We start from the raw sequence: 57,671 nt of genomic DNA on the forward strand, positions 1-57,671 counted from the left end.
GGATTGATACCGGGGATGCCTGTCCAAACCGAAAAAGGCAACGCCAAATTTGTGCAGAATACCTTTTCTTTAATGAGGATGGGACCATTCAACCCGTAAAAAGAACAGAAGAAGGATTGGCCAGAAAATTAGAATAATAAGATTTGTCAGGAGCTGCATTAAGAAAATGCTATTGAATAGTAGAGATGTGAAGAACCTGCTGCGTTTCTTTGGTTATTTTGAAACGATCATCGATGCGATGACCGATCACCCAAACTACATTTTTGCCACTGTATAGAATCCAAGTAGATTCTTTTTCGGGAATTGAAAGTTTCTGGTCAATAAAGAAATCACTCAACTTTTTGAGGTTGTTCATACCGAGCGGTACGAAATATTCGCCCAACTCCCACTTTTTCAGAATAAGCGGAAATTGCAGCTTCGCCAGGTCGAAGTCGGCCACCATCGGATTGGTCGAAAACCGAAACGCCGGGCTTTTGTCAATAGTCTCCAGTTGCAGCGAAATCGGTTCGCTTATTGTCTCACAATCTTCTTCGATATAGTAACGCTGGGACGTCGAATCTGTCAATTCGGTTATCTGCAGTTCTTCGCGGTCTTTCACCAGCCGGTGTGTTTTACTGAAAAAGCTTTTGCCAGCCTCTGCATCCAACGCATCGGCTATTTCCTGCACTTGTTCACTATTAAAACCGTAGCCATGTAATAACTCAAACAACAAGGTCCGTTTGGGTTGAAGCGCTTTCAACTTTTCGATATTTAAACGAATCAGGTCTTTTCCCGCAGATTTTACTTCAACGCTTATTTCATCCAGCCGCTGTTGGTACACTACCGCTGTTTCCTTTAAAATGGCAGCCGTTTTCGCGGCATTCTTTCGAAAAGCTGGGTTGATGGATTCGAACAGCGGAATTATTTGATGACGAATGATGTTGCGCTGGTAAATCAGCTCGTCGTTGCTTGAATCGTGTTTGTAGGGCAATTTATTTATTTCTGCATACGCCAGAATCTCCTCGCGTGAAGCAAACAAAAAAGGGCGTATAACAGTTCCGTTTTTGACCTGAATGCCACTCAATCCCCTGATGCCGGTCCCGCGACTGAGATTAATGAGCATGGTTTCAATCAGGTCGTCTCGATGGTGAGCTGTTACCAGGTAATCGGACTGCAACTGTTGTCGCAGCTCTTCAAACCATGTGTATCGCAAGTCCCTGGCAGCCATCTCAATAGAAATCCCCTCCAACTGTGCATACTCCCGGGTATCAAATTGTTTGACAAATAACTCAATGCCATGCTCTCCGCAATAATCCCGGATGAAAACCTCCTCGCCGTCCGACTCGGCGCCGCGCAGCTTGAAGTTGCAGTGGGCCACACAAAACTCGTAATCGCATTGCTGAAAGAGCTTCAGCAACACCATCGAATCGGCACCACCGCTAACCGCCAACACCAACTTGTCGGTTTTAGCGAACAGCTTTTCATCTCGGATATATGTTTGGAAAGTATCGATCATTGTTACTGGCCAACTACTTTTTCAGCAATTTTCACAATCACCTCAACCGCTTTCACCATTGATTGCACCGGCACATACTCGTATGGTCCGTGGAAGTTATGTCCACCGGCAAAAATGTTCGGACAAGGCAGCCCCATAAACGACAAACGAGAACCATCAGTGCCTCCGCGAATTGCACGGATCAAAGGATCAACGCCGACTTCCTTCATCGCCTCCTCAGCCAAGTCGACAATATGTTTAACCGGCTCAACCTTTTCACGCATGTTGTAGTACTGGTCTTCCATTTCCAGTTCAACTGTTCCGTCACCATATTCGTCATTCAGAAAAATACAGGCTTGTGTGATCATTTCTTTGCGTTTATTAAACAGCTTACGGTCGTGATCACGAATAATGTACATCATTTTTGTCTGCTCCACTTTCCCTTCGAATGACAGCAAATGGAAGAACCCTTCGTAATTAGTCGTGTATTCGGGGCGCTGCTCCGATGGCAACATACGATCAAGCTTTTGTCCCACGTGAATGGCATTGATCATTTTATCTTTCGCAGCTCCAGGATGCACACTGCGCCCCTGGATGGTAATAACAGCCATAGCCGCATTGAAATTTTCATATTCCAGTTCACCACGTTCACCCCCATCGAGAGTGAAAGCAAATTCGGCTCCAAACTTCTCTACATCGAAATGATCGGCACCTTTTCCAACCTCTTCATCAGGTGTAAAGCAAATGCGGATTTTACCATGTTTAATTTCCGGATGCTGAATCAGATATTCCATCGCAGTGACAATCTCAGCCACGCCAGCTTTATCGTCAGCCCCCAAAAGCGTGCTTCCGTCAGTTGTGATAATTTCTTCTCCCACGTAGCTTAATAAATCCGGAAATTGGTCGGGCGACAAAGCAACCTTTTCATTTAACTGGATGGTTCCACCGTCATACTTACGAATAATCGGATTCACATTTTCGCCTGAAAAATCAGGACTTGTATCGACATGAGCCACAAATCCGATGACAGGTGCCTTCTCGTCGGTTGTTGCCGGCAGAGTTGCCATAACGTAACCGTACCCATCCTTTTCAACATCACTTAATCCAATCTGCTTTAATTCCTCAACCAGCTTGTCCGAAAAAACCAACTGACGTTCAGTACTAGGGAACGTTTTACTTGCTGGATCGGATGTCGTGTACTCTTTTGCGTATCCGATGAAACGCTTTACAATTGTCTCCTTCATATCAAATATCGTCTGAATTAAATTTAAAACCGACGCGTTTGCCGGTTCTCATTTTCGCATGAAAAATTTCTTCCTTCATCTGTTCAACCGAAGCAATTTTAACCTGGTCGTAAGGCGGTACCAACAAATCGAACTCAATGGCATACTTGATCGAAGTATCCAAAATCTGTTTGATGTTCTCCTTACTGATGACGTCATTTTTAAAATCCTTAACCAATTCCCCCGATTGTCGTTTTCCTTCAACAAAGAAATGGCTCTCCCGGTTGATAAAAATTCGGGCGATCAGGTAGCCCAAATCATCCATCCGGTTGTATTTGAACGAGTCGGATAGAAAATTATAAATATTGATAATACCGCAATAGGAATTCAGCGGCTCATCTTTCACATATTCTATTTTCCACACCGGATGTTCCCGATTAAAAACAAAAACATTGGAGTGCATGCTGAAAAGCAGCATGTCGGCAGCCAGCCTAAACTCAGCTTCAAAAGGCCCTTTTTCGTGAAAAGTAGGTAAGCTTTCATCGCTAATCTGCTCTTTCAAAAAAGCGGAATAATCGTCAACCAACTCACGCAAAGCCTCTTTCAACAAGTTAAAAGCCTCCAGCGTATTTTCGTAGACGGCTTGCTTGACATTCGACTTAACAACGATAGATTCCAGCTGTTTGGATTTCACTTTGGGAGTTTTCATATCCGGTATTTTTGTTAAAAATAAGAAAAGCAGCCAATATTGACTGCTTTTATCTGGATTGAAAAATCATGTTAGTAAGCAATAGCAAACAATACTCGTTTCTTCGAGGGTTTACCGGAATAAATACATCTTCCTTCTTCCTCTTCTCCATCGAATGGAATACAGCGAATTGTCGCTTTCGTTTCTTCTTTAATCTTTTGCTCTGTTTCGGGAGTACCATCCCAATGCGCTAACACAAAGCCGCCCTTCTTTTTGAGCACGTCTCTAAACTCTTCATAATTTTCCACTTTCGTGGTATGTTCCGTGCGATAGTCGAACGCTTTTTTATAAATGTTGGCTTGAATGTCGTCCAGTAAGTCAGCCACAAACTGATCAATGTTTTCTAATTGGGCAACTTCCTTCGTTAAGGTATCACGACGGGCAACTTCAACAGTTCCGTTTTCAAGGTCGCGCGGTCCTATTCCTAAACGAACAGGCACACCTTTCAATTCGTATTCAGCAAACTTCCAACCCGGTTTTCTATTGTCGGAATTATCGTATTTCACTGAAATGCCTCGGGCTTTCAGTTTCTTAACAACTTCATCAACTTTCGCATTGATTTCGTTCAGTTGATCTTCCTTCCGATAAATCGGAACGATAACAACCTGGTAAGGAGCCAATTTAGGAGGAAGAACCAATCCATTATCATCGGAGTGAGCCATCACCAAGGCCCCCATTAAACGGGTTGAAACGCCCCAGCTGGTTGCCCATACGTAATCTTCGTTCCCTTCCTTGGTCGCAAACTTCACATCGAACGCTTTTGCAAAGTTTTGTCCCAAGAAGTGTGAGGTACCCGATTGCAAAGCTTTTCCATCCTGCATCAATGCCTCAATGGTATAGGTTTCCAGTGCTCCTGCAAAACGCTCATTTTCCGATTTAGAACCTTTAATAACCGGAACTGCCATAAACTGCTCCGCAAAGTCGGCATACACATTCACCATGCGTTCTGTTTCTTCCAGAGCCTCCTCTTTTGTCGCATGTGCCGTGTGACCTTCCTGCCATAAAAATTCAGCGGTACGCAGGAATAAGCGGGTACGCATTTCCCAGCGCACAACATTTGCCCATTGGTTACAAAGGATTGGAAGATCCCGATAAGATTGAATCCAATTTTTATACGTATTCCAGATAATGGTTTCTGATGTTGGTCGAACAATTAGTTCTTCTTCAAGCTTAGCATCCGGGTCAACAACAACTCCTTTTCCGTCCGGACTATTTTTTAATCGGTAATGGGTGACAACGGCACACTCTTTGGCAAAACCCTCAACATGGTCAGCTTCTTTACTAAAAAATGATTTGGGGATAAACAAGGGAAAATAAGCATTTACGTGTCCTGTTTCTTTAAACATTCGGTCTAACTCTGCTTGCATTTTTTCCCAGATTGCATATCCGTAAGGTTTGATTACCATGCAACCGCGAACTGCTGAATTTTCGGCTAAATCAGCCTTAACAACAAGCTCATTGTACCATTGCGAGTAATTCTCCCCTCGAAGAGTTAATTCTTTGGCCATTTCTTTTGATTTGGTATGGTATTTGTTTTATTTGTAGTGCAATATTTGAGGCTACAAAGTAAATAAATTTATTCTTAAAAGTTACAGGAGGGTTAGTTATGAAAGCAAAAGTTACACTTATCTCGGCATTGGCACTATTACTTGGTGCTTGTACCACCGGGACCTATGTAACCGATCGGTACGATGATATCTATTTCACTCCCGGAGATGTACCTCCACCGGTTGTTGTAGACCCGGTTCCTGTTGATCAAAGCATGCAGAATTCAAAAGCTGCACCGCTTGTCATGCAAGAACAAAGCATTACCGATTCGGGAGATCAAACCTATACCAACCACGTATTTACCACTGATAATCCGGATGCAGACATGCATCTTTACGACATGTCGGGCATGCAATTAGTTGAGTCTGATACGACAGCGTTGGAGAATGATGATAATGTGAATTATATCATTAATAACTATTACGATTCGAATGATCTGGATTTTAGTTATCGTATAAATCGATTCCACCGCTATGGCTACTATTCGCCATACAGCTGGTACTATGATCCCTATTTCTACGATCCTTTCTACTACGATTACTGGTATTCTCCTGGTTGGAGCATTAGCTTTGGATGGGGATGGGGTTATCCTTACGGAGGTTATTGGGGTAATTCCTGGTGCTGGGGTGGTGGCTACTGGGGTAGCGGTTATTGGGGAGGCGGCTACTGGGGAGGATATTATCCCCCATATTACGGTCATGGTCCTTCCTATCCGATCTATAACAGTGACAACTACAGTTATGGACACCGTCGTTCAAACTACGGAACTGTAAGCAGAAACTATGGAAGTAGAAATTCGAACACCGTTACAAGCAGAAGGTCGTCAACAACAGTTAGTCCTTCAAATAGAAGCGCAGTAGCCGGAACCACCACATCGAGACGTTCTGTTTCAGGAACAACTACTAGAACTGGTAGTTTAACAACCAAAAGTGCTACTATCATGGACAAACGTCGTGATGCCTCAACCAATGGAGTAAGTTCAACCGGAAGAAGAAGTATTTCTTCAACAAACAGAAGTTATACCGGAAACATTGGGACTAGTCAAACTCCGGCAGTAAGGCAAGGAACGCAAACTCGCAGTGCAGCGACCAGTAGTTCGACAAATGGAAGCAGGTATACTGCGCCGAGTCAAACCCGGACTTACACACCTAGTTATACGAAGCCACGTACTGTAACGCGTTCGAGCTATAACAACAGTTCATACAAATCATCATCAGGTTCTTCATATTCGAAACCTGCAACAACAAATAACAATCAGCAAAGGTCGACTTACAGAAGTACTTACAGCACGAAATCGACTTACCAGAAAGGTTCCAGTTCGAGTACGCCTAGCAGATCATCCAGTTACAGCACTCCCTCACGAAGCAGTAGTCCGGCCTATCGTTCTTCCGGTAGTTCATCAACCTACCGTTCGTCAGGAAGCAGTAGTTCTAGTAGGTCTTCCTACTCGTCAGGAAGCAGTTCAAGGAGCTCTTCAGGATCATCAGGAAGCAGCTCAAGGAGTTCATCCGGTAGCAGCAGAGGCAGCGGCCGTCGATAAGTCTTTTTCACTAAGCGATAGAATAATTAGCTCATAAATTTAAGATAATTATGAAAAAATTTCTTTATACACTCATGTTTCTGGCAGCTGTGTCAACAGCCTTTGCTCAGAATATGGTAGATGCTTTACGGCTGTCAGATGTTAGAATTCAGGGAACAGCCCGATCAACTGCCATGGGTAATGCTTTTGGAGCATTAGGTGGAGATTTCACTTCATCAAGTATCAATCCTGCCGGAATGGGCTTATATAGAAGCAGTGAATTTGTACTTACGACGCAGATAGGTAAAACTGCTGTCGATGCAAATTATTTAGGAACCAATTCCTCCGATTCCAAGTTTAATCTGAGTGTACCCAGCATTGGTTATGTGGTTACTTTTCCATCAGCACCAAACAGTACCAGTTCATTGGTTAGTTTCAGTATGGGCCTTGGTTATAACCGGATGAATAACTTCAATGTGAAGCAATTGGTTGTGGGTCGCGGGGCAACTTCTTCCATGATGGACCAATTTGCGGTTAATTCGGATGGAACCGATCCCTGGAATCTGGATCCTTTTTATGAAGCTTTAGCTGCCTATGATCCATCTGACGACTACGGAGCTGATGTGATTTATTATTACGACGGCGACCCAAGTAAGACTTATTACCACGACATGCTTGTCGATCATAATGATCCGGGTAATTTGACGAATTTCCCACACGATCAGCGGAAATCATTTTCACAAAAAGGAAGTTTAGATGAGTACACAATTTCTTTTGCCGCTAATTTCAACCATAAAGTGTATTTAGGTGCCACCATTGGCATCCACGATGTATACTTTAAAGAAACAACCACTTTAACAGAGTACAACATTGATTACCAAGGCAACAACGACTTCAATCGTTACCTGAATGAATATGATTTCAACTCCTATTTGAGAACAACCGGTTCCGGATTCAATTTTAAATTTGGCGCTATTTTCAAACCCATCGATCAATTGCGTCTGGGCGTGGCTTTCCATACGCCAACATTCTATGACTTGCACGACAGTTATGACAATAGCATGTATTCAGATGTCGATTACCTGAATGACCAAGGTGGATATAACAACTATCAAACAACAAGCTATTCACCATACGGAGATTACGACTACAAAATGGAAACTCCATTGAAAGCCGTTTTAAGTGCCGCCTATGTAATTGGGAAATCCGGGTTGATCAGTGTTGATTACGAATACGTTGATTACTCAACAATGAAACTGAGAGATGGTGGCGACGGGTACGATTTCTACGACGAAAATATGGATATTAAGGACGCATACAAAGCTGTTGGCAACCTGAGGGTCGGCGGCGAATATCGCGTGAACAATCTCTTCAGTTTGCGAGGCGGATATGAGTATTTCCCAAGTGCATATAATACAAACGCCTTTGGAACAACACAAATGAACGCCAACTCGGACACCCACACTTACTCTGCCGGATTTGGTATCAAAAGTGGCGGATTCTTTTTCGACGCAGCCTACAAACACATTGACAATACAAACTACCTGGAGCTTTACGAGGTTCCAAGTGGTGTAACTTCGCCAATGGCTAAGTTAGATTACAAAAATAACTATGTGACATTCACACTAGGGTTTAGATTTTAAACGATGAGCGCTCCAACTGGGGCGCTTTTCTTTTGTCCAGTCAAAACAGCGTTTCCCTATTCGTTTTGCATTCATTCGTAAAATTTTTCACTTTTTCCATTTTTCAAACACGATTTTGCCGTAACTTGTATCTCGTTGAAGGGACTACATTATGGATCAATTTAAGTATATCGATTATATTTCTTCGCTTGAAATCTTCAAAAAAGCTGAAGTATTAGGTCGTCGTTTAAGGCTGGGGGAATTCAATACGTCCTGTTGGCTTCAAAAGGAAAATATTAAATTGGATGATATCAAGTCAATTTCCCGCAACTTTCCTGATTTACGCATTGTCATTATTGGTGAAGGAGAGTTTGAAGGATTTTACATTTATTCTCAAAAGAAAGAAACTTGTTTTAAATTTGAGGCTTCAATATTGAATTTGAAATAGCCTTTAATTTTTAAACATGTTATCATCCGATCCAATTGGACAAGCAGTTCATAATTTCCATTTTAAACGAATTGACTCACCTGTGACTATCTATGCAGATGGGTTCGATCCTGATTTGGTTAATCCTTCCTATTTCTTCCGCTCATTCAAACAAATGCCAAAACTTGAGCGATTAGCATTGGAAAAAGCACAGGGTAAGATTTTAGATGTCGGTGCCTGTGCCGGGTGCCACAGTGTATACTTGCAGGAAAAAGGTTTTGAGGTTACCGCGCTTGAACAATCGGCACTCTGTTGTCAGGTACTAAAAGATCGAAAACTGAAAACTGTCGTTCACCAGGATCTTTTCCAATTTGCTTCTCAAAAATTTGACACCATATTGCTGTTGATGAACGGAACAGGAATAGCCGGAACACTTCAGAATTTCAATCCATTCCTGTTACATCTTAAAAAGCTACTCAATCCCGGCGGACAAATCCTGATCGATTCATCAGATTTAATTTATCTTTACATGGAGGAGGATGGGTCTGCGTTAGTCAATCTTAACGCATCTGATTACTACGGTGAACTAACCTATCAGACAGAATACAACGGAAGTAGAGGAAATAAATTTCCGTGGTTGTACCTGGATCGTGATAATCTGGCCAAAGAAGCTAAAAATGCTGGTCTGAAAATTGAGACATTTGATCATGGTAATCACTTTGACTATCTGGCAACATTGAAACACGCTTAATGATGAAAAAACAACTGTATCGTTCGCTTACCGGCGAAGAGATCGAAATTCTCGAGAAACAATGCTGTACGGCCGACAATTGGGACGCTGTTCGAATTGCGACTGAATTTGATCCGAGCCGCTATAGCAACACGCAATTTAGCGGTAGTATTCGCATTGGCGTTCAAAATGCGGAGATTGAATTATATGGGGGTGTTAAAAAGAAATGTGGTATTTATCACGCACACCTGCATAATTGTGTCATTGGAAACAATGTCTACATCAACCACATTAAAAACTATATTGCCAATTACAACATTGAAGATGGTGTCGTCATTGACAATTCAGATATTTGCGCTGTAGATGGCACCAGCTCATTTGGTAACGGTACTCAGGTTGAAGTGCTGGACGAAACAGGCGGACGAAAGGTTGTTATTTTCGACGAACTATCGGCTCATTTAGCCTATATGCTTGCTTTTTACAAACACCGCCATAAGGTTGTTTGCAAGCTTGAAACGATGATTGACAGCTACTGCCGGTCAATCCGTTCAGACAAAGGTGTGATAGGCACCAATACACGCATTTTCAACTGCCGCGAGATCCGGAATGTAAAGATTGGAGCATATACCCTGATTAACGGAGCCAGTGTTCTGGAGAATGGTACAATCAACTCCAACCAATCAGCACCGGTGTTAATCGGGCACGACGCCAATTTGAAGAACTTCATCGTTTCGTCAGGTTCTGAGATCTCCGATGGAGCAATAATTTCAGACTGTTTTATTGGACAAGGCTGTACCCTCGGAGCGCAGTATTCGGCTCAGCATTCACTGTTCTTTGCGAACTGCCAGGGATTTCATGGCGAGGCCTGTGCTGTTTTTGGAGGTCCGTACACAGTTACACACCACAAATCGACCTTATTAATTGCCGGCATGTTCTCATTCTGTAATGCCGGAAGTGGATCGAACCAAAGTAACCACATGTACAAGTTGGGACCGATTCATCACGGAATTGCTGAACGCGGTACAAAAACCACCAGCGATTCCTATTTGTTATGGCCGGCCCGAATTGGGGCGTTCACCCTTGTCATGGGGCGTCACTATAAAAACTCTGACACTTCGGATATGCCTTTCTCCTACCTCATCGAAAATAATGACGAGAGTTGGTTGGTTCCCGGTGTAAACTTAAGAAGTGTCGGAACAATCCGCGATGTATTGAAATGGCCGAAACGTGATAAACGATCAGACCCGCACAAACTGGATTGTATCAATTTCAACCTGCTGAGTCCGTTTACCATTCAGAAAATGGATCATGCCATCCGGATCTTACATCAAATTCAGAAAATATCCGGAGAAACAACCGACGTATTTTCATATAATAACACGAAGATTAAGCGCGACGCCCTTCTAAAGGGGCTGAAACTCTATCATATGGCCATCATGAAATTTATCGGCAACTCCATTATTACCCGCTTAAATAAAGGTCATCTGCATTCTCCTGAAGAAATTACCCATTACTTGAAGCCAACAAGTAAAATAGGTCTGGGCGATTGGATTGATCTTGCCGGATTAATTGCTCCCAAGAATGAAATTGTAAAATTGATGGAAGGAATTGAACGGGAAGAGATAACCAGCTTGGTTGAGATCGATCACAAATTCAGGGAACTGCATGCTAACTATTATGAATACGAATGGAACTGGACTGCCCAGTTCATTGAACACTATTTGAGAAAACCAATTACTAACTTCTCGATTGATGAATTAATTACTGTTGTAAAGACCTGGCGGGAAAGTGTTGTGGAGATGGATCAGATGCTGTATGACGATGCCCGCAAAGAGTTCCGAATCGATGTAATGACCGGATTCGGAATTGATGGCGACAAACAAATAAAACAACGCGATTTTGAAAGCGTTCGAGGCAAATTCGAAGAAAACGACTTTGTAAAAGAAATTCTTCATCATATCGAGCGTAAAACAAAACTGGGAGAACGTGTAGTACAGCAATTACATTTAGCGACCAAAAAATTAAAAAACGAAAGATGAGACTGATTATCCAGGAAAATTACGAGCAGCTGTCGAAATGGGCAGCCAATTATATTGCCCGAAAAATACAATTAGCTGTGCCAACAGCCGAAAAACCATTTGTACTGGGCCTCCCAACCGGATCATCACCGCTGGGTGTTTACAAAGAACTGATCAAACTGCATCAAATCGGGGTTGTGAGCTTTAAGCACGTCATCACCTTCAATATGGACGAATACGTGGGCATTCCCAAAGAACACCCGCAGAGCTATTACACTTTCATGTGGGATAATTTCTTCAGCCACATTGATATTCCGGCTGAGAATGTCAACATCCTGAACGGAAATCCGGAGAACCTGAAAGAAGAATGCGCCCGATACGAAGCTAAAATGAAGGAAGTTGGCGGCATCGATTTGTTCCTTGGAGGTATTGGTCCTGATGGGCATATTGCCTTTAACGAGCCGGGATCGTCGCTGGCATCGCGTACCCGCGACAAAGAATTGAACTACGACACCATTGTTGCCAACTCGCGTTTCTTCGAAAACGACGTCAATAAAGTGCCCAAATTAGCATTGACTGTTGGCGTAGCAACCGTGATGGATGCGAAAGAAGTATTGATCATCGTTAACGGGCTGAATAAAGCCCGGGCGCTGAAACATGCCGTGGAAGAAGGTGTAAACCACATGTGGACCATCAGCGCGCTGCAGTTGCACCCCAAGGGCATGATTGTATGCGACGAACACGCTATCTACGAGTTAAAGGTGGGAACTTACAAACATTTCAAATCAATTGAGAATGCCAACCTGGATGCCGCGAAACTTTTAGGCAGCAACCTGGTTTGGTAAACCTTCATTTCACCTTAAAAAAAGCAAAAGCCACAATCCGATAAATTGTGGCTTTTGTTTTAGCATTTTTCAAGCTATTGTAGAAGCCTTTTCACTTAATCCAGACGAAGCACCGGAACACGAACTCCAATGAGCAACGTTAAATGATCAGTGAAATAGTCTTATACCCAAATTCCTTTTTTAGGAGGGTTGCCGTACGAATCAAACGAATCACTGTTTTCGCGCAACACCTCTTTCAGCTCCTCTACTGTAAAATCGAAACCATCTTCTTTGGCAAGTTCTACAAATTTTTCCTCTGAAAAAGTGTTATCGTACTTCACACGAAATTGTCTGTCATCGGCACCTTTGTCCAATAAATCTAAAACGGCTTTTTTTGACATCTTTTTATAGTTTTAAACGTTAGTGATTGTTCAAATATAGCAACAAATGAATTTTGACATTTAGATACCCAATCAAAATTCATGCTATCAATAAGAAAATTTAACACTCATCGCACGATCATTTAATCATTCTATGCCCCAATATAAAGACAAATAATTCTTCCGGTCATTTCCACCGGTTCTCGTTGGCCTTTCCGCAGGCATAGCAGACACTTACTTTTCCTGAGCAGGCATTTCCTCCCCCCGGGCAAGGCTCTCCTCCACTTTCGCAATAACTTCCGCTTCGTTAGCTGCCTGTTCCCCTGCTTCAGTGGACCTTTTCGCTCGTTTGGCAGACTCTTACCCGGCTGTATTCGCCTTGTTCGCGTCTTTAGCAATGTTTCCCTCATCGTTAGCAACCATTTCCTCCACTTTCGCGACCATTTTCTCGCCTTTCGCTGCCATTTCCTCAAATGTAAAAAGCTTGCTAAAACAGTGAATGATATGGACCGTGAGGAGTATATCGGGGAATAAGGGCAGCTTTCGAAAACTCCCGTAAACCGAGCCTGCACAGGCCAATAAAAAAGCCACCATCCTTTCGGACAGTGGCTTTTGCTATATAATAAACGGTTTTTTTTTATTCTGCAGAAGCTTCTTCTTTTGCAGCAGTGAAGTCCATTGCAGCCAAACGCTTGTAACCAGCCAAACGCCATTTTGCATTTTCTTCAGCAGCAGCAAACAATTCAGCAGCTTGCTCAGGGAACGATTTCTTCAAAGAAGTATAACGTACTTCGCCATTCAAGAATGCCTGGAACTTGCTCCAATCAGGTTCTTTGGAATCCAATACGAATGGGTTTTTACCTTCTGCTTCTAACATTGGGTTGTAACGGTACATTGACCAGTAACCTGCTTCAACAGCTTTTTTCTCTTCATCTTGAGATTTACCCATGCTTGCACGCAAACCGTGGTTAATACAAGGAGAATAAGCAATAATCAAAGATGGTCCTGGGTAAGCCTCAGCTTCGCGCAACGCTTTCAGGTATTGTCCCTGGTTAGCACCCATGGCAACCTGAGCTACATAAACGTAACCGTAAGACATCGCCATCATACCCAAGTCTTTTTTGCGGATTTTCTTACCTGAAGCGGCAAATTTAGCAACCGCACCAACCGGAGTCGATTTAGATGCCTGGCCACCTGTGTTCGAGTAAACCTCGGTATCCATAACCAAAATGTTTACATCTTCACCAGAAGCCAATACGTGGTCAACACCACCGTAACCGATGTCGTATGCCCAACCGTCGCCACCGAATACCCAAACTGATTTCTTCAACAGGTATTGCTTCAGGCTAACAATTGTTTTTGCATATTCAGCATCGTTACCGGCTAATACTTCCATTACTTTTGCAGACACTTCTTTGGTTGCGTTACCATCATCTTTGGCAGCAATCCAGGCGTTGAAAGCTTCAGCTTCAGCAGCGCTAACACCGGCAGCAATCGCTTCAGTCATTACGCTTTCGATACGGTCGCGTTGTGCGTTCACACCTTCTGACATACCGAAACCATATTCAGCGTTGTCTTCGAAAAGTGAGTTCGCCCAAGCTGGTCCGTGTCCGCTTTCATTGTGTTTGCAATATGGAGTAGCAGGAGCAGATCCACCATAGATTGAAGAACAACCTGTAGCGTTAGCAACCATCATACGTTCACCATATAATTGTGTGATCAGTTTCACATATGGAGTTTCACCACAACCGGCACAAGCTCCGGAGAACTCGAACAATGGTTGAGCAAACTGTGAGTTTTTAACCGATTTGTTTTTGTCAACAACCGTTTCTTTGTAAGTCACGTTTTTAGACATATAGTCCCAACGAGCCACTTGATCTTCTTGTGTTCCGAGAGGCTTCATCTCCAAAGCTTTTTGTTTTGAAGGACAAACGTCGGCACAGTTACCACATCCAGTACAGTCGAGAACTGATACTTGAATACGGAAGTTCAAACCATCGAATTGTTTAGATGGTGTAGCTACACGGGTTTCTGTTCCGGCAGGAGCAGCTTCAATTTCTGCTTTATCCATTAAGAATGGACGAATAGCAGCGTGAGGACAAACGTAAGCACATTGGTTACATTGGATACAGTTGTCAGCTTGCCATTCAGGAACGTTAACAGCGATACCACGTTTTTCGAAAGCAGAAGTACCTTGCTCGAATGTACCGTCTTCGTATCCTAGGAATGTAGAAACAGGAAGGTCGTTACCTCTTTGAGCGTTGATTACATCAACAAATTTGCTGATATATTCAGGACGGTCAGTGGCAGCAGCTTCTTCTTCCAATTTAATTTCTTTCCACTCAGCAGGAACAGCAACTTCAACAACATTAACACCACCGGCGTCAACTGCAGCAAAGTTCATGTTTACAATTTTCTCTCCTTTGTTACCATACGATTTTACGATGGCTTTCTTCATTTCTTCAACAGCTTGTTCGTAAGGAATTACACCGGTAATTTTGAAGAATGCCGATTGCATGATTGTATTGGTACGAGTTCCCAAACCAAGTTCTTCACCCAACTTAGTACCGTTGATGATATAGAATTTGATCTCGTTTTTAGCCAAGTAACGTTTCATGCTGTTTGGTAAACGTTTCTTAGTTTCTTCTTCGTCCCAGATAGAGTTCAACAGGAATGAACCACCTTTTTTCAACCCTTTTAATACGTCGTATAAGTTGATGTAAGCAGGAACGTGACATGCAACAAAGTCAGGCGTTGTTACCAAATAGGTAGAACGGATTTTGCTGTCGCCAAAACGCAAGTGAGAACAGGTGAAACCACCTGACTTTTTTGAGTCATATTCGAAGTATCCCTGACAAGATTTGTCAGTAGATCCACCGATGATTTTGATTGAGTTTTTGTTTGCACCTACCGTACCATCAGAACCTAAACCATAGAATTTAGCTTCGTAGATGTTTTCAGGAGAAATTTTGATTTCTTCTTTCAATGGCAATGACTTGAATGTCACATCATCAACAATACCCAATGTGAAACCGTTTTTAGGCTCAGCCATTTCCAAGTTTTCGTAAACGGCCAAAATTTGAGATGGAGTAGTGTCTTTTGAACCTAAACCATAACGACCACCAACGATAACAGGCGCATTTTCTTTTCCGTAGAACAAGTCTTTAACATCCAGATACAGTGGTTCGCCGTTAGCTCCCGGCTCTTTACTGCGGTCAAGAACAGCAATACGTTTTACCGATTTAGGCAATACGTTCATGAAATATTTAGCACTGAACGGACGATACAGGTGAACTGACAACAAACCAACTTTTTTACCTTGAGAAGCTAAATAGTCGATAGATTCTTTAATTGTTTCAGTTACAGACCCCATAGCGATAACGATGTTTTCAGCATCTTCAGCACCATAGTAGGTGAATGGGTGATATTCGCGACCAGTCAATTTGCTGATTTCAGCCATGTAACCTTCTACGATATCAGGAACTGCATCATAGAATGGGTTTGAAGCTTCACGAGCCTGGAAGAAAATATCAGGGTTTTGAGCAGTACCACGAGTTACTGGTTTTTCAGGATTCAAAGCTCCGTTACGGAATGCTTCAATTGTGCTCATATCAACCAATGGGCGGATATCTTCCTGATCCAAATATTCAATTTTTTGAATTTCGTGAGACGTACGGAATCCGTCGAAGAAAGACATGAAAGGTACACGAGACTTCAATGTAGCCAGGTGAGAAACACCAGCCAAGTCCATTTCTTCTTGTACTGAACCTGCAGCCAACATCGCGAAACCAGTTTGACGGGCAGCGTACACGTCAGAGTGATCACCGAAAATTGATAATGCATGAGATGCCAATGCACGGGCACTAACGTGGAATACTGTAGGCAATAACTCGCCTGCAATTTTATACATGTTAGGGATCATCAACAATAATCCCTGAGATGCAGTATAGGTTGAAGTCAAAGCACCTGACTGCAACGCACCGTGAACAGCACCGGCTGCACCAGCTTCACTCTGCATTTCGGCCAAACGTACCGGACGTCCGAACAAGTTTTTCTTTCCTTTTGCAGCCCATTCATCTACATATTCAGCCATCGTTGATGATGGTGTGATTGGGTAGATACAGGCAACTTCACTAAACATGTAACTCATATACGCTGCTGCGTAGTTTCCGTCACATGTAATAAACTTTTTTTCCTTTGCCATTTTTATTCAAATTAATTTTTAGATTTATTTTATTTTCAATTCTCAATTTCTAATACAAAAAACCAAAGAGCCAAAGTGGAATAGTATTCCCCCTGCCCTCTTCAATCATATCGGCGGCAGCATAACTTTCGTTATCAACTGGCTCCGTATATTTACCGCCAACGATAAAATCGTACTTATTTTCTACCTTAAAATCAGCCTTAGCAGAACTTTTAACCACATGCTTGGTATAGACCTGATTGTAAAAGAAAGTGGTCCGAAGATTCCGGTTATTGATATTTTCCGGATCAACAGCATATAAAATATTGGTATTATGTGCATATACCAAGTCGGGTTTTTTCAACTGATCCTCATCACCATTCGAGTATAGCAAGTTTATCAGTCGCGCATTTTTTAGGTAGCGCAAATAATTCATAATGGTTGCTCTCGATGTTTCCACATCGGTACTTAGTTTACTCACATTGGGTGAAAAAGGAACCTGACTACAAATAATTTGCAGGAGCTTGCGAAGCTTTGGTAAATATTTCAACTCAATTTGGTTCAGATAAGTCACATCAATTTCCAACGCCAGATTAACATGCTTCAGCAATGATTCGAAATAAAACATTTTGCTGTTCAGGAAATAAGGATAATAACCGGTTTGCAGGTATTCATTAAAATAGGCCAGTGGTTTTACTGAATTGGTAATCTCGGCTGCAATCTCTCGATGGTGGACTAAAATATCTTCCAATTTATAGGTCGGGAAATTACATTGTCCTTTGTAGTTCAGGTATTCGCGAAAGGACAATCCAACCAAATGATAAACCCGAACTAACCCTTTCAGTTCATCATGCCCTTCAATAACCCTCAATACAGGCGATGATGAAAAAATAATCTGAAGTCCAGGGAAATTGTAGTAGCAATCGCGGAGTTCTGAATCCCATTCCGGATACTTATGAATTTGATCGAGAATAAGAACCTTGCCACCTTTTTTGTAGAATTCATCAGCGAAATTGTAAATCTTTCGCTTCGTAAAATAAAAGTTATTCAGGTTGACATATAAACAGGATTTGTCATCGCTGAATCGTTCCTTAACAATGTCTAATAGGAAAGTGGTTTTACCCACGCCACGGAAGCCTTTAATACAGATTAAACGTTCAGTCCAATCAATCTCATCCATTAGTCCCCTGCGAAGGAACTCTTTGGGAGTATCGGTCAATGACTGGTGTATCTGAAGCAGGTTTTCCATCCTTTTACTCTATTTATGCAAACAAAAGTAGACAGAAAAACATTCATTTTGCTATCTAGAGATAACAAAATGAACTCCTAGCTGTAATTTATAATTATTAAAAATAAGCCAAAAATGCAAAGAGGACAAAGCAGTCTGATTTTAGAGCCTTGTTTTTCAGACGGATAATATTCTACAAACCAGCTCTACCGTTATCGCAAACGGGATTTACATAGCTTTCCATAACGCATAACTACCGGCATAGCAAAGTCATTTTCAGACAGGAAATCTGAAATATACTGAAGTGTTGTTGATTTGAAAAATCGCCGAAACCGTAAGTCGGGCTGCGATTCGCAAAACAACTTTTTTTCGCGTCCAATGCCTACTATTTAATTACCAATGGATTTTGTTCCGGCACTCGATCTGGTGCTGTCTGTCTTGGTAATGTTTGCCAGTGTAGATCTTCAGAGCCAAGATCTCATCACCAGGCAAGGGTAAATCACATTCCGCCTGATCGATAGGTTACAAAGTATAACAGGTTACAACTTCGCATCGCCGTGACCTGTCCCTAAAATCGATACGGAATGATCATTCCACCTGGATCGATCAAACAAGTTATAAGCTAAAAACAAAGAAGTTTCAGTTTTTGGACGGTCCTTAAAACTCAGCAACGAGGTAACTCAGCGGACTGGGATATTTGAACCGGTAGTCAAGGTATCTGATTAATTTGCTGCTATCGACAATTTTATACGGTTCTGGTTCATCCGAAAAACGAGGAGCCGGAATACCCGAAACCGCAGAGGCTTTCATATAAAAATCTTTTCGCGAAGGATGCTCAGGGCAACAAGCATTAAATGTCTCGCCCCAGGCATTCTGCCTGATTATTTCCTTTATAATAGATATACAGTCATCCTGATGAATCAGGTTCACCGGTTTACTTCCACTAACAGCGGGAGACTTGCGACTTAAAAACCGGGCCGGATTACGATCGGCTCCAATCAATCCTCCAAAGCGAATAATGGTCGTTTTAAAATGATGGTTCAACCGAAACAGGTTTTCAGCATCCAGCAAGGCCTTTCCCGAAGCTTTCTCAGGCAATAAAACATCCGTTTCCTTCGCAACTCCTGAAGTTTCCGGATAAACCGAAGTTGACGAAATGAAAATCACTTTCTTCACTTCGGCCTGCTCCAATCTGCGGATCAAATGTTTAATCTGTGCCGGAAAAACTTCTTCAACGTCCGCCGTACGACGAGGAGGAATTGAAATAATTAATACATCAGTATCAAAAAAAGCCGGATTATCGAGCCGAAGACCGTCCTTTGTCAGCAACAGTTGAAAAGGCCAAATTGCTGTCTGTTGCAACATTTCCATCTTCCCTTCGGACGTTACAGAACCTTTCACTTTATAACCATTACTGATCAACTTTCGGGCTAAAGGTAAACCCAACCAACCAACACCTAATATGGAAATTGTACGCATCATTCAAATTATAACAAACCAAATGCTGGCTGGTTGTGCTGAACTGTAAAAAGCAATTATCTTTTCAAAAGAACAGAAATATCCCCTCAAATAATATCAATCTGTCACCATTCCTTTGAATTCCGGCTCACTCAATTTCTTTTGTAACCGGTCAATCGAGAATTGCACAAACGATAGTTCTTCCTGCTCTCTTGAAACATTAACCTCATTCGGAAAAACCTTCCAGGCCATCATCGCTGTGCTATCTCCAACAGCCATAATTTGCCCTTTGGGAGCGGGGAAATTTCCGGAGGCTTTATATGTTTCAATTGAATTGGGATTGAAGAACAAGTAGGCATCAAAAGTCTGATTCAACCACTTCTCAATCGGAGTATTCTTATAAACCTCCAACTCGACTGGTCGAATACCGTGACTAAAAAGCTGCTCATACAAATCATTCAACGGTTTGTTTCCGCGCAGATAAACCACCTTCTGCCCCGTGTTCTGACTGGCAATCAACTCACTTAGCGAAAAGATATTTGGTTCTTTGGAACGATGAATTTTCATTCGGGTCTTCTTCAAAATAGCTTCCTGTTTCGAACTCAGGCAAAAGACCTCATGCTGACTCCGTAGGCCAAAATGATGGCGAAAGCGTGCCAGCCAATGTGCTGCATAGCTACTGGTCACAACCAGGCTGACTTTCTCATCGCGGACACTAGCCAGAAATTCGACTTTAGGCTTGCGAAACTGAATACGAAACAACGGTTGTTCGATAAAACGAACAGGTTGGCTTTTTAGCCATTGCCGGGTTTTTTCCGACAAACTTCTTCCAATAAATACTGAGGGTAATTCCATCTCTTTAATGTTTAAACTCTTTTCCATGAACTATTTCCTTCACATATCCTTTCCGAACAACAAAATCACCAAATCCTTCACCGTCCGTGCGATCTTTTGCATAGTCAGCAATAAGCGGCCGAAGCTCATTCAATATTCCTTCTTCGGAAAGCGTTTCTTTATAGAGAGTATTCAAGCGGGTTCCATTACGGTTACCACCCAAGTATAGATTATAATGACCAGCTGATTTCCCGATGAAACCAATTTCCGCCAAATAAGGACGTCCACATCCATTCGGGCAACCAGTCATTCGAATAACAATATCTTCCTGTAGCAAGCCATGTTCGTCCAGAATAGCTTCAATCTTCGTCATCATATCAGGCAGGTATCTTTCAGCTTCGGCAAAAGCCAAGCTACAAGTATTCAACGCGACACAAGCAATCGAATTCTGCCGCAAACCCGATAGGTTCAAAGGCCAAACACTATATTTTTTCAGAATTTGGGCAACTCTTTCCTTTTGATCAGTATTGGCAATAATCAGGTTCTGATTACCTGTCAAAATGAATTGCGCATCAACCTGCTCGGCTACCTCACGCAAAGCTGTTTTCAACTTCAAACTATCAGTGTCTTTGACACGACCACCTTCGATAAACAAGTTGAGATTCCATTTGCCGTTTTTCCCTTTTACCCAACCAAAACGATCGCCATTCCGGGTAAAATGGTACGGACGAGCTTCTTCCAATTCATATCCCAGGTATTTATTCACCTCGGCTTTGAACCAATCCAAGCCTTTGTGATCAATCGTATATTTCAACCGGGCTTGCTTCCGGTTCTGGCGGTTCCCATTGTCCTTTTGTACCAAAACAATTTTTTCGGCTACATCTACAGCCTGCTCTGGTTTACAAAAACCAATCACATCGCCCAAACGCGGATAAGTTTCCGGCATACCGAAAGTAGTACCGAAACCACCACCGGCAACGACATTATAACCAACAAGTTTTCCTTTTTCCTGAATGGCAATAAATCCCAAATCCTGAGAAAACACGTCCACATCGTTGTAAGGAGGAACAGCTACGCCAATTTTAAACTTCCGGGGCAAATAGCGATCACCATAAATCGGCTCAACATCTTTTTTGCCGTCAACCAATAATTTCTGATCCAACCAAATTTCGTGGTAGGCAGTTGTTTGCGGCGTTAAATGAGCCGAAATTTCTCCTGCCAACTTATACGCCTGATCATGGATTTCGGATTCTTCCGGATTCGCAAATGACATCACGTTCCGGTTTACATCGCCACAAGCTGCGATCGTATCCATCAGCGCTTCGTTAATTCCCTGAATCGTTGATTTCAGCTTATTTTTAAAAACACCATGTAATTGAAATGCCTGGCGAGTTGTTAATTTCAATGTTCCGTTGGCATGTGTATCAGCCAATTTATCCATTTGTAACCACTGCTCTCTCGAGGCAATTCCTCCGGGCAAACGAACGCGGATTAAAAAAGACCAGGCTGGCTCAAGCTTTTGCTGCTTCCGCTCTTTTTCCAGGTCACGGTCGTGTTGCTGATAGATCCCGTGGAATTTGGACATTTGTGTATCTCCGTCAGCAATCGCTCCTGTTACCGGATCAGCCAAACTTTCAACCAATGTACCTCGCAGATAGTTGCTATCGTATTTTAATTTCTCTACTTCTGACAATTTGCTCCAATCAATTTGCTCACTCATGATTTCTTTATTTTAGTCAGATAAGTATTTATACCCACAAATTAAGTATTTACACTTACCAAATCAAGATTTTCTTTTGTTTTTAATGTTTTATTAAGGAATTTAACCTTTTAATGTCTTTTTTAGCTTGAACTGCCTTACCTCAGCTTAATAAACATCAGCCTGGTAACGTTTCTCCTTTTTCAACTTCTTGAAATAATCACGTGCCTGCTCTTCACTCATTCCACCTTGTGTTTGAATAATCTCCAACAAAGTTTTCTGAACATCCTTGGCCATGTATTTCATATCGCCACAGAGGTAGAAGCTGGCTCCATTTTCTAACCAATCGAATACTTCGGCTTGCTTCTCCGCCAAACGATGTTGCACATAAATTTTTTCGTCCTGATCACGTGAGAATGCCAAATCAATTTTTCCAAGAACTCCTTTTTTCAGGAACTTTTGCCACTCAATCTGGTAGAGGAAATCAGAATAAAAACGACGTTCACCGAAGAACAACCAACTTTTCCCTTTACGTTTTTGAACTTCACTTTGCTGAACAAAGGCACGGAATGGAGCAATTCCTGTTCCGGCACCAACCATGATAATTGGTGTTTCGTCGTTCTCCGGTAAACGGAATCCGGGGTTGCGTTCAATGTAAACAGGAACTTCCTCTTCAATCTCAATGCGGTCGGCCAAATAAGTAGAAGCTGCTCCTTCACGGTTGCGACCTTTATTTTCATACCGAACTGTTGCAACGGTAACATGCACTTCATCACCTACTGAATCCTGGCTGGAAGATATGCTGTACAAACGGGCAGGCAACGTACGAAGTAAGTCAATCAGCTCCTGTGCTGTCAGAGTTGAAGGGAACTCCACCAGCAAATCGAGGATATCATTGCCCCACAGGTAACTATCCAGCAACTTGTCATCTTCCAGAATTTTAGCGACAGCCTCAATTCCTGTTTTCTCCGCATATTTTTGAATCACATCGCGCGTTAAGAGCGTAATCTCAACTTGATGACGAAGCGCCACCTGAAGTGAATATTCCGTCTTCTTAACCACAACCGGACTCTCTGCATCCAAGTTCAATTGAGCTATAATGCCATCGACTAAAGCAGGCGGATTATCAGTCAAAACACCAACTGAGTCACCAGGTTGATATGAAATTCCCGATCCTGCCAAGTCCAATTCAACGTGATAAACTTCTTTATCCGAGTCGCGACCGGTAATTTTCACTTTGTCGATTACTGTAGCTCGGAATGGATTTTTCTGATTGTAAACAACAAGCTCTTCCGGTTTAGCTGTTGCAACCTCTGCGCTGGCTCCGATTGGGTGCAATTCAGCCAGTTTCCGCAGAATGGCATTCATCCAGGTATTCGAATCTTCTTCATAATCCACATCGCAGGTTACAATTGGGAAAAGTTCTTTAGCGCCGGCATTTTTCAGTGCGTGATCAATATCCAGCCCGGTCTGGCAGAAAAGCTTGTAACTTTTGTCCCCCAAGGCCAATACCGAAAAATTCAGGTTCGGTAATTTAGGTGCCCGTTTACCTGTAATGAAACGGTGAAAATCTTCAGCCATTTCAGGTGGTTCTCCTTCGCCGTGGGTACTCACGATAATCAACACGTTCTCTTCTTTCTCCAATTGCTTTGGATTATAATCATCCATGGCAAAAACGCCTGCGCTAATTGATTTCTCGCCAAGTAAGCCTGACAACTTGTTTGCAATACCCTCGCTCCGACCGGTGTGCGAACCGTACAAAATAGTCAACTTTAAATGTGATGCGGCGACAACCGCTGCGGGTGTTTGAACGGCTGCGCCAATAGACGGTTTGTTGTGCGCCACTGTTAGCCCCTGAAAATATCCGCTTAACCAGATCAACTGTTCGGGTCCTGCACCTTCCAACAAAATTTCTAAAGCTTTGGACTGCGCTTCACTTAAGGGATTTAATTTAATGCTCATTTGTTCTATTATTATTTTTTTGAATATTCGTTTTAATAAATGCCTGGATTAGATTTGATATTCAATGTCAGAATCGTCAATTCGACCAAACTTGATGCGATTCCAAGTCCTTTCGTGCATGTAATACAGAAACATCTTTGTGAATAATTCGACACCGCCAATTGTTACGGCAAACTCCAGCTGCCCTGTTACCAACCAGGCAATCATCATCGTGTCTATAGTCCCGACTGTTCTCCACGAAATCGACTTGACAATGCTGCGATAAGGTTTTTCTCTCATGATGGATATGTATTTTTTTATTTAAAATTTCTGTTTCTAAAAACGGGGCAAAAAAAAGCCCCTCTGCGGTTTGCAGAAGGGCTCTTGGTTTTTATCGTTTCGTTATGCTATAACAATATCAACTTCTTTCCTTCTGCAAAAAAGAACCACAACACATACACATGCACATCATCATGTTTACGTTACGCGGGCTAATATTTACAGAAGTTGTCTTTTTCATTATCTTTGAATCTACTTCAATTTCTTTTCTGATCGTTCAATTTATATTTTAATTGAACTTGCTTTCCGGGGTTTATTCACCTCTTTTGCATTAACAGATAAAGAACTCTTTTTGTTATCTATTGTGCAAATATAGAGGTTAAATCGACATTTCGAAATACTTCGATGTAAAAAAAACATTAATTTAAAACACGATTTATCTTAAGATCCTAAAAACCACCCACCTATTAAATGATGAATTATCACAAATTGTTTCACGTTAATTACATTTTATTATTTTTGTGACAAAAATCAGACAATAATGAAAGATGCAAAATCCTGTACATCGATTGAGGAAGTTCGGCAAGAAATTGACCGGATCGACCGTGAGGTGATGGAGCTGTTGGCAAAACGTCAGGACTATGTGTGCGAGATTATCCGGTTTAAAAAAGACAAGGAAAGTATTGTAGCGCAAAACCGTCAGGATCAATTGTATGAGCAGCGCCGAATTTGGGCTGAAGAACTGAGGCTATCACCTGAAATGATTGAAGAGGTTTACAAGACAATGGTTCGCCACAACATTCAGAAAGAGATGGAATTGCACAAAGGAATCTAAAATAAGTTAGCAACAAACATGTATAAAGCAGACATTAAAGTAGTGGATTGTACCGTTCGCGATGGCGGATTGATGAATAAGTGGCAATTCGACGACAAATTTGTAAAAGGAGTTTATGACGCTTGTGTTGAAGCAGGTGTTGATTATATGGAAATTGGCTACATCAGTAGCGAAAAATCTTTCAGTCGGGATGAAGTTGGTCCCTGGAAATTTTGCGCCGATAAAGATTTGCGTCGCATTATGGGCAACAACGATACCAACCTGAAAATATCGGCCATGGCAGACATCGGCCGCATTGACTTTGACGATATTCCACCGGCAAGCGAAAGTTTAATCGATATGATGCGGGTTGCTTGCTATGCACACCAAACCGACAAAGCGATTGAATTGGCCCACCACTGCATGGATAAAGGTTATGAAACGACTATTAACTTAATGGCTGTTTCGAAAGTGAATGAGCGTGATTTAGACGAAGCACTTTCTGATATTGCCAAATCTCGTGTTCCTGTATTTTATCTGGTCGACAGTTTTGGAAGCATGTATTGCGAAACAATCGAGCATTTGCTAAAAAAATACAAAGCCGCTTTGCCTGATAAGGAAATCGGTATTCATGCACACAACAATATGCAGTTGGCCATGAGCAACACCATCACCTCGCTGATGGGTGGAGCAACTTACCTGGATGCAACCCTGCTTGGCATGGGGCGCGGAGCCGGTAACTGCCCGATAGAAATTTTGACAGCATTTTTGAAAAACCCGAAATACCGTTTATTACCCTTGTTGAAAGCTATTCAGGAGCAAGTACGTCCCTGGCAGGAAAAGATCGACTGGGGATACCATATTCCCTACTTGGTAACAGGTTCATTAAACGAACACCCTCGTAGCGCGATGGCATGGATGGACTCGGAACGAAAAGAAGACTATGTCGCTTTCATGAGAGAAATGCACGACTACGAATAAAATCAGAACCTTTTCTCACATCTCACATAAACCACAAACTGAGTATTAAAAAAACCCTTCTCTAACCCGAAGGGTTTTTTATTTCGGGTAGGTTATCATCAGAGAACTGATAATCCCGATAAACTTTTTCGCCCGAAACTTGTCCTATTGACAGATTAATAAATAATGCCCTGCGGGGAAATTATTTGGTATTTTCAATCGTTTAAATATCAAATTCAAAAATAAAACCATGAAAAAAGTAACGCTCTTCCTTCTCCTGTTTATAGGAATCAACAGCTTAAATGTTCAAGCACAACTGTTCAAGCAGCTCAAAAGTATTGTTGCCCCTGAAACAACTGAGACCGACTCAACACAAACAACAACAGCAACAAGTACGGCCGATTCGACAGAATCAGTAAACTTCACCGAAAGCGAGGCCGACTCGGGAATTAAACAAGCCTTGATCAATGGAGTCACCAAAGGTGTTGAGATGGTTTCGCAAGAGGATGGTTATTTTGGCGACGAACTTATAAAAATCCCATTTCCGGAGGAAGTAGACTTTGTAGCCAGTAAATTACGTGCCGTTGGAATGGGAAGTCTGGTCGACAAAGCTGTACTTACCATGAACCGTGCCGCTGAAGACGCTGCTTCTACTGCAACAGACATTTTTGTTGGTGCCATCAAAGAAATGACAATCAATGACGCCATTAACCTTGTAACCGGAGAAGAAAACGCAGCGACACAATACCTGCAAGAACACACCACCGATGAGCTAACGGAGCAGTTCAGCCCGATCATTGACAGTTCCCTCCAAAAGGTAGATGCCACGAAATATTGGGACGATGTGATGACCAACTACAATAAACTTCCAATGGTGAAAAAAGTAAATCCTGATTTAACCGAGTATGTAACACAAAAGGCCATTGACGGCTTATTTGTAAAAATTGCGGACCAGGAAAAAGCTATTCGCGAAGACCCGATTGAGCGGACAACTGATTTACTGAAGAAGGTTTTCAATTAGATTTCAGATCAACATAGATGAATGCGGAGTTGTACTCCGCATTTTTTATTTCCCACACTTAAATTTTCATCCAAAATCCTAATACCGACAATTCCTGCTGTATAAAATCAAGATCTTCAGACCATACAAATTTACGGGAACGAAATAGCAAGAATCCTGATCAGTTCTAGTTCAAGTCAGTATTCGAAGAACAAAAAAAAACGGAGCCGATCAACATCAGCCCCGCCCTTAACCAGCAGTTATTCTCTCTTTTGCAAATTGCAGAATTCGAACCGAATTCTGTCAATTTGCGTTCACTCATTACACGAACTTCTCTCTCACTTCCTCGCAAATATCTATTTCGTCTTCCAATCCAACTTTCACTGATCTATACTTGGAGCCAAAACTATTCTCAAAAAAAAATACAATCATAAACTTCACCTAATTGACCGGATCAAATTGTAAACCAAGACTTTTTTTATACTTGGTCATAAAATCGCACACAAAATGCTTCAGGTCATCAACGCATACAGGCTTTTGCAAAAACTTTTGCGCTGAATGGTTATAAGCTTCCTGATTGTAGGTATCACACGAACTAACCATGGCCAATTCGAATCTCCTGTCGCTCAAACTATCCAACAACTCGAAACCGGTACCATCCGGCATTTCTACGTCCAAAAAAACCAAATCCGGATCAAGAGTTCGAATCATCTCCAATCCGCGTTGTACACCATCCGCTTTCCCGACGATATCAATGTCTGTAAAATTTTGCTTCAAAATTGAAATCAACAATTTCGCAGCAATCGGATCATCATCAATTATTAAAGTCGATACCATTTTCATTTCAAGATTATTGCTCCTTGAAAACCAAACCACGTGCCATTCCAAATCCCCAAGCACATAATTAACATCTATAAAAAACGACTACTCTCATTTCCCGTTGCCGAACACGACTTTTGCGATAATAGCATCTCATCAACAAAACATAAACTCCTACAAACTCACTTGCGCCGGAAAAAGAATTCATTCGCAAAATGTTTTTGCATTTAATCAAATTGATAAATATTAGTGAGGGCTTCTGTATAATTACAACCGAAAGCTTATTTTTGGAAACAAGCAAGCGGGTCTCCACAAACACACTCGCTTTTATAAACACAATTTTCATGAAACGAACACTGAAAGAATACCTGTTGGTTACTTTAAAAGGGATGGGCATGGGAGCTGCCGATGTAGTTCCGGGAGTTTCGGGTGGCACAATTGCCTTTATTACAGGTATTTACCACGAACTGATAGACTCCATCAAGGCAGTCAATCTGAAAACTGTTAGGCTGTTGTTTGGCGGTCAGTTTAAAGCATTTTGGGAGGCCATTAACGGTACCTTTCTGGTTAGCTTGTTACTTGGCATTGGAATCAGTGTATTATCGCTGGCAAAAGGGTTGAAATATCTGCTGGAGAATCATCCCATACTGGTATGGTCCTTCTTTTTCGGACTTATTGTTGCCTCTGCGATCTACGTTGCTAAAGATATCAAGGAGTGGAAAACAGGCACCTACATTTCGTTGATTATCGGAGTCATTATCGCATACCTTATTACCGTGGTTACACCTGCCGAAGCCAATACCGCTTACCCTTTTATCTTTTTATCGGGAGCTATTGCTATTTGCGCTATGATTTTACCAGGTATTTCGGGAAGTTTTATCCTCGTATTGCTGGGGATGTATAAATTCATCCTGGGTTCATTGTCCGAGTTGAATCTTCCGGTTATCGGTGTTTTTCTGGTTGGAGCGGCAGTTGGCATTATTAGTTTTTCCAATGTTCTATCGTGGTTGCTCAAACGGTACTACAACCAAACCATTGCTTTGCTGGCTGGCTTCATGATTGGATCGCTCAATAAAGTATGGCCATGGAAACAGGTGTTGGAAACCTTTGTTGACCGCCACGGGGAAGTTCGCCCGCTGATCGAAACAAACATTCTGCCCGGCAACTACCTCGCACTTACCGGGCAAAACGCTCAATTGGCTTATGCCCTCATGTTGGCGGCAGCCGGTTTTGCACTTATCTTTGTGGTCGAAGGATTGACGAAGAATCTGAAAAAAGCGTAAACAATAGATTATAAAAAATAGATAGAATGAAAACCTACGGACTGATTGGTTATCGACTGGGCTATTCCTTTTCAAAGGGATTTTTTACAGAGAAATTTGAAAAAGAAAATTTAGATGCACACGAATATGTGAATTTCGAACTGGATTCGATTGATGAATTTCTGGGAATTTTTGAAGCGAACGATCATATCGCCGGGCTGAATTGCACAATCCCTTACAAACAGCAAATCATGCCTTTTTTGGATGAAATTGACGAAGAAGCCGCAGTTGTGGGAGCAATCAACACAGTTAAAATTATTCGCAGCGAAAGCGGCGTGAAACTGAAAGGCTATAATACCGATATTTATGGTTTTGAAAACGCGCTGAAGCCCATGCTGAATGAGAAACACAAAAAAGCATTGATTTTGGGTACCGGAGGTGCTTCAAAAGCCATCAAATACATTCTTAATAAATTGGGGCTGGAATATGTATCAGCTTCTATTGAAGAACAGTTGAACGAAGGCGAAATCCGATACGATCAAATCGATGAAACTTTATTGCAGGAATACCTGGTTGTAATTAATGCTACGCCGCTGGGAACTTTCCCCAAAGTTGACAGCTGCCCTTCTATCCCATACGAATGTATTACAGCCGATCATGTCTTGTTCGACCTTGTATATAACCCGGAAGAAACACTCTTCATGAAAAAAGGTAAAGCTCAGGGAGCAGCCGTTAAAAATGGGTTGGAAATGCTGCACGGACAAGCAATTAAAGCTTGGGAGATTTGGAATTCCTAGACAGTCAGCAAACACCTAATAAAAAGTAAAAGCCGAACAATCTCTCAACTTTGTTCGGCTTTATTCTTGGTGTATAGCTACATTTCTATGAGGGAAAAAAGAGAATGTCGATTTCTTCGGAGTCTTCTTTTTGCTTCAGCGTAAATTTTCCGCAAGGAGTCAGACTCATTTTACGTTTTTCAACATAGGGTAATAATTTCTTTTTCTCAGCTTCAGCCTGTGCATCTCCAATTTCAGTATTGAAATAGATTTTCAGGTTCGATTTATTCTCATCATCAAACTGAATGAGATAAGCCGTGTGTTCTACAAAAATTAAATCGTCGAAGGCATAGCTAATATCCGTTCCTGCATCTTCCAGAATCATTTTTACCTCGGATAGTGGTCTGAATGGAATCGTCATAATTTGTCTTTTTTTGAAAGTGAATAAATGGTAATGGTTTTGCGGGACTATTTACAGGTCTTTGATGAACAACTACCGCAGCTCAAACCACAGGCGGACGGATCTTCGACAGAGTAAATGTCGTGCTCCTTCAGTTGCTCTTCCTTGTACAACTTAATATTTTCGTCAACCAACTTGCTGGTAGGCCGGAAAACCTTAATATCATTATCTTTCAAAATCTTGAAAGCCATTGGCCGCACATTCGGACTGATGATCGCCCGCACGATATCATCCTCTCCTCCTTTGCGCAAATCAAGACCAAAACGCATCATTAACTCGGGTTTGCTAAAAATTTCACTGTCGCCTTTTACAACATCGTGTACACAGTAAAAATTAGCTTTGTAAAAATCATCTGCTAAAATATTTACTAATGCGGCGTTCTTTCCAATAATGGGCATACAAATCTTCATAATGTTCTCTTTTTGGGTTTAACATGAACTGCTCGCAAACAGCCGGTATGCCGCAAGCATATCAAATCATATACCCAAATAGAAAAACAACTGATTAACAAACGAATAAGATTTTAGAAAGGAAATATTTCTGACATTTATGTAGGAAAAAAGAGGGGAAATACACAAAAATGTGTTTTTCAACATAAAATTAAATCGTCAATTACAGTACGCAAAACTCCAATGTAAAAAAGCCATTCGATCCTACAGATGAATCAAAGCTTCCCGTTTCCGGCCGTCCATCAAAATGGTCAAATCATCCGAAAACCGAATGTGTTTCACGTAGTTAAGCTCTTCAACCACCTCCCCTTGCCTTAATATATCTGGGTTCAACCACGCATCACGGGATTTACACGGAATTGAAAAATATCCCACATTCATCGAGGTAACATTGTGGAAAAAATGAGAGCCCAGCGAACCGTCGAGCGGGAAATCAGGCAAGCCAATTTCAACAATCACCCGTGCTCTTGATATTTGCGCCCATCTGACCGGAATGCCAGTAAATGGATCACGCGTTCCCCAGCGCCCCGGACCGATCAATAAATATTCCTTACCGATAATATCCATTTGGCGATTGAACTGGCTGACTTCTTCTGCAATCGCACTGGTCTTTACTTTATCAAAGGTTTCACCGGAAACATAAATCACGTCCCGAATTCCTTCAACCCGACCATTTCCCATACCACGCCTGGCATACAAAAGCGCTTCGTCTTTATTCACTTCTCCCAAGTCAATTTCGAGCTCCTGCTCATGCCTGATCAAAGGCTTTATTTGTAGCAGATAAAAGGTAGGAACACCGTTCTCCCCCTTATCCAAATCAATCGAATATTCCATTTCAACCGGCGATCCCATGGCTTCTTTAAACAACCGCAATAAAAAACTAATTGTCTCGGCCATTGGAATCATATTATATTTCAAGAGGTTGGCAAAATTAACAACCCTTGTTCCCCGAACCGACAAATCGGTAATCAGATCGTCATTCTCCGAATCGTACACCGACGCACAGTGATCCAATACGCCATCTTTCTCCGCTTCACGGATTGACATTTTCAAAATTCCGGCGTCTTCACCAACTTGTACCAAATCGGCCTGACTACGATTCATATCGAGGGCATAAAAGTCACGCTGAGAATCGCGAATCTGATCCTTCAGACTGCTGGGATTAATCTGGGGGTAGCGCGGGCAAAAACGATAAGCACTTTCTCCACCAACAACATACATGCCCAATCCAACGGCCGCCACTGCAAACCCATCTTCAGGCTCCATATACGAAACCGGATAGTAATTATACGACTGTGCAACTCCGCTAACTGTTGGGTAAAACCGACCATGATGCTCGTGCCCAACCAATTCCTGGATGACAATTGCCATGCGTTCCTCTTCAATCTTATAATTGACCGCATCGAAATAGGAAACTGCTGAATCCGTAAAAATACTGGCGTAAACCAACTTTACTGCTGTTTCCAGCTGCGTGAATCTTACCTGGATGTCGGGATCAATATTCGGAAGAATATAAGTTGCATAAACACCGGAAAATGGCTGTAATAAGGAGTCTTCAAACAAGCCGGAAGAACGAACAGCCAAAGGACGGGCAATCTTTTCGACAAATTTCATCAGTTTATGCTGCAGCGAATCACTGAGGTGAGAATCAACAAAAACCGACTTAATGCGCTCATAATCGTTCGAGTTGTACACTTCTTCATACAGGTTATTGATTTCAATAAATTTCTCGAACTCAATAGTTCCAATAATTGCTGTTGCGGGAATGCGAATATTAATGTTTGGAATGACCTTTTTAAAATCGATGTTCTCGATAAAATTACACATGAACGCCACACCACGGCCTTTGCCCCCCAACGACCCTTTTCCCATTCGAACGATGTAGCGTTCGTTTCCAAGCAATTGCTGATCGAAATTGATAATCAACCCCCGAAGCTTTTTGATTCGGACGCGCTCAAAAACATTGAGACAGAAATTGCGTAACTCTTCAGAATCTTTAAAATCTTCAAGCTGATAAGGCAACAGTTGTTCGGCAATATTAATCTCTCCGCGAGCCATTAGCCAGGTCGAGAATGAATTTCTCCTTCCATGATAAGCCAATGCCTCTGTCGGAATAACCTTAAACATTTCCTGAAATTCCTGCAGGTTGTGCGCAACCATTATCGGACTTCCTTTTTCATCTTTAAAGACAAAACTTCCGAAGCCCAGTCGTTTAAAAATAAAGTTGTGAATATCCATCGACAGGCTTTCGGAGTTTTTGTTGATGAACTCAGCCCCTATTTCATTTGCCCGTGCTGCGTTCCGAATATCATGGCTTTGCAGTAATAGCGGAATGGGAAACCGGAGAATTTGTTTGGCATAGCGCAACAACTCAATGCCCGAATTTTCATCCTCTACACCATTGCGTTGAAACTTGACATCGGAAATAACCGTCAACAGGTAATCGCGGTATTTATTCATCACTTCAACAGCATCTTCGTAATTACTCACCAAAATTACTTTCGGACGAGCCCGCATTTTCAAGATCATGTGCAACTCATCAGCTGCTTCATCCTGCACCAAATTTTGCGTTTGAGTCATGATGTTGGTGTACAACATCGGTAGGTAGCGGGAGTAATATTGAATGGAATCCTCGACCAGTAAAATCACCCTTACATTCCCGTTTTGAGTATCGGCCTCTATATTATTCTTGTCTTCAATATATTTCACCATTGCCAGGAAAACATTGGAGTTGCCGTTCCACACAAACACCCGATCGATGGATTGAAACTTGTCAGCCGTTTCCTGGAAATATCGTAAGTCTCCATTGTTGTTTACCAGCAAAAGAATTGGAAGATCTTTTTTAACCGCATAAATACTGTCGGCCATCTTTATCGGCATATTTTTGTCGACCCCTACCATGATAATAACCAAATCGAAATCGCGCTTTTTGATTATCTCGTGGGCTTGTGACTCCGAATTGACGCTTGTAAAACGCGGATAGGTATAAAGGTTCAACTGAAGAAATTCACCGAAAATTTTATCCGTAAACTGTCCCTCACGGACGATGGAATAACTGTCGTAAAGTGTCGCTATCAAAAGTACTTCCTTCACTTTAGTCGGCATCAATTCCTCAAAAATATCCCGGTCGTTTTTTTTATGTTTATAGATTGATGTTAGGGTAATATTTTCCAGTTGATCCATAATCATTCAGTTTGAGAACGGCAGATGTGATCTTAAACATCAAAATCCGCTCCTCTTATTGGTTTGTTGAAATTAGGAAAAATCCGCTTTCAGCTAACAAAAAAAGGAGGCCAAAGCCTCCTTTTTTGAAACATATATACTTGTTATCTTATTCTTGAGCAAGTGTACATCTTTTTTTGAAGAATGGAACCGGGTCACTGCTGGTAGGCTCATTCACCTCCCATGTATTTCCGGAACGCAACAATTCATCTACTTTTGAGATCTTACGAGTGGCCTGAACCTCATTGATCTGACGGGTAACCTCCTGATCGTAAACAAGCGCTTCAACACTGCGAATAACGCCCATTGCAACCGGGAAATCAGGCAGCGCCATGTTGATCAGTGCCAAATGCAGAGTTGGATCCGAAGTCTTGGCATCATGCACCAAAATATCGTCCAACGTATAGCCGTCTTCACCAATTTTAACCACTTTCAAGCGGCCTTTATCGAACACCAAACCTTTATCTTTTTCGTTTCCAAACACCATGGGTTTTCCATGTTCCAGAAAGAGTTGACGTTCGTTTCTAAATTTCGGATCAGCAATTTCCTCATGTATTCCATCATTGAAAATCACACAATTTTGGAGCACTTCAACAACTGATGTACCCGCATGTTGAGCTGCTTCTTTCAAAACCTGTTGGGTATGCTTCACATTGCTATCGACAGCACGGGCGAAGAAGTTTCCGCTGGCTCCCAAAACCAATTGACCGGGAACAAAAGGATCTTCAACAGTACCAAATGGCGAAGTTTTAGTCACCACTCCACGAGCTGAAGTTGGTGAATATTGTCCTTTGGTCAGCCCGTAAATCTTATTGTTGAAAAGCACCAGGTTAACGTCAATATTCCTACGTACCAAATGAATGAAATGGTTACCACCGATCGCTAAAGAATCACCGTCACCGGTTATTACCCATACATTCAAATCGGGGTTTGCTGTTTTCACTCCCGAAGCAATTGCTGTTGCACGCCCGTGAATGGTGTGAAAACCGAAAGTACTCATATAGTATGGAAAACGAGAAGAACAGCCGATACCTGAAATCACCGCGAATTTCTCGTGTGGAATATTCATTTCAGCCATAGTCCGCTGAACCGAGTTCATAATCGCGTAGTCGCCACAACCGGGGCACCAGCGTACTTCGTTTTCACTCTTAAAGTTTTTTGCAGTATAATTGAAATCAGTCATTGATTAGTCCTCCAGCAATTTGTTAAAGTTTTGTTTCAGCTCCAATACGGTGAACGGCAAACCTTTTACCTTATTCACTTGGTTGTAAGTAAAACCGGGCAGTTTATCGCGCAGGTAAGCGGAAAATTGTCCCATGTTCAGTTCACACACCACGATTTTCTTGAATCGGCTGAAAACTTCCTCTGTATTCTTCGGGAGGGGCTTAATGAAGTTGAAATGAGCAAGCGAAACACTTTTGCCTTCTTCCTTCAATTCACGAACAGCACTTAAAGTATGTCCGTAAGTACCACCCCAGCTCACAACCAGCAAATCGCCTGATTCGTCACCACAAACGTCCAACTGCGGAAGCATATCTGCAACACGCTCCACTTTCTCGGCACGCTGTTCTGTAAGGCGTTGGTGATTTTCCGGATCGTGACTTACAGCGCCATCAATGTTTTTCTCCAAACCTCCTACGCGGTGTTGGAAACCGTCCATACCCGGAATAGCCCATTCTCTGGCCAAGGTTTCTTCATCGCGTTTATAGGGCTTATAAGTGTCTTTATTTTTAGCAATACGAGGTTTAATCTCCGGCAACTCATCCATCGACGGCACACGCCATGGCTCGCTACCATTACCAAGGAAACCATCGGTAAGCAAGACCACCGGAACCATGCGTTCCACTGCAATTTTAGCTGCTAAGAATGCGTAGTAAAAACAATCGGAGGGAGTGCTGGCAGCAATCACAACAACCGGGCTTTCGCCATTACGGCCGTATAGGGTCTGCAATAAATCGGATTGCTCTGTTTTTGTTGGCAGACCGGTTGACGGGCCTCCACGTTGTACGTTTACTACAACCAAAGGAAGCTCAGTCATAACTGAAAGTCCAAGTGCTTCCGCTTTCAAAGCCAAACCTGGTCCCGAAGTCGTCGTGATTGCTAAATCGCCTGCAAACGCAGCTCCAATAGCTGTACAAATACCGGCAATCTCATCTTCAGCCTGAAATGTTTTCACCCCTAAATCTTTGCGTTCAGCCAAGGCAGAAAGAATGTCGGTAGCCGGAGTGATTGGATAAGATCCCTGGAAAAGATTCAAGCCCGACTTTTCAGCAGCAGCTAAAAATCCCCAGGCAGTAGCCTGGTTTCCGTTTATATTTCGATAGATCCCACGTTCGATAGCAGCAGCATGAACCATGTAGCGAGGAGTCATGTGTTGCATATTCATACCGTAGTTATAACCATCGTGCAACACTTTTAGGTTGGTTTCAACAACCAAAGGCTTCTTCGCAAATTTCTTCTTAATGTAGCCTTCGATATAATCGAGCGGACGACCAAACATCCAGCAGACCAGCCCAAGGGCGAACATATTTTTACTCCGCAGAACCGATTTATTGTCTAAGCCGTAATCCTTCAGACTCTCACGAGTCATGCTTGTAATTGGAACTGCGATCTTCGCATAATCGACCAAATTACATTCAGTGAACGGATCATCGGTTTTAAAATTAGCTTTATCCAGGTTTTTCTGGGTGAACGAATCCGCATCAAAAATGATGGTTCCTCCCGGATTCATGAATGTGGCATTCGCTTTAACAGCTGCCGGATTCATCGCGATAAGCACATGGGCATAATCACCAGGAGTATTCACTTGTTTTTTTCCAAATTGCACCTGAAACCCGGATACACCTCCGACCGTTCCTTGCGGTGCACGAATTTCAGAGGGGTAATCGGGAAAGGTGGAGATGTCGTTCCCGAACAAGGCAGAAGCGTCTGAAAATAAGGTCCCGGTTAATTGCATACCGTCTCCCGAATCTCCTGAAAATCTAATAGCGACTTCTTCAAGTTCAATAACTTTAGCGTCTTTCATGTGACAAATATTTTAGATACCTACAATAATTCCTATAATCTTAAAAAAAAGGAGGCCTAAAAGTAACAAATTAACATTTGACACTCCCCTCTGAACGTTTACCCCGCCAAGGGTGGTAAGCAAAAATAACCATTTATTAATAAGCTGTTCAAGATCCTATTAATAATTTAGAGGGTTTCTTATCTTTACAAATCAATTTAAAATGAATACAGATAATGGCACTTATAAGGACACTTAAGGGAAAGACTCCGGTCATCGGAGAAAACTGTTTTTTAGCTGAAAACGCAGCAATTATTGGCGATGTAGAAATGGGTAACGACTGCAGTGTTTGGTACAGCGCTGTTATTCGCGGAGATGTACATTCGATCCGGATTGGCAATAATACCAACATTCAGGACTGCGCTGTCATCCATGCTACTTATCAAAAATCACCAACAAATATCGGAAGTAATGTGATCATCGCACACGGTGCCATTATACATGGATGCACCATCAAAGATCATGTTATGATTGGAATGAATGCCGTGATTTTAGATAATGCGATTGTCAGCAGCAATACCATTATCGCGGCAGGATCGGTTGTAACCAAAGGGACACTTGTTGAACCGAACAGCGTTTATGCAGGTATCCCGGCACAAAAAATCAAAGCGCTGAGCCCGGAGTTGGCCGAAGGCGAGCTGCACCGCATTGCAAATGCCTACAGCACCTATGCCGGCTGGTATAAGGAAGATGATCAACCGCAAGAAGTAAAATAATTAAGAAAGCTAAAAAACAAGCATGAAACCTACCTTACTAATCCTCGCGGCGGGAATGGGAAGCCGCTATGGAGGATTGAAACAGATTGACCCCTTTGGACCAAGCGGAGAAACTATTTTGGAATATTCGGTTTTCGACGCTATTCGTGCCGGATTCGGGAAAGTCGTATTCGTGATCCGCGAAAGTTTCGCCGACGAATTTAAATCGCGCTTTGATGAAAAACTTAAAGGCAAAATTGAAGTTGAATACGTTTACCAGGAATTAACAAAGCTCCCCGAAGGCTACCTTTGTCCTGAAGATCGTGAAAAACCGTGGGGAACGGGCCATGCGATCCTGATGGCTAAAGATGTGATAAGCGAACCGTTTGCAGCAATAAATGCTGACGACTTTTACGGCGCTCCGGCTTTTCAAATCATGGCTGACTTTTTCGAAAACAAAGTTTCGGAAACCACCTACAGCATGGTCGGCTATTTGCTGAAAAATACCTTATCGGAAAACGGCACTGTCAGCCGCGGTATTTGTAAAACCGATGCCGATCAGAATTTGATTGAAATTACCGAGCGACACCAAATTGGTCGATCCGGAAATTCGATTGTTTTTGTGGATGAGGCCGACAACCAAGTGGAAGTTGGTGAAAACACTCCCGCATCAATGAATTTTTGGGGATTTCACCCAAGCTTGTTTCAACACCTGGAAAACCAGTTCAAAGCTTTCCTGGACGAAAAGATGCAGTTACCAAAATCTGAATTCTACATCCCGAGTGTAGTTTTCGAACTCATAAAATCGGGTAAAGTAAACACCAAGGTTTTGCAAGCCGATTCGCCCTGGTTTGGTGTCACCTATACCGACGACAAAGCTTATGTGGTTGAGCAAATCCAAAAACTGACTGATGCGGGTGTTTACCCCTCTAAATTGTGGTAGCAACCGCTCGTTCAGCAATACAATCTATACCAAAAGGAAGGCTTGATGTCTTCCTTTTTTTTGTTGATGTGGGGAGCCACAAAGGCGGTCTTTTCTTCCGGCTGGTATTGTGGGTACCCACACAAAACGCGGGGATTTGTAATGATGGGAATAACGGTGAAACCGAAAAGGCTTACAGATGTATTTTCCGGGCTTTCACCGGTTGTCCCATAAACTGTTCAGCCCGTGCCTCGAATAATTCAACTTGCTCGGTCGTCAGGTAGGCCACCTGGCTTTGTTTGCTGCAGACAGCTTCTATTTCCGGATGACGATTCAGGTAGTCTTTCAAACTTGCCGCGACAATTTTTCCTTGTTCTACGACTTCGACCCCCGATTTAGGAAGGTATTTCCGAATGCTGTCAATCAAAAGCGGGTAATGCGTACAACCCAGAATTACCGTGTCAATATTGTTGTCCTTTTGAAAAAGCTGCTGCAAATCCTTTTCAATAAAATAATCGGCGCCGGCTGTCCCAATTTCGTTATTTTCGACGATGGGCACCCACATAGGACAAGCTTGCTGGGTGGTTTGCCGCACCTTGCCGTCCGACCATTTTTCCAACTCAATCGGGTACGAATCGGAAGCAACGGTTCCTGAAGTCGCCAAAACACCAACGTGGCCGGTTTCACTTATTTGCGAGGCGTATTCGACACTGGGCCTGATAACTCCCAGAACGCGCTTATCCGGCGCCAATGTTGGCAGATCGCGTTGCTGAATGGTCCGTAGCGCTTTGGCCGAGGCCGTATTACAGGCCAGGATCACTAAATGACATCCCCTGTCAAACAATTCCTTCACTGCTTCAAGTGTATATTCGTAAACGACGTCGAACGATCGGGTTCCGTAAGGCGTGCGGGCATTATCGCCTAAATACAGGAAATCGTATTCCGGCAGATGATTTCGAAACTCTTTCAAAACCGTTAAACCTCCATAGCCGGAGTCGAACACACCAATGGGATGATAGTCGGGCAACATAGCTTTTGCTTTTAAACAAAAATAAGAAAAGCCACCTGAATCAGGTGGCTTTCGCTAAAATATCGGAGTAAAATTAAATTCCCAATTTCGTTTTTACCAAAGGCAACAAATCAATACTTTGATTAGATTTGTAAAGAACCGCATTGCTATCGAAAACGTAAATAACGCCTTGTTCTTTCGCAACTACTTCGATTGTTTGGTTTGCTTTGTCGAAGATTGGTTGCATCAACTCAGCTTGTTTTTGCTGTAATTTTTGCTGCGCACTTTGGTTGAACGTTTGAATACGTTGTTGCAAATTTTGCAAATCTTCTTCTTTTGCAGAACGAACGATATCGGTTAATGAATCCGCCTTTTGGGTATATTCTGCCAATTTAGTTTGAAATTCTTTTTGCATGCTTGCCAATTGATCTTCGAGACCCTTGGCCTGTTGTTCCAGCGTTTTTTGAGCAGCTGTTGTTTCAGGCATCGCTTGAACTAAAGCTTGAGAATCGATATGAGCAAACTTCAAAGTTTGAGCTTTAACCATTCCGGCTGAAACCAACATGATCGCTACCAAACAAATTTTTAAAACACTTTTCATGATCTTCTATTGATTTTAATTTTGGTTGACAAATATAGAATATTAATTCTTATAACCAAGCTTTTGCAGCACCTGGTCGCTTAAGTCAAATTTGGGGTTTGTGTACAACATAGACATGCCTCCCGCCTTGTCAAATATCACTGCGTAACCACCTTCATTGGCGATATCCTGGACTGCATTGAAAATGTCATCCTGAATTGGTGCAACCAACCCTTCCCGCTTCTGATACAAGTCCCCTTCGGGACCAAAATACTGACGTTGCAGTGACTTGTAATCTTTCTCTTTCGTAATGATCACGTCTTCCCGCTTGCGTTTCATATCGTCCGATAACAACACAGCTTCAGATTGGTAATCGCTGTACATTTTTTCAAGTTCCGCGTGCATAGCTTCCAGCTCTTTTTGATATTGCTGGGAAATTTGATCCAGTTGTTCTTGAGCTGCCGTATAGGCTGGAATATTCTCTAAAATATATTCGGTATCAACAAAAGCATATTTCTGTGCCATTGTCGCTCCTGCAACAACCAGAAAGGCAACAATAAATAAAATCTTTTTCATGCGTTCTAAAATTAATTGTTACTACTGAATGCTATTTTAAACAAAATCCAAGCCAAAGCTGTAATCATCAGAACTGCTGACCGATAACAAAGTGGAATTGACTTCCTGACACTGAACTATCGCCGTTAACGTCGTCAAATCCATATCCCCAGTCGATTCCCATCAAACCAAACATTGGAAGGAAGATTCGTACACCCATACCAGCTGAACGTTTCAAATTAAACGGGTTGTAGTCTTCGAAATTCATAAAGGCATTACCACCTTCCATAAATCCTAACACATAAATCGTAGCTGACGGTTTTAAAGTTACAGGGTAACGTAACTCGACAGTCACTTTATCATACATATTTGAACCGGTTGTTGGACTCAAACTGTAATCCTGGTAACCGCGCAAAGCAATGATGTCGGCACCATAGAAGTTGTAACCAGACATCCCCGATCCTCCAACACGGAAGCGCTCGAACGGCGAACGACGGTTTTTGTCGTAATATCCTAAGAAACCAAATTCAACATTGGTGTGCAAAACCAGGTTTCTGTTTTTTGATATCGGCGAGTACCAACCACCTTTAAATTTCCATTTGTGATATTCGATCCATTTATAACGTTCTTCACTCGTTAACGAAGCGTTACTGTAATCTACTCCGTTGAATAAAGAGAACGGAGGTGTAAATTGTAAAGACAGTGAAAATTCGGAACCACTACGAGGGTAAAGTGGTTGATCGACCGAGTTCCTTCCAAATGTAGTTTTGAAACTCAGGTTGTTGAATTCACCGTTTCCATCGTCATTGTCATCACTCAAGAAATAATAGTAGTTAGCCATATTTCTCAACTTATAGTGCTCCAACGAGACTTCGTGATACATGGTAAAGAAGTCATCCGGCCATTTTAACCGATAACCATAACCAATAGCAACAGACGAAGTAACCTGAATTTGATCATCTTCGGTGTTTGTATCTGTAGTCCCATAATTATAACCATAGCTGGAACCATAGCCATAACTTGAGCCATAACCGTAGTAACCACTTCCATAAGGACTGTATGAACTGTTGTAATAATTATTCGCCGTGTAATTTACTCTCGAACGGGAGAATGAAACCGATAATGAGTTCGGCTTTTTACCTCCCAGCCACGGTTCTACAAATGACAAGCTATAGGAGTTATAAAACTTACCACTCGTTTGAGCCCTGATACTTAAAGTCTGACCATCACCTGTAGGCAGCGGTCTCCAGGCTTCTTTATTTAAAATATTACGAACCGAGAAGTTTGAAAATCTCAAACCAACCGTTCCCACGAACATACGGGCACCCCAACCACCGGATAATTCAATCTGGTCGTTCGCTTTTTCCTGCAATTCGTATTTAATATCTACCGTGCCATCTTCCGGATGAGGAATTGGAACAGGGTTAATAGCTTCCGGGTCAAAGTGTCCAAGCTGCGAAAGTTCGCGGACCGAACGAATAATCAATGATTTGCTAAACAAATCGCCTGGGTAGGTACGCAGTTCGCGACGGGCAACGTGCTCGTGCGTTTTGGTATTACCTTCAATAATAACCCGGTTAATAGTTGCCTGGTTACCTTCGTAGATTCTCATCTCGAAGTTGATCGTATCTTGATCGATGCTGGCTTCTACCGGTTCAAGGTTGAAAAACAAGTATCCGTTATCTAAATACAGGTTACTAACTGCATCTTCATCTTCGTTCAATCGTTTATCCAAGGTCTTTTGGTCGAAAACATCTCCTTTTCCAACACCTAAAACAGCATTCAGATAATCAGCCGGATAAACCGTATTCCCCATCCAGCGAACATCACCAAAATAGTATTTATCCCCTTCATCGAGGTAAATATCAAGCTTCACACGACCATTCGCTAATGGTGTAATTGTGTCAGCCACAATTGTCGCATCACGATATCCCTTTTCGTTATACTTATCGATAATGTTTCCTTTATCTTCTTTGTATTTGTCTTCGAGGAATTTTTTCGTTTTGAAGAAGTTCTTGATACCACGCTCGTTGGTTTTTTTCATCGCCTTATTCAATACCCCGGATTTCATATTTTCCAAACCATGATAGGCGATTTCTTCAATTTTAACTTTTTCCTTTTTGTCGACATTAATATCCAGAATCACGCTATTAACCTGAGCGGTATCATCACGTTGCACAATATTGACGACAGTATTCAAGTACCCCTTCTCATGAAAGATGCCTGCAATAATACGCTCAGCATTGTTCAACTGGTTATCGGTTACCTGGCTTCCTTTCAGCAGCAGCACTTTTTCTGTAATATCGTTCTTTTCTGATTTACTGACACCGAAGAAGTTGACATCAGCGAGTCTTGGCCGTTCTTGGAGGTGAATTGTCAACCAAATTTGGTCGCCAATAACTTTCGTTGCTTCAATTTTCACATCAGAAAACATTTGGTTTCCCCACAACTTTTTAATGGCATTGGAGATGTCTTCTCCGGGAACCATTATTTCCTCACCAACATTTAAACCTGATATTTGAATTAACACATCGGTATCCAAATAACGAATTCCCACAACATCAATACCGGCAATCGTATATTTTTTCGGACTTGAATAGTAGATTGAAAAATTTGTCCCTTCCTCTTGAGCAAAGGTCGACAAGCTCACGATAAAGAATACAAAGAAAATTTTGAGTTTACGCATTTCCTGATTATTGTTTAGCTCACAATTTGTTGACTGGTTTTTCCAAAGCGACGTTCTCTGTTTTGAAAATCATAAACAGCTTCAAACAAGCTTTCCTTGGTGAAGTCCGGCCAGAGCACCGGAGTAAAATAGAACTCGGAATAGGCGACTTGCCAAAGCAAGAAGTTACTTATCCGCGTTTCTCCACTGGTACGGATCAGTAATTCCGGATCAGGGATACCATTTGTGGCTAAATATTTATCGATTAGTTCCTTATTGATATCTTCGGGCTGGAGTTTCCCGTCTTTTATCTCAACAGCGATTTTGCGCACCGCCTCGGTTATTTCCCATTTGGAACTGTAGCTCAGAGCAAGAACGAGTCTAACTCCTGTACAATCTTTGAGTTCCTGAATCGACCAATTTAATTTCTCCTGAACTTCCGCTGGAAGACTATCAAAATCACCGATCATACTCAAACTTACATTCTTCTCTTTCAGCGATTCTGTCTCATTATTAATGGCATGAACCAAAAGGCCCATCAGAGCATCTACCTCCTCTTTGGGACGAGACCAGTTTTCGGTTGAGAAAGCATACAATGTCAGGTATTTAATCCCGATTTCGCTAGCACCTTCCAAAACCGACCGAACCGATTCAACACCTTGTTCATGTCCAAAGAATCGCTCGTTTCCGTGTTGAGCAGCCCATCTGCCGTTGCCATCCATAATGATAGCGACATGTTCGGGAATCTTACTAGCATTCAATTTATCTTTCAGCGTCATTCTAATTTATATTATCATATGCGGGACATTTTTTGCCACCCTGATAAAAGCGGTAGCAAACATGCACACCCAAATGATAGGTCCAATCATTATTATGAAGGGGACTCGTATATTCAGTCAAAACGCCGGTTGTTAGATTTATATTCGCTCTTGGATCATCCAGATTATCCATTTTATCGTCGAAATATTTGCGGAACTGACTTTCCAGCCCTACGCTCCATCTTTCGCCGATATTGAATTTAAACCCAAACCCAAAAGGCATATTTAAAGCAGTCACATTTTTATTATCACCGGCCGGATCAACGTAGGCCCCTATGGCATCTAGTGCAGCAGGGTCAAAGTCGTACGGATAAAAACTCACACCTAAACCACCAATTAAATAGGTCGTAATGCTGTGCTTGCTACTTCCGATGATATACTTAAAAAAATTGAATTCAAACATCGCTGATACATCTGTAACTGTTTTACTGAACTCCCAGGCTGATGATTCAAATTCACCGGTTGCTTTAATTCTCTCCAACATGATGGTTCCCCGAACAGAATAACGCGGGTTAAAATTATACCGCACAAATAATCCGCCAGCAGGTCCCAAAGAACTTTTTGTTTCGACCAAAGTCATATCTCCTGAGTAGGTTCCCAGGCCTCCCCAAAGGCCAATGTCAGCTGTTTGTTGTTGTGCTTGCGCAACTTGCAATAACATCATGCTTAGAGCAACCAAAAGCAATCTTTTCATTTCCAATCTTTTTACGTGAAAGGGTTGATTAAAAAGACAGCATTGCAACTTGTTTTGGCATCAATATTAACATCTGAACATAACACCTTTCAAAGGCTACAAATGTAATATAATTCTCAAAACATCATGCGTGCCGCCTACTATAAAACCCAAATTGAGGTTAAAAATTGTTAAGTGAGAAAATTAATTTCGGCGGTCGGTTCCCCACATGAGTTTATTACGTAAAGTACTGAAAAACCCGTGTCCCGGTAGCTTCACCGTTTTGACAGAAAAATTGGCTTTGCTGATGACTAATTTGCCGGGGAAGTTTACGGCCTCGGAACGGGAATCGAGAGAGCATAAAAATTGCTGTCCGCGTCCTTCAACACTGAGACTAATCCGGTTATCATCGGGAACGACAATCGGACGCATAGTCAGGTTATGGGGAGCAATTGGCGTAATGACAAAACTCTTTGAATTGGGAGGCAGAATTGGTCCGCCTACACTTAGCGAATAGGCAGTTGATCCGGTAGGCGTGCTGATGATTAATCCGTCGGCCCAGTAGGTCGTAAGATATTCATCATTCAAATAGGTATGAATTTTAATCATGGATGAGCTATCCATCTTGGTCACCGTGATTTCATTCAGCGCGTAATTAAAATCACCAAATAAATCGGTTCCGTCTTCAAACTGAAGTACCGATCTTTCTTCTATATCGTAGCGGTCACTCAATAATAGTTGAATGGCTTCTTCCAGATCGCCGCGCGAAATGGCCGATAGAAACCCCAGCCGCCCGGTATTGATTCCGATTACAGGTAATGACTTATTCTTTAGCGTCAGAATTGATTTCAGTAAAGTACCATCTCCCCCGATGCTAACCAGAAATCGAACTGACTCGGGCAATTCGTACCCAAATGTGAAAAAACCGGCGATATCCGGCATCTTATCACAGCGGCTTTTTATCGAATCGAAGAACGGCTTATATATGTAGATTTTTTCATCTTGCTGATGGAGTAATAAAAACAGCCTGCTCAAATCAGGCATAAACGAAGAATCGATACTGAGACCAAAAACAGCAACACTCATAACTGATTGAATAAGCTAAATATTCATGTATTTCATCAATAATTCAAACCGGTCATCATACATGTGCTTTAAAACGCTCTCATCCATAAATACCGACCGAATTGAATAATTATATCGTACAAAGGTTTGAATTATTCCGGACAAATCCATCTGGTTGACTTTCAATGTCACTGTAATTTCGTTTGTATTTGCTGATTTAGAAACGTAAAAGCTCAGAATTTTAGCATCATTCCCTTCAACAATACGGGCAATTTCCGAAAGCGAATAATCATACGGATTCAGATCCAAAACCAAAACCCCACCGGGCTCCTTAACTGCCACAAGGTCGGCGAATTTGTGCGCCAGATCATTCACGGTAATCACGCCCTTGTACAAATGCTCTTCATCCAACACCGGAACGACCGAAAGTTTCAATTCCGATGCAATCGATACAACTTCGTATATATGTTGATTTTGGTGAACATGTGGAAGCAACATGTGATCGCGGCAGTCTTCCATCAAAACCTCGTTCAAATTGAGGTCATAAATGGTTTTATCGGTGATCAGACCAATATATTTATGATCGTCCACTACCGGCAAATGCGATATGCGGAAAATTTCCATCCAATTCAATGCTTTCTGCCCGTCATCAGTCAGTCGCAAGGAAGGAATAACATCTGATATGAGTTCGTTTGCTAACAAATCTTTATTCTTAATTTTCTACTTCAAACAATTATATTGTAACTTTGCAGCCCTATTTAATTGTTATGACCAGACTAAGTGTAAATATAAACAAAATAGCAACACTGAGAAACTCGCGCGGCGGATCAGTACCCAGTGTTGTTGATGCTGCAATAAACTGTCAAAAGTTTGGTGCAGAAGGCATTACCATCCACCCAAGACCAGACGAAAGGCACATCCGCAGGCAAGATGTTTATGATATTAAACCACACATTTACACAGAATTAAACATCGAAGGTTATCCGAGTGATGATTTTTTAAAATTAGTTATTGACGTGAAGGCCGACCAAGCCACGCTTGTGCCGGACAAACCGGGACAATTAACTTCGGATCATGGATGGAATACCATTGAAAATGAAGATTTTCTTGTTGACGTTATCAATGAGTTAAAAAAACATGGTATCCGATCGTCCATATTTGTCGACCCTGATGTAAAAATGGTTGAAGGTGCCAAACGGGTCGGGGCCAATCGTATTGAGCTTTACACCGAGCCTTACGCCGCGAACTACATGAAAGATCCGGAAAAAGCGATTGCGCCGTTCATTGAAGCAGCTAAACTGGCTAAAAACCTCGGTCTGGGCATCAATGCCGGTCATGACCTGAGTTTAAAGAATCTAAAATACTTCGTCGATATGATTCCTTACATTGATGAAGTTTCCATCGGTCACGCGCTAATCTCAGACGCGCTTTATATGGGACTTCACAACACCATTAAGGAATACCTCGAGTGCATTAAACCATAATCAATGGAATTATTTTTCAGGGAAGAAGGCACGCAGGGAAAGAAAATAGTCATCGTTCACGGCCTCTACGGGTCTTCGGACAATTGGCTCACTGTGGGCAAAAAGTTAGGCATGAACCATCATGTTTACCTGATTGATCAGCGTAACCACGGTCGTTCGCTAAACGCTGACGAGCATACCTACGAAATGATGAAAGAAGATTTGGCGGAATTTTTTGAACGTCAACAAATCGACAAAGCCATTGTCATCGGTCATAGCATGGGAGGAAAAACTGCGATGTATTTCGCGGCCGAATATCCTGAAAAGATTGAAAAGCTGATTATCGCCGACATTGCTCCGAAAGACTACCTGGAACTGGGCGAAAGCAGTCAATACTACCAGCATCAACTCATTCTGCAAAGTTTGATTGAGTTGCAAAACAATTGCACCGACTACAAATCACGCGATGAAATTGCTGAGTTTCTGATGTTAAAACTGGGAAGTCAGGATTTGGTCATGTTCCTGCTCAAAAGTATTTACCTGGATAAGGAAACAAAACATTTCAAATGCCGCGTTAACGTGGAAGTTCTGTATGACTCGCTCGACGAAGTCATTAGCGGGATGAATTATCGCTGGCTCGAAGACCGGATCCCAATACTCGCCTATCCCGTTTTGTTTGTCCGGGGCGCGAAATCGGATTACCTGGGCGAAGAAGATATTAAGATGGTGAAAGAAATTTATCCGGAAGCCAGGATCGAAACTATTCCCAATGCCGGCCACTGGTTACACGCCGAACAGCCCAAGCTTTTCATGGAGGCACTGGTTCGGTTTATTTGAACAGCACGCCCTTTCTGCTAAGCCCGAAACCATCTCAACGAAGATTCCCGCACCGTCTACGAAAACTCCAGCGTGACTTGCGAAAACTCCCGCACGAGCTGCGCCCCCCGCACCATTGGCACCACTCTGCATTTGAGCCAGCTCTTCAATACGTTCATTACCGCCTAGCTGCGAATAGATGTGTAGGTCCGATCAGCCTCATCAAACTTATACACTTTAAAATGATGTTCTCCTTTACCGGTAATTTGCAGCAAGTGCTAAAGTTCTTGTGACCAATGGTAGCGATGACTATATTTATATCTCTTTTCATTCGGATTACATTATCAGGCTCTCACCATCCTTTTGTTAAAAACAGCAAGCTATTGTTTACTATTTTACGCCAAAGCCATATATTTATATGGCTAAATACAACAGAATGAAAAAGAACGATGCAGGAAAAGAATCTTCGGATCTAAAAATAAAAAGGTTCATTTCTAACCATATTAACTACATCTATCTACTGGCTCTAATTTTTTCACTGGTAATCATCTATAAACTATTCGATATCAAAGTTAATCTGGCAGGAGACGACTCTGCTTATATTTTACGGGCCTACGAATTGTTGCACAATGGTCGTTTCCCAAGCTGGCAGGGACCGCTGTATCCAATGGCATTGTCGGTTTTTGTTGCAATTTTCGGAATATCCGTTCCGATACTAAAAATCACATCGGGAATTTTTCTTCTAACATCGTTTTACATCCTGTTTCGAGCCCTAAGAGACAGAATAAGCAATTTCCTACTAATCTTCACCATCTTCGCTGTTTCTCTTAATTCGTTCTTATTATACTACGGCTACTATACGTTCAGCGAAGCCTTTTATATGTTGGTCCAAGCCGCCCTGTTCCTTGTGCTGTTTAAAACGATTAGCTCCGAACAAGGCTCGAGCATCCGGGTATTAGTACTAACCGGCGTATTGGCGTATATGCTTTACCTGACGCGTACTGTAGGAATAGCCGGCATTTTAGCTATTGTTCTTTATTTTATTACTAAGAATGACTTTAAAAAATTAGGGATTACAATTGCTTCCTTTGGCGGAGCTCATGCGCTTTTCAGCCTGTCCAAAAGACTTATTTGGGGAAGCCAGGGCATCCAATTCAACGGACAGCTAAACTCCCTGTTGCAAAAGAATGCCTATAATCCGGCGATGGGCAATGAAGATCTGATGGGGTTTCTGGGCCGCCTGGTCGATAATTCAAATCTCTACATTTCAAAGCATATCTTTCGTTTTTTAAGCCTTCGGTCATTAACTGCAAACACCATAGAACCTATTCTAACCATTCTTGTGTACCTGATTCTTTTGGTTGGTTTTATTTATGCTGCCAGAAAAAGCAAATTCCTCCTTTTCCTTTTTTTGTACACCGGTGCTTTTTGTCTGATAACCTTTGTTTCCCTGCAAAAATCATGGGATCAAGATCGGCTGATAGCGCCTATTTTTCCTGTAATGGTTCTACTTTTAGCTTATAGTCTGCTTTCCATTTTTGAATTTAAATGGCTAAAAAATCTCCGCTTTATCCCTTATATCTTTCTAATCGCATTACCCTTCCTGATATTAAAAACGTCAGGTACGCGAATAAGTCTAAGTCAGCGTGTACACGAGGAAAGCATGAAGGGAAACCAGTTTTTCGGATATACACCAGACTGGGAAAATTATTTGCGGATGAGCCAATATGCCGGGAAGATAGCAGGTGATGATCTAGTTGCATGTCGCAAGCCAGCCAATTCATTTATATACGCTAAAAAAATATTCAAGGGAATTTACACCGTTCCAATACTCGAGAAGGACTCCGTTTTCCGACCCAACATGACTTACTACAGCTTGATGCTAAGTGATAAAAACGCTCGCTTCTTCAACCGCAGCATGATTAAGGCTGTATTTTCAGGAACTGCAGCAACTGATAACTTCAAATCGAATCGGGCTTATTATTTATTTGAGACTAACAGCACGAGTCCGGTTCAATCTTTAGATACATATAAAATTAACCGGCAAATTTTTGAGGAAAGTTTCTCAGCGGTTACACTGTATTCCCCCGATCAGCTGGTAAATGAGTTGAAGCATACCAACACGCGTTATATTATTTCGGCCAATTTAAGAAGGAACCCAATGAAAAAAACAAGCAATACGATTGACACTGTAGAAAGGTATATTCAAATCATATCAACCAAATACCCTCACTTTTTCACCAAAGTACATGAGATAGGAAAAGATGAAAAGGCTTTCCTATACAAATTGAATTACTAATTACTTTGCTTTTTGCGAACAACTAACTAACACGGAATGAAAGCTAACACACTAACAAGAGAAGACTACCAATCGTATTTTGACAGAGTTGCCGTTGATCGTGTAAAATACCGCCGAGGCAAACGGTACTATTGGGATAGTATCACCCGTTATTGTAACTTTTTCATAGAACCAACTGCTACTGTTCTGGAGATTGGCTGCGGAACCGGCGAACTAATTGCCGATATAAAAGGAAGTAACAAGGTCGGAATTGATTTCAGTGCTGCCATGATTGAAAAAGCTCGAAAACAGTTCCCTCAAATTGAGTTTATCAACTGTGCAGCTGAAGAGATAAGTACGACGCAAAAATTCGATGTGATAATCTTATCAAACCTCATTGGGTTTCTGGAAGATATCCAACTTGTATTTAACAAGCTTCATAAAGTCTGTCATGCTGATACAAAGATTATCATCACTCACTTCAATCACTTTTGGGAGCCACTGATTAAGATGGCCGAATTTTTACATCTAAAGAAAAAAGAGCCACGCCAAAGCTGGATCTCGAAAAAAGACCTGACCAATTTATTATACCTGGCTGACTTCGAAGTATATCGTCAAAACTCATCGATGCTTTTTCCTTATTATATCCCAATTGTCTCCTCATTCCTCAATAAATTTATTTCAAGGTTACCGCTATTTAACGCGTTGGCTATAAACCAATATACTTTTGCCCGCCCAAACGTCCGTGCAAATAAAGAATCGGCCGCTGAAAAATATTCTACAACGATCGTTATTCCTGCACGAAATGAAAGTGGAAATATTGAAAACGCGATTAAACGAATCCCTAAATTCGGCAAACATATTGAGATCATTTTTGTAGAAGGTAATTCGACTGACGACACCTGGGAACGTATATTGGAGGTTGAGAACAAATATAAAGATACTCATTGCATAAAAGCGATCAGGCAACCGGGAAAGGGAAAAGGAGATGCGGTCAGAGCTGGCTATCAAATTGCCACGGGTGATATTTTAATGATATTGGATGCTGATTTAACTGTGCCACCAGAACAACTGCCGAAGTTCTATGAAGCGCTGGCTCTCAACAAAGGCGATTTCATAAATGGAACGCGGCTAATTTATCCTTTGGAAAAAAATGCGATGCGCTTTTTAAATACGGTAGGAAATAAGTTTTTCAGTGTCGCATTTAGCTGGCTGATGGAACAGCCGATAAAAGATACGTTATGCGGGACAAAAGTGATGTTTCGCAAAGACTATTTGAAGCTTGTTGACAATCGAAGCTATTTTGGAGACTTCGATCCATTCGGTGATTTCGATTTGTTGTTTGGCGCCTTCAAACTAAACCTGAAAATTATTGATATGCCCATCCGCTACCAGGAGCGAACATACGGAGACACCAATATTTCACGATTCAAGCATGGACTACTTTTACTTCGAATGTGGATTTTCGCATTGCTTAAAATCAAATTTAAATAGCCAAGAAAAGTTTCTACCCCAACAGTTCTCTTGCAGTTTTCCGAGCAGTTTCCGAAGCATTGGCACCACTCAACATCTGGGCCAGTTCTTCAATGCGTTCATCAGCGCCTAGCTGGCGAATAGATGTGTAGGTCCGGTCGGCCTCATCAAACTTATACACTTTAAAATGATGTTCTCCTTTTCCGGCAATTTGTGGCAAGTGCGTAATATTGATAATCTGCACATTCGCAGACATTTCCTTCAAAATACCCCCCATTTTCAAAGCAACCTCTCCGGAAATACCGGTGTCAATTTCATCGAAAATGATTGTTGGAAGCGCTTTACTATCGGTAATCAGTGTTTTCAATGCTAACATAACCCGTGAGATTTCACCACCCGATGCGATTTTAGCAATGTCCTGTGGTTGTCCGTTTTTATTGGCTGAGAAAGCAAAACTCAGATCATCGAGACCACTCGGACCTGCATGTTCCATGGGGTTAAAACGAAGCTTGAAAACAGCATTCACCATTCCGAGTTTTTGCAGAACCTCTTCCACCGAACCGGTAATCCTACCGGCAACAGCATTGCGTCGTTTACTCAGCTCTTCAGCTTGTTTGTTGACTTCAGCTTGTAGCACCACCAAATTCTTTTCGGCGTCTTCAATCTCATCATCAAAAGAGGCAATCTGTCCAATTTTTTGATCGTACTCGTCTTTAAGAGCCAACAACTCTTCGACTGAGCCCACTCGGAATTTCTGTTGCAATGCGTAAATCATATCCAAACGCTCCGAAACAAGCTGAATGCGCTCGGGATCATGCTCGGCCCGCTCAGCCACGTCTGCACAGTCGGCAACAAGGTCTTTCAACTCCAGGTAACAAGACTCCAGCCGTTCAGCAACCTCCTTGCCCTTAGGCATTACTTCGGCCAATTTCCCGAACTGACCAACGTATTCTTTCAACCGAATCAACAGGCCCAGTTCCTCACCGTCCATATCTTCGCCAAACTGACCAAAGGTTGTTTTAATTTCCTCGGCATGTTCCAATGTGGCTTGTTCGAGTTCGAGCTCCTGCTGCTCATTTTCCTTCAACTTCGCTTCATCCAGTTGTTGAAACTGAAATTGAAAATAATCCAGGTCTGCCCGTGCTTTTTCTGCTTCGTTTTGTAAATCGTGCAGAATCTTCGATTGCTTTTGGCTGGCCCGGAACGTCTTTCCATACTCCACAAGTAGCTTCCCGTTTTCGGCAACCATATCAACCAGGTTGAGTTGAAAAGAATGATTTCCCAATTCCAGGTTTTGGTGCTGCGAGTGAATGTCAATCAGCCGCAAAGCAAGCTCCTGCAGAACTTTAATCGTCACGGGAGTATCATTAATAAATGCTCGTGATTTTCCTGCCGGGCTAATCTCCCGTCGCAGAATTGTTTGATCGTCGTAATCCAATTCTTCGCGTTCAAAAAACTCCTGCAACTGGTAATCCTTAATGTTGAACAAAGCTTCAACCGTACATTTCCGGTCTTTCACCTGCAACACATTCAGATCGGCACGCTGGCCCATAACCAATCCCAAAGCCCCCAACACAATTGACTTTCCGGCACCGGTTTCTCCTGTGATAATATTGAAGCCCTTGTAAAATTGAATGTGTAGCTTATCAATCAGGGCATAATTTGAAATATGCAGTTCTAAAAGCACGAGGTGTAATGTTTATTCGTTTTCTAAATTGAAGGTATTGTCCTCTTTGATCTTCTCGTATTTCGTTCCGTTCGAAGGATCGATCTCTGTCAAAATCGCCAACACACGGTTTTTCTCATCCGGATAGGATCCTGAAAAGATATTAACCAACTCATCCGCTTTGGCATCAAAGAAAATCGGGAAAATATAGAGGTTTGGTCGGTTCCGGAATATCCGTTGCAACAATCTCAGCGTTTCAGCAATCTCCGATCTCCCTTCTTCCAGTTTATCACTCATCTTATCAAGACCAAGTCTGTGATAGCGGTAAATACACTGTCGAAATCCTGCATACGAGCGATTCATTATATTTTCGATCAACCAGTAGCGGTTACGTTCACTTTCGTACGCCTTCCATCCGGCATAAATCGAATTTTGCGAATTGTTGACAATCTGCTGCGCCTTCTGGTAATATTCGGTTCCGCCTTCCGGAGCAAAAGAGTCATAGTCCATACCTAAAATAATATAGGCATAATAAGCCATGATGTTGGTAAGATTATCCCTGTTTGATGTTTCGTTGAACTCCATCGGTTGAAATTCAACATAGCGAACGTGGAAATCTTTGTCCTTAATATTCAGCAAAGCCGTTTCGTAAGACGAATTGAAGACCGGACGTCGCAGCTGTACGGTCATCGATCCTTTAAACTCGTCGGAAGAAACCTGTTCGTCCAATTGAATGAAGATGTTACATTCTATGCGCTCATCAATATCGTACACATGATCGGTCCACTTTCGGTTATTCATAAACTCATACAAGTCGGCCTGCATGGTTCGAAATACATTGCGATTTGCACCCTGAATCTTTGAGGATGAAATACTGATGTTACAACGCAATTCCTGAGCCGAAACAAGTGTGATACCGATAAGAAATACGACAAGCAGACTAAGCAACTTCTTCATAGCAGATCATTAAGGCGATGAAGTAAAATTAAAATAAAAACCGGAAGTCTTAAAGCTTTTTTAGAAGCTCAATGAAATTTGCTCCACAATATCGCGGGCAACTTCCGTCTTCATCTTTAACTGAAAATCAGTTGCTTTATTGTCTTTGGTCAGGATGGTAATCTTGTTCGTGTCCACGCCAAATCCAGCCCCTTTGTCCTGCAAGGAGTTCAATACGATGAAGTCCAGATTCTTGCGCTTCATTTTATCCAGGGCATTCGATTTTTCATCCTGAGTTTCGAGCGCAAAACCAACCAACAATTGCGTTTCTGTTTTTAGTCGTCCCAAACAAGCAGCAATGTCTTCATTGGCTTCCAGCTCAATGGACAAATCTTCAGAAGTACGTTTGATCTTTTGATCGGCCGGATATTTTGGGCGATAATCAGCTACCGCGGCACACATCACTGCTCCATCCACCTCGGGAAAAACAGCCAACGATGCTTGTTTCATCTCTTCAGCTGAAACAACATCAATGCGTTTAATATTTGGATGAAGACACTGCAAACTAACCGGTCCACTCACCAAAGTCACTTTGGCGCCTTGTTCAGCCAATTCCTCAGCTAAAGCATAGCCCATTTTCCCGGATGAGTAATTACCAATGAAGCGAACCGGATCAATTTTCTCATGAGTTGGTCCCGCAGTGACCAAAAAATGTTTATTCAGAAGTTTTTTTTTTGAGTTGAAGAAAGCGAAAACTTCTTCAACAATCTGCTCCGGCTCCTGCATTCGGCCCTTACCATGAAGGCCACTAGCCAACTCCCCTTCTCCCGGTTCTAAAATGATATTTCCGAAAGATTGAAGCATTTCCAGATTCCGCAGTGTGGATGCATGCTGAAACATGTCTAAATCCATGGCAGGAGCAATCATCACCGGGCATTTGGCCGACATATAGGTCGTAACCAACAAGTTATCGGCAATACCGGTAACCATTTTCCCCATGGTTGCAGCAGTAACCGGTGCAATAAGCATCAGGTCAGCCCACTGTCCCATGTCGACATGCGAATGCCAGGTACCATCGTTGGCTGCGAAAAACTCCGAAGCAACTGGCTTTGTCGACAAAGCACTCATGGTAACCGGGGTAATAAATTCTTTGGCAGCAGGGGTCATCACCACCTGCACCTCAGCTCCCTCTTTGACAAGTAACCTTAAAAGATAAGCTGCCTTGTAGGCAGCTATACTTCCGGTCACACCTAAAATGATATGTTTTCCGTTAAGCCTCATGAAGGCTGATATTTTTTAAGATAATCCTTTGCGGTTTTCTTTGGCAGGATTACGGTGATAAATCTGTTTTTGTTTGTATTCTTCGCAAGCAATTAAGGTTGGTTTTGGCAACCTTTCGTAGTACTTAGAAATTTCGATTTGCTCGCGGTTTTCAAAAACCTCTTCCAGATTATCAGAGTATGAAGCGAATTCCTGCAACTTTTGACTCAGCTCTTCTTTCATTTCTGAAGAAATCTGATTCGCACGTTTTGCAAGAATCATCACAGTTTCGTAAACATTTCCGGTTTGCTCTTCCAGACCTGACAAGTCACGTGGAACAGTTGTACCTTCAGCTTTGATCTTTTTGAAATCCATATTCTAATATTAATTAATATCTTCTTCGTAATGTAATTCATCAGCCACCGTTTCATAGAACTTTTCGGCTTCTTTCCGGTACTTACTATCCGGATATTCGTCGACAAAGGTAAAATATTCATCCAAGGCATCGCTCAAACGAAGATCTTTTTTTTCCTCTACACTTCTGATTGCCAGATAATATTTCGCCCGCAACAGCATAAACATTAGATCTTCACGATATTTTGTGTCCGGAAAATCTTTTAACGAATTGGTCAATGCAATGGTTGCAGCTTTGTAATTTTCAAGGTCGTAATACAATTTACCGGTCAAAAATGATTTGTAAACCAGCTTATCGCGAAGCTCAATAATCAGTCGGTTAGCCTCTTCAACTTTGTCACTATTGGGGTACAAGTTAATAAACAGCTGCAAGGCATCGATCGCCTTTTGTGTTACCTGTTGATCCAAACGGGGCTTCGGAGACTCCTCATAGAAGCAGTAGCCGATTAAATATTGTGACTCTTCTGCATACTTACTTCTGGGAAATTCATTGATTAATGTCCTAAACCAATGGCCGGCCATCATGAAATCCTTCATTCCGAAGTAACTTTTTGCATAGTAATAATAAACCTCATCTGCCTTACTGGTTCCTCGGTAAATGCTTACCAACTCTTTCAACAAGGTTGATGAACGTACAAACTCTCCGTCTTCATAATACTCCAAGGCCTTTTTGTATTTGAATTCGTAGTCAGTACTTTTCACGATTTTATTAAAATCGCTACAGGCCGTTGTCAACAGGATTAACAACAAAGCAACAGGTGCGTATTTCTTAATACTTTTTAGCATGGCCGCAAAGATACATTTTTATTGAAAAATTGAGTGGTAAATTAAATAAGAAAAGTCATTGATTGGAACGCTTTAGTATAATTTAACAGATTTGGAGTGTGATTAAAAAAAATTACTTTTGTATCGTTTAATTTTAAAGGAAATAGAAGTGGATATTTTTGATAAGTTTACATCTAACAAAGGAAATATCGGCCAGTATATGCAGCGCGCACATGGCTATTTTGCATTCCCAAAACTGGAAGGTGAAATTGGTGCACGCATGAAATTCAGGGGTAAGGAAGTGCTTACCTGGAGTTTGAACAATTATATTGGATTAGCCAATCATCCTGAAGTCCGCAAAGCTGATGCACAAGCAGCTGCTGATTGGGGACTTGCTTACCCAATGGGTGCCCGCATGATGTCGGGACAAACTGATTACCACGAAACATTAGAGCGTGATCTAGCCTCATTTGTCGGCAAAGAAGATGCGTTCCTGTTGAACTTCGGTTACCAGGGAATGGTGTCTATTATTGATGCTATTTGTGGCCGTAACGACGTAATTGTTTACGATAGTGAAGCACACGCTTGTATCTTGGATGGTGTTCGTTTGCATATGGGGAAACGATACGTATTCCCGCACAACGATATTGAAAACCT

General features: G+C 42.0%; 50 protein-coding genes (2 of these 50 cut by a window edge). 19 read left to right on the forward strand and 31 right to left on the reverse strand.

The window, feature by feature from the left end:
- Positions 1-137, forward strand: the end of a protein-coding gene (locus GJV22_RS00230) for a family 43 glycosylhydrolase (protein WP_163707041.1). It extends 829 nt beyond the left edge of the window; 137 of the gene's 966 nt are visible here — the last part of the coding sequence; the start codon falls outside the window, past its left edge; it ends in the stop codon at positions 135-137.
- Between the two features lie 32 nt (positions 138-169).
- On the opposite strand, the gene tilS is transcribed toward GJV22_RS00230, so the two are convergent.
- From tilS to proS, 4 genes are all read right to left on the reverse strand, one after another.
- Positions 170-1,495 carry a tRNA lysidine(34) synthetase TilS gene (tilS, locus tag GJV22_RS00235; protein WP_163707044.1) on the reverse strand — a complete coding sequence of 442 codons (1,326 nt, stop codon included), beginning with the start codon at positions 1,493-1,495 and terminating at the stop codon, positions 170-172.
- Between the two features lie 2 nt (positions 1,496-1,497).
- Complete coding sequence (gene pepT / locus GJV22_RS00240; RefSeq protein ID WP_163707047.1) at positions 1,498-2,718, reverse strand: peptidase T; 1,221 nt, start codon at positions 2,716-2,718, stop codon at positions 1,498-1,500.
- A 1-nt stretch (position 2,719) separates the two neighbouring features.
- Positions 2,720-3,406 (reverse strand): hypothetical protein, encoded by a 687-nt coding sequence (locus GJV22_RS00245; RefSeq protein WP_163707050.1) that lies wholly within the window; start codon positions 3,404-3,406, stop codon positions 2,720-2,722.
- A 71-nt stretch (positions 3,407-3,477) separates the two neighbouring features.
- Positions 3,478-4,953: a proline--tRNA ligase gene (gene proS, locus GJV22_RS00250; RefSeq protein ID WP_163707052.1), complete on the reverse strand. Its 1,476-nt coding sequence runs from the start codon at positions 4,951-4,953 to the stop codon at positions 3,478-3,480.
- Positions 4,954-5,051: 98 nt separating this feature from the next.
- On the opposite strand from proS, the gene GJV22_RS00255 reads away from it, so the two are divergent.
- The 6 genes from GJV22_RS00255 (at position 5,052) to nagB (ending at position 12,154) form a co-directional block, all read left to right on the forward strand.
- A complete protein-coding gene (locus tag GJV22_RS00255) occupies positions 5,052-6,533 on the forward strand; it encodes a hypothetical protein (protein WP_163707055.1) in 1,482 nt (493 codons plus the stop codon).
- A 50-nt stretch (positions 6,534-6,583) separates the two neighbouring features.
- Positions 6,584-8,155 carry an OmpP1/FadL family transporter gene (locus GJV22_RS00260; protein WP_163707058.1) on the forward strand — a complete coding sequence of 524 codons (1,572 nt, stop codon included), beginning with the start codon at positions 6,584-6,586 and terminating at the stop codon, positions 8,153-8,155.
- Between the two features lie 151 nt (positions 8,156-8,306).
- Entirely contained in the window at positions 8,307-8,582 is a 276-nt protein-coding gene (locus GJV22_RS00265; protein ID WP_163707061.1) for a hypothetical protein, read from the forward strand.
- 16 nt (positions 8,583-8,598) lie between these two features.
- On the forward strand, positions 8,599-9,312 hold the full coding sequence (locus tag GJV22_RS00270) for a class I SAM-dependent methyltransferase (protein ID WP_205461700.1): 714 nt from the start codon (positions 8,599-8,601) through the stop codon (positions 9,310-9,312).
- Positions 9,312-11,330: a DUF4954 family protein gene (locus tag GJV22_RS00275; RefSeq protein WP_163707067.1), complete on the forward strand. Its 2,019-nt coding sequence runs from the start codon at positions 9,312-9,314 to the stop codon at positions 11,328-11,330. The genes GJV22_RS00270 and GJV22_RS00275 overlap by 1 nt, the downstream gene beginning before the upstream one ends.
- Positions 11,327-12,154, forward strand: a complete 828-nt coding sequence (gene nagB / locus GJV22_RS00280) for a glucosamine-6-phosphate deaminase (protein WP_163707069.1) — start codon at positions 11,327-11,329, stop codon at positions 12,152-12,154. Before GJV22_RS00275 ends, nagB begins: the two co-directional genes overlap by 4 nt.
- Before the next feature lie 161 nt (positions 12,155-12,315).
- Here the strand turns inward: nagB and GJV22_RS00285 are convergent, their stop codons facing one another.
- From GJV22_RS00285 to GJV22_RS00320, 8 genes are all read right to left on the reverse strand, one after another.
- Complete coding sequence (locus GJV22_RS00285; RefSeq protein ID WP_163707072.1) at positions 12,316-12,534, reverse strand: Nif11-like leader peptide family natural product precursor; 219 nt, start codon at positions 12,532-12,534, stop codon at positions 12,316-12,318.
- A gap of 616 nt (positions 12,535-13,150) precedes the next feature.
- A complete protein-coding gene (gene nifJ, locus GJV22_RS00290) occupies positions 13,151-16,717 on the reverse strand; it encodes a pyruvate:ferredoxin (flavodoxin) oxidoreductase (RefSeq protein ID WP_163707075.1) in 3,567 nt (1,188 codons plus the stop codon).
- A gap of 49 nt (positions 16,718-16,766) precedes the next feature.
- Complete coding sequence (locus GJV22_RS00295; RefSeq protein WP_163707077.1) at positions 16,767-17,945, reverse strand: AAA family ATPase; 1,179 nt, start codon at positions 17,943-17,945, stop codon at positions 16,767-16,769.
- Positions 17,946-18,581: 636 nt separating this feature from the next.
- On the reverse strand, positions 18,582-19,406 hold the full coding sequence (locus GJV22_RS00300; RefSeq protein WP_163707080.1) for an SDR family oxidoreductase: 825 nt from the start codon (positions 19,404-19,406) through the stop codon (positions 18,582-18,584).
- 93 nt (positions 19,407-19,499) lie between these two features.
- A complete protein-coding gene (locus GJV22_RS00305) occupies positions 19,500-20,237 on the reverse strand; it encodes a uroporphyrinogen-III synthase (RefSeq protein ID WP_163707083.1) in 738 nt (245 codons plus the stop codon).
- Positions 20,238-20,241: 4 nt separating this feature from the next.
- Positions 20,242-21,936 carry an NADPH-dependent assimilatory sulfite reductase hemoprotein subunit gene (locus GJV22_RS00310; RefSeq protein WP_163707086.1) on the reverse strand — a complete coding sequence of 565 codons (1,695 nt, stop codon included), beginning with the start codon at positions 21,934-21,936 and terminating at the stop codon, positions 20,242-20,244.
- Positions 21,937-22,083: 147 nt separating this feature from the next.
- On the reverse strand, positions 22,084-23,877 hold the full coding sequence (locus GJV22_RS00315) for an assimilatory sulfite reductase (NADPH) flavoprotein subunit (RefSeq protein ID WP_205461701.1): 1,794 nt from the start codon (positions 23,875-23,877) through the stop codon (positions 22,084-22,086).
- Between the two features lie 48 nt (positions 23,878-23,925).
- Positions 23,926-24,156, reverse strand: coding sequence for a DUF2061 domain-containing protein (locus tag GJV22_RS00320; RefSeq protein WP_163707089.1), 231 nt, complete (start codon positions 24,154-24,156; stop codon positions 23,926-23,928).
- Positions 24,157-24,676: 520 nt separating this feature from the next.
- On the opposite strand from GJV22_RS00320, the gene GJV22_RS00325 reads away from it, so the two are divergent.
- The 3 genes from GJV22_RS00325 (at position 24,677) to GJV22_RS00335 (ending at position 26,930) form a co-directional block, all read left to right on the forward strand.
- Entirely contained in the window at positions 24,677-24,970 is a 294-nt protein-coding gene (locus GJV22_RS00325) for a chorismate mutase (protein WP_163707092.1), read from the forward strand.
- Between the two features lie 18 nt (positions 24,971-24,988).
- Positions 24,989-25,930: an aldolase catalytic domain-containing protein gene (locus GJV22_RS00330; protein ID WP_163707095.1), complete on the forward strand. Its 942-nt coding sequence runs from the start codon at positions 24,989-24,991 to the stop codon at positions 25,928-25,930.
- A gap of 229 nt (positions 25,931-26,159) precedes the next feature.
- Positions 26,160-26,930: a DUF4197 domain-containing protein gene (locus GJV22_RS00335; RefSeq protein WP_163707098.1), complete on the forward strand. Its 771-nt coding sequence runs from the start codon at positions 26,160-26,162 to the stop codon at positions 26,928-26,930.
- A 420-nt stretch (positions 26,931-27,350) separates the two neighbouring features.
- Here GJV22_RS00335 and GJV22_RS00340 read toward each other — a convergent pair whose 3' ends face one another.
- Complete coding sequence (locus GJV22_RS00340) at positions 27,351-27,752, reverse strand: LytR/AlgR family response regulator transcription factor (RefSeq protein ID WP_163707102.1); 402 nt, start codon at positions 27,750-27,752, stop codon at positions 27,351-27,353.
- A 320-nt stretch (positions 27,753-28,072) separates the two neighbouring features.
- Here GJV22_RS00340 and GJV22_RS00345 point away from each other — a divergent pair, with 320 nt between their 5' ends.
- Both GJV22_RS00345 and GJV22_RS00350 read left to right on the forward strand, forming a co-directional pair.
- Positions 28,073-29,011 (forward strand): DUF368 domain-containing protein, encoded by a 939-nt coding sequence (locus tag GJV22_RS00345; RefSeq protein WP_163707104.1) that lies wholly within the window; start codon positions 28,073-28,075, stop codon positions 29,009-29,011.
- Between the two features lie 26 nt (positions 29,012-29,037).
- A complete protein-coding gene (locus GJV22_RS00350; RefSeq protein WP_163707107.1) occupies positions 29,038-29,787 on the forward strand; it encodes a shikimate dehydrogenase family protein in 750 nt (249 codons plus the stop codon).
- Between the two features lie 85 nt (positions 29,788-29,872).
- Here GJV22_RS00350 and GJV22_RS00355 read toward each other — a convergent pair whose 3' ends face one another.
- The 5 genes from GJV22_RS00355 to GJV22_RS00375 form a co-directional block, all read right to left on the reverse strand.
- Complete coding sequence (locus tag GJV22_RS00355) at positions 29,873-30,187, reverse strand: hypothetical protein (protein ID WP_163707110.1); 315 nt, start codon at positions 30,185-30,187, stop codon at positions 29,873-29,875.
- A 47-nt stretch (positions 30,188-30,234) separates the two neighbouring features.
- Positions 30,235-30,636 carry a hypothetical protein gene (locus tag GJV22_RS00360; RefSeq protein WP_163707113.1) on the reverse strand — a complete coding sequence of 134 codons (402 nt, stop codon included), beginning with the start codon at positions 30,634-30,636 and terminating at the stop codon, positions 30,235-30,237.
- A gap of 243 nt (positions 30,637-30,879) precedes the next feature.
- Positions 30,880-33,858: a PEP/pyruvate-binding domain-containing protein gene (locus GJV22_RS00365; protein ID WP_238480248.1), complete on the reverse strand. Its 2,979-nt coding sequence runs from the start codon at positions 33,856-33,858 to the stop codon at positions 30,880-30,882.
- Between the two features lie 148 nt (positions 33,859-34,006).
- Complete coding sequence (locus GJV22_RS00370; RefSeq protein WP_163707119.1) at positions 34,007-35,080, reverse strand: 2-oxoacid:ferredoxin oxidoreductase subunit beta; 1,074 nt, start codon at positions 35,078-35,080, stop codon at positions 34,007-34,009.
- A gap of 3 nt (positions 35,081-35,083) precedes the next feature.
- Complete coding sequence (locus GJV22_RS00375) at positions 35,084-36,922, reverse strand: 2-oxoacid:acceptor oxidoreductase subunit alpha (RefSeq protein ID WP_163707122.1); 1,839 nt, start codon at positions 36,920-36,922, stop codon at positions 35,084-35,086.
- A 215-nt stretch (positions 36,923-37,137) separates the two neighbouring features.
- Here GJV22_RS00375 and GJV22_RS00380 point away from each other — a divergent pair, with 215 nt between their 5' ends.
- Both GJV22_RS00380 and GJV22_RS00385 read left to right on the forward strand, forming a co-directional pair.
- On the forward strand, positions 37,138-37,677 hold the full coding sequence (locus GJV22_RS00380; RefSeq protein WP_163707124.1) for a gamma carbonic anhydrase family protein: 540 nt from the start codon (positions 37,138-37,140) through the stop codon (positions 37,675-37,677).
- 22 nt (positions 37,678-37,699) lie between these two features.
- On the forward strand, positions 37,700-38,599 hold the full coding sequence (locus GJV22_RS00385) for a nucleotidyltransferase family protein (RefSeq protein ID WP_163707127.1): 900 nt from the start codon (positions 37,700-37,702) through the stop codon (positions 38,597-38,599).
- 172 nt (positions 38,600-38,771) lie between these two features.
- Here GJV22_RS00385 and murI read toward each other — a convergent pair whose 3' ends face one another.
- From murI to GJV22_RS00425, 8 genes are all read right to left on the reverse strand, one after another.
- Positions 38,772-39,608, reverse strand: a complete 837-nt coding sequence (gene murI / locus GJV22_RS00390; RefSeq protein ID WP_163707130.1) for a glutamate racemase — start codon at positions 39,606-39,608, stop codon at positions 38,772-38,774.
- A 73-nt stretch (positions 39,609-39,681) separates the two neighbouring features.
- Positions 39,682-40,188 carry an OmpH family outer membrane protein gene (locus GJV22_RS00395; RefSeq protein ID WP_163707132.1) on the reverse strand — a complete coding sequence of 169 codons (507 nt, stop codon included), beginning with the start codon at positions 40,186-40,188 and terminating at the stop codon, positions 39,682-39,684.
- Positions 40,189-40,230: 42 nt separating this feature from the next.
- Positions 40,231-40,743, reverse strand: coding sequence for an OmpH family outer membrane protein (locus GJV22_RS00400; protein WP_163707135.1), 513 nt, complete (start codon positions 40,741-40,743; stop codon positions 40,231-40,233).
- 67 nt (positions 40,744-40,810) lie between these two features.
- Positions 40,811-43,408 carry an outer membrane protein assembly factor BamA gene (bamA, locus tag GJV22_RS00405; protein WP_163707138.1) on the reverse strand — a complete coding sequence of 866 codons (2,598 nt, stop codon included), beginning with the start codon at positions 43,406-43,408 and terminating at the stop codon, positions 40,811-40,813.
- 14 nt (positions 43,409-43,422) lie between these two features.
- Positions 43,423-44,166 carry an isoprenyl transferase gene (locus tag GJV22_RS00410; protein ID WP_163707142.1) on the reverse strand — a complete coding sequence of 248 codons (744 nt, stop codon included), beginning with the start codon at positions 44,164-44,166 and terminating at the stop codon, positions 43,423-43,425.
- A 1-nt stretch (position 44,167) separates the two neighbouring features.
- Entirely contained in the window at positions 44,168-44,899 is a 732-nt protein-coding gene (gene porG / locus GJV22_RS00415; protein WP_163707144.1) for a type IX secretion system protein PorG, read from the reverse strand.
- Positions 44,900-45,082: 183 nt separating this feature from the next.
- Complete coding sequence (locus GJV22_RS00420) at positions 45,083-45,964, reverse strand: NAD kinase (RefSeq protein ID WP_163707147.1); 882 nt, start codon at positions 45,962-45,964, stop codon at positions 45,083-45,085.
- 15 nt (positions 45,965-45,979) lie between these two features.
- Positions 45,980-46,645, reverse strand: a complete 666-nt coding sequence (locus GJV22_RS00425) for a CBS domain-containing protein (protein ID WP_163707150.1) — start codon at positions 46,643-46,645, stop codon at positions 45,980-45,982.
- A gap of 65 nt (positions 46,646-46,710) precedes the next feature.
- Here GJV22_RS00425 and GJV22_RS00430 point away from each other — a divergent pair, with 65 nt between their 5' ends.
- The 4 genes from GJV22_RS00430 to GJV22_RS00445 all read left to right on the forward strand — a co-directional run bounded on the left by GJV22_RS00430 (position 46,711) and on the right by GJV22_RS00445 (position 51,994).
- Positions 46,711-47,427, forward strand: a complete 717-nt coding sequence (locus GJV22_RS00430; RefSeq protein ID WP_163707153.1) for a pyridoxine 5'-phosphate synthase — start codon at positions 46,711-46,713, stop codon at positions 47,425-47,427.
- 3 nt (positions 47,428-47,430) lie between these two features.
- Positions 47,431-48,243 (forward strand): alpha/beta fold hydrolase, encoded by an 813-nt coding sequence (locus GJV22_RS00435; RefSeq protein ID WP_163707156.1) that lies wholly within the window; start codon positions 47,431-47,433, stop codon positions 48,241-48,243.
- 415 nt (positions 48,244-48,658) lie between these two features.
- Positions 48,659-50,521: a glycosyltransferase family protein gene (locus GJV22_RS00440; protein ID WP_163707159.1), complete on the forward strand. Its 1,863-nt coding sequence runs from the start codon at positions 48,659-48,661 to the stop codon at positions 50,519-50,521.
- Positions 50,522-50,557: 36 nt separating this feature from the next.
- Positions 50,558-51,994 (forward strand): glycosyltransferase, encoded by a 1,437-nt coding sequence (locus GJV22_RS00445; protein WP_163707162.1) that lies wholly within the window; start codon positions 50,558-50,560, stop codon positions 51,992-51,994.
- A 13-nt stretch (positions 51,995-52,007) separates the two neighbouring features.
- Here GJV22_RS00445 and recN read toward each other — a convergent pair whose 3' ends face one another.
- The 5 genes from recN to GJV22_RS00470 are packed head-to-tail and all read right to left on the reverse strand — an operon-like array spanning position 52,008 to position 57,035.
- Positions 52,008-53,660 (reverse strand): DNA repair protein RecN, encoded by a 1,653-nt coding sequence (recN, locus tag GJV22_RS00450; RefSeq protein WP_163707165.1) that lies wholly within the window; start codon positions 53,658-53,660, stop codon positions 52,008-52,010.
- Positions 53,661-53,672: 12 nt separating this feature from the next.
- The gene (porD, locus tag GJV22_RS00455; protein WP_163707168.1) at positions 53,673-54,596 is read right to left on the reverse strand and encodes a type IX secretion system protein PorD; all 924 of its coding nucleotides are present in this window, start codon (positions 54,594-54,596) and stop codon (positions 53,673-53,675) included.
- A gap of 60 nt (positions 54,597-54,656) precedes the next feature.
- Positions 54,657-55,856 (reverse strand): bifunctional phosphopantothenoylcysteine decarboxylase/phosphopantothenate--cysteine ligase CoaBC, encoded by a 1,200-nt coding sequence (gene coaBC, locus GJV22_RS00460; protein ID WP_163707171.1) that lies wholly within the window; start codon positions 55,854-55,856, stop codon positions 54,657-54,659.
- A 15-nt stretch (positions 55,857-55,871) separates the two neighbouring features.
- Positions 55,872-56,210, reverse strand: a complete 339-nt coding sequence (locus GJV22_RS00465) for a DNA-directed RNA polymerase subunit omega (RefSeq protein ID WP_163707176.1) — start codon at positions 56,208-56,210, stop codon at positions 55,872-55,874.
- A gap of 9 nt (positions 56,211-56,219) precedes the next feature.
- Entirely contained in the window at positions 56,220-57,035 is an 816-nt protein-coding gene (locus GJV22_RS00470; protein ID WP_163707178.1) for an outer membrane protein assembly factor BamD, read from the reverse strand.
- 118 nt (positions 57,036-57,153) lie between these two features.
- Between GJV22_RS00470 and GJV22_RS00475 the strand changes: the two genes are divergently transcribed.
- A protein-coding gene (locus tag GJV22_RS00475; protein WP_238480249.1) for an aminotransferase class I/II-fold pyridoxal phosphate-dependent enzyme crosses the window boundary here: on the forward strand, positions 57,154-57,671 show its 5' portion. Its footprint extends 763 nt past the window's final position; 518 of the gene's 1,281 nt are visible here — the first part of the coding sequence; its start codon is at positions 57,154-57,156; its stop codon lies off the right edge, out of view.

The organism is Mangrovibacterium lignilyticum (assembly GCF_010882175.1).
In the GTDB taxonomy this organism is placed as follows: Bacteria; Bacteroidota; Bacteroidia; order Bacteroidales; family Prolixibacteraceae; genus Mangrovibacterium; species Mangrovibacterium lignilyticum.

Bases quoted from the DNA above. Each gene is read 5' to 3' on its own strand.
- GJV22_RS00340 (WP_163707102.1), bottom strand. From the start codon at position 27,752: ATGAAAATGGTATCGACTTTAATAATTGATGATGATCCGATTGCTGCG.
- GJV22_RS00345 (WP_163707104.1), top strand. From the start codon at position 28,073: ATGAAACGAACACTGAAAGAATACCTGTTGGTTACTTTAAAAGGGATG.
- GJV22_RS00270 (WP_205461700.1), top strand. From the start codon at position 8,599: ATGTTATCATCCGATCCAATTGGACAAGCAGTTCATAATTTCCATTTT.
- GJV22_RS00445 (WP_163707162.1), top strand. From the start codon at position 50,558: ATGAAAGCTAACACACTAACAAGAGAAGACTACCAATCGTATTTTGAC.
- GJV22_RS00395 (WP_163707132.1), bottom strand. From the start codon at position 40,188: ATGAAAAGTGTTTTAAAAATTTGTTTGGTAGCGATCATGTTGGTTTCA.
- GJV22_RS00420 (WP_163707147.1), bottom strand. From the start codon at position 45,964: ATGAGTGTTGCTGTTTTTGGTCTCAGTATCGATTCTTCGTTTATGCCT.
- murI (WP_163707130.1), bottom strand. From the start codon at position 39,608: ATGTTGCCCGACTATCATCCCATTGGTGTGTTCGACTCCGGCTATGGA.
- GJV22_RS00385 (WP_163707127.1), top strand. From the start codon at position 37,700: ATGAAACCTACCTTACTAATCCTCGCGGCGGGAATGGGAAGCCGCTAT.
- GJV22_RS00350 (WP_163707107.1), top strand. From the start codon at position 29,038: ATGAAAACCTACGGACTGATTGGTTATCGACTGGGCTATTCCTTTTCA.
- GJV22_RS00400 (WP_163707135.1), bottom strand. From the start codon at position 40,743: ATGAAAAAGATTTTATTTATTGTTGCCTTTCTGGTTGTTGCAGGAGCG.
- GJV22_RS00305 (WP_163707083.1), bottom strand. From the start codon at position 20,237: ATGGAATTACCCTCAGTATTTATTGGAAGAAGTTTGTCGGAAAAAACC.
- porG (WP_163707144.1), bottom strand. From the start codon at position 44,899: ATGAAAAGATTGCTTTTGGTTGCTCTAAGCATGATGTTATTGCAAGTT.
- porD (WP_163707168.1), bottom strand. From the start codon at position 54,596: ATGAAGAAGTTGCTTAGTCTGCTTGTCGTATTTCTTATCGGTATCACA.
- coaBC (WP_163707171.1), bottom strand. From the start codon at position 55,856: ATGAGGCTTAACGGAAAACATATCATTTTAGGTGTGACCGGAAGTATA.
- pepT (WP_163707047.1), bottom strand. From the start codon at position 2,718: ATGAAGGAGACAATTGTAAAGCGTTTCATCGGATACGCAAAAGAGTAC.
- GJV22_RS00245 (WP_163707050.1), bottom strand. From the start codon at position 3,406: ATGAAAACTCCCAAAGTGAAATCCAAACAGCTGGAATCTATCGTTGTT.
- GJV22_RS00435 (WP_163707156.1), top strand. From the start codon at position 47,431: ATGGAATTATTTTTCAGGGAAGAAGGCACGCAGGGAAAGAAAATAGTC.
- GJV22_RS00380 (WP_163707124.1), top strand. From the start codon at position 37,138: ATGGCACTTATAAGGACACTTAAGGGAAAGACTCCGGTCATCGGAGAA.
- GJV22_RS00360 (WP_163707113.1), bottom strand. From the start codon at position 30,636: ATGAAGATTTGTATGCCCATTATTGGAAAGAACGCCGCATTAGTAAAT.
- GJV22_RS00365 (WP_238480248.1), bottom strand. From the start codon at position 33,858: ATGGATCAACTGGAAAATATTACCCTAACATCAATCTATAAACATAAA.
- GJV22_RS00300 (WP_163707080.1), bottom strand. From the start codon at position 19,406: ATGATGCGTACAATTTCCATATTAGGTGTTGGTTGGTTGGGTTTACCT.
- GJV22_RS00355 (WP_163707110.1), bottom strand. From the start codon at position 30,187: ATGACGATTCCATTCAGACCACTATCCGAGGTAAAAATGATTCTGGAA.
- GJV22_RS00440 (WP_163707159.1), top strand. From the start codon at position 48,659: ATGAAAAAGAACGATGCAGGAAAAGAATCTTCGGATCTAAAAATAAAA.
- GJV22_RS00285 (WP_163707072.1), bottom strand. From the start codon at position 12,534: ATGTCAAAAAAAGCCGTTTTAGATTTATTGGACAAAGGTGCCGATGAC.
- GJV22_RS00295 (WP_163707077.1), bottom strand. From the start codon at position 17,945: ATGGAAAACCTGCTTCAGATACACCAGTCATTGACCGATACTCCCAAA.
- GJV22_RS00275 (WP_163707067.1), top strand. From the start codon at position 9,312: ATGATGAAAAAACAACTGTATCGTTCGCTTACCGGCGAAGAGATCGAA.
- nagB (WP_163707069.1), top strand. From the start codon at position 11,327: ATGAGACTGATTATCCAGGAAAATTACGAGCAGCTGTCGAAATGGGCA.
- proS (WP_163707052.1), bottom strand. From the start codon at position 4,953: ATGGCCAAAGAATTAACTCTTCGAGGGGAGAATTACTCGCAATGGTAC.
- GJV22_RS00255 (WP_163707055.1), top strand. From the start codon at position 5,052: ATGAAAGCAAAAGTTACACTTATCTCGGCATTGGCACTATTACTTGGT.
- GJV22_RS00375 (WP_163707122.1), bottom strand. From the start codon at position 36,922: ATGAAAGACGCTAAAGTTATTGAACTTGAAGAAGTCGCTATTAGATTT.
- GJV22_RS00335 (WP_163707098.1), top strand. From the start codon at position 26,160: ATGAAAAAAGTAACGCTCTTCCTTCTCCTGTTTATAGGAATCAACAGC.
- GJV22_RS00310 (WP_163707086.1), bottom strand. From the start codon at position 21,936: ATGAGTGAGCAAATTGATTGGAGCAAATTGTCAGAAGTAGAGAAATTA.
- GJV22_RS00315 (WP_205461701.1), bottom strand. From the start codon at position 23,877: ATGAGCATTAAATTAAATCCCTTAAGTGAAGCGCAGTCCAAAGCTTTA.
- GJV22_RS00370 (WP_163707119.1), bottom strand. From the start codon at position 35,080: ATGACTGATTTCAATTATACTGCAAAAAACTTTAAGAGTGAAAACGAA.
- GJV22_RS00330 (WP_163707095.1), top strand. From the start codon at position 24,989: ATGTATAAAGCAGACATTAAAGTAGTGGATTGTACCGTTCGCGATGGC.
- nifJ (WP_163707075.1), bottom strand. From the start codon at position 16,717: ATGGCAAAGGAAAAAAAGTTTATTACATGTGACGGAAACTACGCAGCA.
- GJV22_RS00265 (WP_163707061.1), top strand. From the start codon at position 8,307: ATGGATCAATTTAAGTATATCGATTATATTTCTTCGCTTGAAATCTTC.
- GJV22_RS00470 (WP_163707178.1), bottom strand. From the start codon at position 57,035: ATGCTAAAAAGTATTAAGAAATACGCACCTGTTGCTTTGTTGTTAATC.
- bamA (WP_163707138.1), bottom strand. From the start codon at position 43,408: ATGCGTAAACTCAAAATTTTCTTTGTATTCTTTATCGTGAGCTTGTCG.
- GJV22_RS00325 (WP_163707092.1), top strand. From the start codon at position 24,677: ATGAAAGATGCAAAATCCTGTACATCGATTGAGGAAGTTCGGCAAGAA.
- tilS (WP_163707044.1), bottom strand. From the start codon at position 1,495: ATGATCGATACTTTCCAAACATATATCCGAGATGAAAAGCTGTTCGCT.
- GJV22_RS00430 (WP_163707153.1), top strand. From the start codon at position 46,711: ATGACCAGACTAAGTGTAAATATAAACAAAATAGCAACACTGAGAAAC.
- GJV22_RS00320 (WP_163707089.1), bottom strand. From the start codon at position 24,156: ATGAGAGAAAAACCTTATCGCAGCATTGTCAAGTCGATTTCGTGGAGA.
- GJV22_RS00465 (WP_163707176.1), bottom strand. From the start codon at position 56,210: ATGGATTTCAAAAAGATCAAAGCTGAAGGTACAACTGTTCCACGTGAC.
- GJV22_RS00260 (WP_163707058.1), top strand. From the start codon at position 6,584: ATGAAAAAATTTCTTTATACACTCATGTTTCTGGCAGCTGTGTCAACA.
- GJV22_RS00410 (WP_163707142.1), bottom strand. From the start codon at position 44,166: ATGACGCTGAAAGATAAATTGAATGCTAGTAAGATTCCCGAACATGTC.